Source organism: Cognatundibacterium rugosum (assembly GCF_014284365.1).
GTDB lineage: Bacteria > Pseudomonadota > Gammaproteobacteria > Burkholderiales > Burkholderiaceae_D > Undibacterium > Undibacterium rugosum.
Genome location: NZ_JACOGG010000003.1, coordinates 230,686 through 288,356 on the forward strand (window position 1 = coordinate 230,686; position 57,671 = coordinate 288,356).

General features: G+C 51.2%; 50 protein-coding genes (2 of these 50 only partly in view). 27 read left to right on the forward strand and 23 right to left on the reverse strand.

Features of this window, described 5'->3' with window-relative positions; all coding sequences use genetic code 11:
* Window positions 1-911 carry the 3' portion of a hypothetical protein gene (locus H8K47_RS04235; RefSeq protein WP_186880170.1) on the forward strand. Its footprint begins 832 nt before the window's first position, so the window shows 911 of its 1,743 coding nt (coding positions 833-1,743); its start codon lies off the left edge, out of view; it ends in the stop codon at window positions 909-911.
* Window positions 912-1,207: 296 nt separating this feature from the next.
* The gene (gene ribA, locus H8K47_RS04240) at window positions 1,208-1,846 is read left to right on the forward strand and encodes a GTP cyclohydrolase II (protein WP_186880171.1); all 639 of its coding nucleotides are present in this window, start codon (window positions 1,208-1,210) and stop codon (window positions 1,844-1,846) included.
* 25 nt (window positions 1,847-1,871) lie between these two features.
* Here ribA and H8K47_RS04245 read toward each other — a convergent pair whose 3' ends face one another.
* From H8K47_RS04245 to zwf, 5 genes are all read right to left on the reverse strand, one after another.
* Window positions 1,872-2,351 (reverse strand): YciI family protein, encoded by a 480-nt coding sequence (locus H8K47_RS04245; RefSeq protein WP_186880172.1) that lies wholly within the window; start codon window positions 2,349-2,351, stop codon window positions 1,872-1,874.
* A gap of 9 nt (window positions 2,352-2,360) precedes the next feature.
* Window positions 2,361-3,203, reverse strand: coding sequence for an HDOD domain-containing protein (locus H8K47_RS04250; protein WP_186880173.1), 843 nt, complete (start codon window positions 3,201-3,203; stop codon window positions 2,361-2,363).
* Window positions 3,204-3,370: 167 nt separating this feature from the next.
* The gene (locus H8K47_RS04255) at window positions 3,371-4,264 is read right to left on the reverse strand and encodes an SIS domain-containing protein (protein ID WP_186880174.1); all 894 of its coding nucleotides are present in this window, start codon (window positions 4,262-4,264) and stop codon (window positions 3,371-3,373) included.
* A 56-nt stretch (window positions 4,265-4,320) separates the two neighbouring features.
* On the reverse strand, window positions 4,321-5,004 hold the full coding sequence (gene pgl, locus H8K47_RS04260) for a 6-phosphogluconolactonase (RefSeq protein ID WP_186880175.1): 684 nt from the start codon (window positions 5,002-5,004) through the stop codon (window positions 4,321-4,323).
* 3 nt (window positions 5,005-5,007) lie between these two features.
* Complete coding sequence (zwf, locus tag H8K47_RS04265) at window positions 5,008-6,468, reverse strand: glucose-6-phosphate dehydrogenase (protein ID WP_186880176.1); 1,461 nt, start codon at window positions 6,466-6,468, stop codon at window positions 5,008-5,010.
* A 561-nt stretch (window positions 6,469-7,029) separates the two neighbouring features.
* Between zwf and edd the strand changes: the two genes are divergently transcribed.
* The 4 genes from edd to ppc all read left to right on the forward strand — a co-directional run bounded on the left by edd (window position 7,030) and on the right by ppc (window position 14,430).
* A complete protein-coding gene (gene edd, locus H8K47_RS04270) occupies window positions 7,030-8,868 on the forward strand; it encodes a phosphogluconate dehydratase (protein WP_186880177.1) in 1,839 nt (612 codons plus the stop codon).
* 75 nt (window positions 8,869-8,943) lie between these two features.
* On the forward strand, window positions 8,944-9,606 hold the full coding sequence (gene eda / locus H8K47_RS04275) for a bifunctional 4-hydroxy-2-oxoglutarate aldolase/2-dehydro-3-deoxy-phosphogluconate aldolase (RefSeq protein ID WP_186880178.1): 663 nt from the start codon (window positions 8,944-8,946) through the stop codon (window positions 9,604-9,606).
* 170 nt (window positions 9,607-9,776) lie between these two features.
* Window positions 9,777-11,408, forward strand: coding sequence for a glucose-6-phosphate isomerase (pgi, locus tag H8K47_RS04280; protein WP_186880179.1), 1,632 nt, complete (start codon window positions 9,777-9,779; stop codon window positions 11,406-11,408).
* A gap of 235 nt (window positions 11,409-11,643) precedes the next feature.
* The gene (gene ppc, locus H8K47_RS04285; protein ID WP_222612726.1) at window positions 11,644-14,430 is read left to right on the forward strand and encodes a phosphoenolpyruvate carboxylase; all 2,787 of its coding nucleotides are present in this window, start codon (window positions 11,644-11,646) and stop codon (window positions 14,428-14,430) included.
* Between the two features lie 115 nt (window positions 14,431-14,545).
* Here the strand turns inward: ppc and H8K47_RS04290 are convergent, their stop codons facing one another.
* Together H8K47_RS04290 and H8K47_RS04295 are read right to left on the reverse strand one after the other, a co-directional pair.
* Entirely contained in the window at window positions 14,546-15,118 is a 573-nt protein-coding gene (locus tag H8K47_RS04290; RefSeq protein ID WP_186880180.1) for an outer membrane beta-barrel protein, read from the reverse strand.
* Window positions 15,119-15,387: 269 nt separating this feature from the next.
* Complete coding sequence (locus H8K47_RS04295; RefSeq protein WP_186880181.1) at window positions 15,388-16,512, reverse strand: ABC transporter substrate-binding protein; 1,125 nt, start codon at window positions 16,510-16,512, stop codon at window positions 15,388-15,390.
* A gap of 204 nt (window positions 16,513-16,716) precedes the next feature.
* Here H8K47_RS04295 and H8K47_RS04300 point away from each other — a divergent pair, with 204 nt between their 5' ends.
* Both H8K47_RS04300 and H8K47_RS04305 read left to right on the forward strand, forming a co-directional pair.
* Window positions 16,717-16,917 carry a YjfB family protein gene (locus H8K47_RS04300; RefSeq protein WP_186880182.1) on the forward strand — a complete coding sequence of 67 codons (201 nt, stop codon included), beginning with the start codon at window positions 16,717-16,719 and terminating at the stop codon, window positions 16,915-16,917.
* 146 nt (window positions 16,918-17,063) lie between these two features.
* Window positions 17,064-17,480, forward strand: coding sequence for a hemerythrin domain-containing protein (locus H8K47_RS04305; protein WP_212680576.1), 417 nt, complete (start codon window positions 17,064-17,066; stop codon window positions 17,478-17,480).
* A gap of 109 nt (window positions 17,481-17,589) precedes the next feature.
* Here the strand turns inward: H8K47_RS04305 and H8K47_RS04310 are convergent, their stop codons facing one another.
* On the reverse strand, window positions 17,590-17,808 hold the full coding sequence (locus H8K47_RS04310; protein WP_186880183.1) for an RNA-binding S4 domain-containing protein: 219 nt from the start codon (window positions 17,806-17,808) through the stop codon (window positions 17,590-17,592).
* A 256-nt stretch (window positions 17,809-18,064) separates the two neighbouring features.
* On the opposite strand from H8K47_RS04310, the gene H8K47_RS04315 reads away from it, so the two are divergent.
* The 6 genes from H8K47_RS04315 (at window position 18,065) to H8K47_RS04340 (ending at window position 23,164) form a co-directional block, all read left to right on the forward strand.
* Window positions 18,065-18,331 (forward strand): BufA1 family periplasmic bufferin-type metallophore, encoded by a 267-nt coding sequence (locus H8K47_RS04315; protein WP_186880184.1) that lies wholly within the window; start codon window positions 18,065-18,067, stop codon window positions 18,329-18,331.
* A gap of 57 nt (window positions 18,332-18,388) precedes the next feature.
* Window positions 18,389-19,255 (forward strand): MNIO family bufferin maturase, encoded by an 867-nt coding sequence (gene bufB / locus H8K47_RS04320; protein WP_186880185.1) that lies wholly within the window; start codon window positions 18,389-18,391, stop codon window positions 19,253-19,255.
* Entirely contained in the window at window positions 19,252-20,094 is an 843-nt protein-coding gene (locus H8K47_RS04325; protein WP_186880186.1) for an HvfC/BufC N-terminal domain-containing protein, read from the forward strand. Before bufB ends, H8K47_RS04325 begins: the two co-directional genes overlap by 4 nt.
* Window positions 20,095-20,196: 102 nt before the next feature.
* On the forward strand, window positions 20,197-20,667 hold the full coding sequence (locus H8K47_RS04330) for a DoxX family protein (RefSeq protein WP_186880187.1): 471 nt from the start codon (window positions 20,197-20,199) through the stop codon (window positions 20,665-20,667).
* 284 nt (window positions 20,668-20,951) lie between these two features.
* On the forward strand, window positions 20,952-22,475 hold the full coding sequence (locus H8K47_RS04335; RefSeq protein WP_186880188.1) for an alpha/beta hydrolase family protein: 1,524 nt from the start codon (window positions 20,952-20,954) through the stop codon (window positions 22,473-22,475).
* 14 nt (window positions 22,476-22,489) lie between these two features.
* Window positions 22,490-23,164 (forward strand): OmpW/AlkL family protein, encoded by a 675-nt coding sequence (locus H8K47_RS04340; protein ID WP_186880189.1) that lies wholly within the window; start codon window positions 22,490-22,492, stop codon window positions 23,162-23,164.
* Between the two features lie 119 nt (window positions 23,165-23,283).
* On the opposite strand, the gene H8K47_RS04345 is transcribed toward H8K47_RS04340, so the two are convergent.
* From H8K47_RS04345 to H8K47_RS04355, 3 genes are read right to left on the reverse strand one after another with little or no spacing between them, the layout of a single operon-like run.
* Entirely contained in the window at window positions 23,284-24,255 is a 972-nt protein-coding gene (locus H8K47_RS04345; protein ID WP_230405010.1) for a GGDEF domain-containing protein, read from the reverse strand.
* Window positions 24,256-24,293: 38 nt separating this feature from the next.
* Window positions 24,294-25,142 (reverse strand): HDOD domain-containing protein, encoded by an 849-nt coding sequence (locus H8K47_RS04350; protein ID WP_186880190.1) that lies wholly within the window; start codon window positions 25,140-25,142, stop codon window positions 24,294-24,296.
* Complete coding sequence (locus H8K47_RS04355; protein ID WP_186880191.1) at window positions 25,139-25,459, reverse strand: hypothetical protein; 321 nt, start codon at window positions 25,457-25,459, stop codon at window positions 25,139-25,141. The genes H8K47_RS04350 and H8K47_RS04355 overlap by 4 nt, the downstream gene beginning before the upstream one ends.
* Window positions 25,460-25,852: 393 nt before the next feature.
* Here H8K47_RS04355 and H8K47_RS04360 point away from each other — a divergent pair, with 393 nt between their 5' ends.
* Window positions 25,853-26,512, forward strand: coding sequence for a DUF1345 domain-containing protein (locus tag H8K47_RS04360; protein ID WP_186880192.1), 660 nt, complete (start codon window positions 25,853-25,855; stop codon window positions 26,510-26,512).
* A 106-nt stretch (window positions 26,513-26,618) separates the two neighbouring features.
* On the forward strand, window positions 26,619-27,857 hold the full coding sequence (locus tag H8K47_RS04365; protein WP_186880193.1) for a nucleoside recognition domain-containing protein: 1,239 nt from the start codon (window positions 26,619-26,621) through the stop codon (window positions 27,855-27,857).
* A 47-nt stretch (window positions 27,858-27,904) separates the two neighbouring features.
* Here the strand turns inward: H8K47_RS04365 and H8K47_RS04370 are convergent, their stop codons facing one another.
* Both H8K47_RS04370 and H8K47_RS04375 read right to left on the reverse strand, forming a co-directional pair.
* Window positions 27,905-29,668, reverse strand: a complete 1,764-nt coding sequence (locus H8K47_RS04370) for a M14 family metallopeptidase (protein ID WP_186880194.1) — start codon at window positions 29,666-29,668, stop codon at window positions 27,905-27,907.
* 125 nt (window positions 29,669-29,793) lie between these two features.
* Window positions 29,794-31,116 carry a TRZ/ATZ family hydrolase gene (locus H8K47_RS04375; RefSeq protein ID WP_186880195.1) on the reverse strand — a complete coding sequence of 441 codons (1,323 nt, stop codon included), beginning with the start codon at window positions 31,114-31,116 and terminating at the stop codon, window positions 29,794-29,796.
* A 167-nt stretch (window positions 31,117-31,283) separates the two neighbouring features.
* On the opposite strand from H8K47_RS04375, the gene maiA reads away from it, so the two are divergent.
* A complete protein-coding gene (gene maiA / locus H8K47_RS04380) occupies window positions 31,284-31,943 on the forward strand; it encodes a maleylacetoacetate isomerase (RefSeq protein ID WP_186880196.1) in 660 nt (219 codons plus the stop codon).
* 71 nt (window positions 31,944-32,014) lie between these two features.
* Here maiA and H8K47_RS04385 read toward each other — a convergent pair whose 3' ends face one another.
* A complete protein-coding gene (locus tag H8K47_RS04385) occupies window positions 32,015-32,671 on the reverse strand; it encodes a response regulator (RefSeq protein ID WP_186880197.1) in 657 nt (218 codons plus the stop codon).
* Between the two features lie 628 nt (window positions 32,672-33,299).
* On the opposite strand from H8K47_RS04385, the gene H8K47_RS04390 reads away from it, so the two are divergent.
* Window positions 33,300-35,444, forward strand: coding sequence for a PAS domain S-box protein (locus tag H8K47_RS04390; RefSeq protein WP_186880198.1), 2,145 nt, complete (start codon window positions 33,300-33,302; stop codon window positions 35,442-35,444).
* Window positions 35,445-35,615: 171 nt separating this feature from the next.
* Window positions 35,616-37,886, forward strand: coding sequence for a TonB-dependent receptor plug domain-containing protein (locus H8K47_RS04395; RefSeq protein ID WP_186880199.1), 2,271 nt, complete (start codon window positions 35,616-35,618; stop codon window positions 37,884-37,886).
* A 66-nt stretch (window positions 37,887-37,952) separates the two neighbouring features.
* Here H8K47_RS04395 and H8K47_RS04400 read toward each other — a convergent pair whose 3' ends face one another.
* Together H8K47_RS04400 and H8K47_RS04405 are read right to left on the reverse strand one after the other, a co-directional pair.
* Window positions 37,953-38,441, reverse strand: coding sequence for a pilin (locus tag H8K47_RS04400; RefSeq protein WP_186880200.1), 489 nt, complete (start codon window positions 38,439-38,441; stop codon window positions 37,953-37,955).
* Window positions 38,442-38,558: 117 nt separating this feature from the next.
* Entirely contained in the window at window positions 38,559-39,467 is a 909-nt protein-coding gene (locus H8K47_RS04405; protein WP_186880201.1) for a LysR substrate-binding domain-containing protein, read from the reverse strand.
* Between the two features lie 98 nt (window positions 39,468-39,565).
* On the opposite strand from H8K47_RS04405, the gene H8K47_RS04410 reads away from it, so the two are divergent.
* Window positions 39,566-40,537 carry a DMT family transporter gene (locus H8K47_RS04410; RefSeq protein WP_186880202.1) on the forward strand — a complete coding sequence of 324 codons (972 nt, stop codon included), beginning with the start codon at window positions 39,566-39,568 and terminating at the stop codon, window positions 40,535-40,537.
* A 48-nt stretch (window positions 40,538-40,585) separates the two neighbouring features.
* On the opposite strand, the gene H8K47_RS04415 is transcribed toward H8K47_RS04410, so the two are convergent.
* From H8K47_RS04415 to H8K47_RS04425, 3 genes are all read right to left on the reverse strand, one after another.
* Window positions 40,586-42,418 (reverse strand): AMP-dependent synthetase/ligase, encoded by a 1,833-nt coding sequence (locus H8K47_RS04415; RefSeq protein ID WP_186880203.1) that lies wholly within the window; start codon window positions 42,416-42,418, stop codon window positions 40,586-40,588.
* 131 nt (window positions 42,419-42,549) lie between these two features.
* On the reverse strand, window positions 42,550-43,392 hold the full coding sequence (gene fghA, locus H8K47_RS04420; protein WP_186880204.1) for an S-formylglutathione hydrolase: 843 nt from the start codon (window positions 43,390-43,392) through the stop codon (window positions 42,550-42,552).
* A 10-nt stretch (window positions 43,393-43,402) separates the two neighbouring features.
* On the reverse strand, window positions 43,403-44,509 hold the full coding sequence (locus H8K47_RS04425) for an S-(hydroxymethyl)glutathione dehydrogenase/class III alcohol dehydrogenase (protein WP_186880205.1): 1,107 nt from the start codon (window positions 44,507-44,509) through the stop codon (window positions 43,403-43,405).
* Window positions 44,510-44,662: 153 nt separating this feature from the next.
* On the opposite strand from H8K47_RS04425, the gene H8K47_RS04430 reads away from it, so the two are divergent.
* The 4 genes from H8K47_RS04430 to H8K47_RS04445 all read left to right on the forward strand — a co-directional run bounded on the left by H8K47_RS04430 (window position 44,663) and on the right by H8K47_RS04445 (window position 48,275).
* Window positions 44,663-45,682, forward strand: a complete 1,020-nt coding sequence (locus H8K47_RS04430) for a GlxA family transcriptional regulator (RefSeq protein ID WP_186880206.1) — start codon at window positions 44,663-44,665, stop codon at window positions 45,680-45,682.
* Window positions 45,683-45,951: 269 nt separating this feature from the next.
* Window positions 45,952-47,061 carry a substrate-binding domain-containing protein gene (locus H8K47_RS04435; RefSeq protein ID WP_186880207.1) on the forward strand — a complete coding sequence of 370 codons (1,110 nt, stop codon included), beginning with the start codon at window positions 45,952-45,954 and terminating at the stop codon, window positions 47,059-47,061.
* Between the two features lie 102 nt (window positions 47,062-47,163).
* Window positions 47,164-47,754, forward strand: coding sequence for a nicotinamide riboside transporter PnuC (gene pnuC / locus H8K47_RS04440; RefSeq protein ID WP_186880208.1), 591 nt, complete (start codon window positions 47,164-47,166; stop codon window positions 47,752-47,754).
* Window positions 47,742-48,275 carry an AAA family ATPase gene (locus tag H8K47_RS04445; protein WP_186880209.1) on the forward strand — a complete coding sequence of 178 codons (534 nt, stop codon included), beginning with the start codon at window positions 47,742-47,744 and terminating at the stop codon, window positions 48,273-48,275. The genes pnuC and H8K47_RS04445 overlap by 13 nt, the downstream gene beginning before the upstream one ends.
* A gap of 88 nt (window positions 48,276-48,363) precedes the next feature.
* Here the strand turns inward: H8K47_RS04445 and rpoD are convergent, their stop codons facing one another.
* Window positions 48,364-51,291, reverse strand: a complete 2,928-nt coding sequence (rpoD, locus tag H8K47_RS04450) for an RNA polymerase sigma factor RpoD (RefSeq protein WP_329604137.1) — start codon at window positions 51,289-51,291, stop codon at window positions 48,364-48,366.
* Window positions 51,292-51,815: 524 nt separating this feature from the next.
* Window positions 51,816-52,853 (reverse strand): phosphate ABC transporter substrate-binding protein PstS, encoded by a 1,038-nt coding sequence (gene pstS, locus H8K47_RS04455; RefSeq protein ID WP_186880210.1) that lies wholly within the window; start codon window positions 52,851-52,853, stop codon window positions 51,816-51,818.
* A gap of 164 nt (window positions 52,854-53,017) precedes the next feature.
* On the opposite strand from pstS, the gene H8K47_RS04460 reads away from it, so the two are divergent.
* The 3 genes from H8K47_RS04460 (at window position 53,018) to H8K47_RS04470 (ending at window position 55,223) form a co-directional block, all read left to right on the forward strand.
* Window positions 53,018-53,428: a hypothetical protein gene (locus H8K47_RS04460; protein ID WP_186880211.1), complete on the forward strand. Its 411-nt coding sequence runs from the start codon at window positions 53,018-53,020 to the stop codon at window positions 53,426-53,428.
* A gap of 172 nt (window positions 53,429-53,600) precedes the next feature.
* Window positions 53,601-54,362: a GNAT family N-acetyltransferase gene (locus H8K47_RS04465; protein ID WP_186880212.1), complete on the forward strand. Its 762-nt coding sequence runs from the start codon at window positions 53,601-53,603 to the stop codon at window positions 54,360-54,362.
* Between the two features lie 3 nt (window positions 54,363-54,365).
* Entirely contained in the window at window positions 54,366-55,223 is an 858-nt protein-coding gene (locus H8K47_RS04470; RefSeq protein WP_186880213.1) for a UDP-2,3-diacylglucosamine diphosphatase, read from the forward strand.
* A 132-nt stretch (window positions 55,224-55,355) separates the two neighbouring features.
* On the opposite strand, the gene H8K47_RS04475 is transcribed toward H8K47_RS04470, so the two are convergent.
* Window positions 55,356-55,835 carry a SixA phosphatase family protein gene (locus tag H8K47_RS04475; protein ID WP_186880214.1) on the reverse strand — a complete coding sequence of 160 codons (480 nt, stop codon included), beginning with the start codon at window positions 55,833-55,835 and terminating at the stop codon, window positions 55,356-55,358.
* Window positions 55,835-57,671: the 3' portion of a polyphosphate kinase 1 gene (gene ppk1 / locus H8K47_RS04480; RefSeq protein WP_230405011.1), read on the reverse strand. Its footprint extends 203 nt past the window's final position; 1,837 of the gene's 2,040 nt are visible here — the last part of the coding sequence; its start codon lies off the right edge, out of view; the stop codon is at window positions 55,835-55,837. Before ppk1 ends, H8K47_RS04475 begins: the two co-directional genes overlap by 1 nt.

Consider the following 57,671-nt stretch of genomic DNA (forward strand, 5'->3'; position numbering starts at 1 on the left):
GCGGACAGCGTACAGTGTCGCAATTTGTTGCCCATGAATTCAGTCACCGCTTTCAAGTGTATCCGGCGGGTGCCGCCAGTTATGCGGAAGAGCGCCTGATTCATGAAGGCGGTGCGGAGTTTTTACGTTGGATGACCAGCCTGCATCTGGGCTGGCTGACCCCGCAGCAAGCAGCCGCTGATGTCGATGACGCACTGGCCAGTTGCCTGATCAGTGCCGGACAACGATCTTTACGCAGCCTGAGCAGGTCGGAGGTTGATGGTGGTCGCATCGGCTATGTGTGTGGCTTACCAGCTTATGTGTATGCGCTGGCAACAAGTGTGCCACCGGGGCAGGCTTACGCCAGACTGGATGCGTATTACAGCCGTTTGCTGAAAATGCAGCAGAGGCCGGTGACGCAACAAATGCCGGTTGATTTTGCCACCATGATGGAATGCGGCGATCAGCCGGACTGCCAGCCTCGGCATTTGCCACAGTTGTTGCGCTCGGAGCAAAACTTGAATCAAGTCTGGCAGGACTGGCTGAGTGCTTCGCCACTCGCGTTCAGTGCAGCGCCGACCGATGCACAGCAGCACGAGATGCTGGTCAGCGCCATTGGTCAAATGATGCGTGAAGACTGCAGCGGATTGCGTGATCTGTATCCGCAGAAAGATAAAATCGTGATCAGCGGCTTACCGCAATGTCAGCGTTTGCGCACGACAATCAGCGTCATGCAGATTGAAGGTTTGCCTTACAGCGGTGATCGCCGCACGCTGCAAGCGATGGTGGATGCTTGTCGCCTTCGTCAGGAAGTGCTGCTGGGACTTGAGCAAGGGCAAACGCTTTCATTGCAATGCAAGCGACCGTTAACCGTGTTTTCCACGTTCCTTCAACTACAAGCCGGTGCAGTGCTGAAAGTCTTGCAACCCTGAGCGCAACAGGTTGTTACCTGTTTTTCTGATGCCAGCGCAAACACTGACGCAGCGGGTGGGCTGGTTTACAGAAAATGCGGCTTTTTGCATCGTCGCTGCGTTTGCTGATATGGCTATCAGAGAAAATGAGATTTTGCGCTGACTGGTCGGTTTCCTCGAAAATGTAGCGGTTTCCGGTCGAAAAATCCGCACTCGTTTATACTTGCGGTTTTGCCGCTTTCCGGCTTTATCCGCCACTGTTGCAGTCGCCACCGGAAACCCGCAACTGCTATCCAAAAAATATTGTGAGTTTGTCTATGTCTGAAACCGTGGCGCCTGCCGATAACAGTGCGCAAGATCTGGTGTTCGTTGAATCCTGCCGCTTGCCCACGCGCTGGGCAGAATTTCAAATGCATGTTTTTTTTGAAGCTTCCACCGGAAAAGAACATGTGGCACTGACCCTGGGCCAGGTCAATGATGGCGCGCCAGTATTAGCACGTATCCATTCTGAATGCCTGACCGGTGACGCTTTGTTCAGCCGCCGCTGTGACTGTGGCCCACAACTGGAACTGGCTTTGCAAAAAATTGCGGAAGAGGGCCGTGGTGCCTTGTTATATCTGCGTCAGGAAGGCCGTGGTATAGGCTTACTCAATAAAGTACGTGCCTACCATTTGCAGGATCAGGGTGCCGATACGGTGGAAGCGAATCAGCGGCTGGGCTTTGCCGCTGACTTGCGTAATTACAGTTTGTGTGAACCCATGTTGAAACATTTGGGGATCAGCGCTTTACGTCTGATGACGAACAATCCGCGCAAGATCGCCGCCATGCAGGGTTTGCGCGTTACGATCGCAGAACACCTGCCGCTGATCGCAGGACGTAATCCGCACAATGACCGCTATCTGGATACCAAGGTTGCCAAGCTCGGCCACATGATAGACAGCGATGGCGTAATCTGAACGACGCCTGACTCGCCTGCACGCTTCAGGGTAGGTTTGGTGTCAGCTTCTGATGCAGTGCCGGGATCTCCATCAGGGCAGCAGTGCCATAATGGATATGATATTCGGCCACCATCTCACCTTTTTGGATGACGGGATCGGTGGTGGTCAAAGCCTGTGCTTCGGCGATGCTGTTGACTGCAAAAATAAACATGCCACGCCAGCCGTCGACGCCGTCAAAAGGTCCTGCGGTGACCAGCAATCCTTCGGTCGCTAACTTTTTTATGTTGGCGAAGTGCCCGGCGAACATCGCATCGCGTTCAGGGCCTGCGGCCATTTTATTGGGTCCGGTTTTCAGTAGCACCATCACGTAACGGCGCATACCGCGCTGATCCGCACCCAGTTTCTTCGCCAGCTCAGCATCGAATTGGGGATTAGTCGCACTTTGCTGTGCATGTGCAGTTGGCGAGGATGCCAGTGTCCATACGAGGACAAGGCCAGCCAGTGCTAAGCTAATGCTGCGCATGATGCCTCCTTATATCGCGATATCCTGTTCCAGTTTCAGAAATTCGGCTTTGGCTTCTTCCAGTACTTCGTTGAGCGCCTGTTGATCGAGTCCTGCGCTTTCCCAGGATACGCCATTGATTTCAGGTGGCGTGTAGCTTTGCGTACCACTCGGGCCCAGTGCATGGGTGATGCCATTGGCGACGTGGACGATGCTGGCTAAAAATCCAGCGCCAGGGCGTTCAGGATGATGGTGTCCTGCAATCGCATGTATCATCTGCTCTGAAAAATTCCATTCCTGCGCAAGTGCCTCTCCCACCGCCGCATGGTCGGTACCCAGGATGTGGCGCTCAGCATTCAGCTGGGTGGTGGCATTGTCCTGTTGCCAAAGCAGGGCAGCTGCGTATTCTGTACTGTGTTTACTGACCAGAACCAGTGTGCCGATGTCATGCAACAGGCCTGCGGTGTACGCGACTTCCTGATTGAATTTTAAGCGGCGCGCCAGGATGCGCGCTACGATGGCGACCAGATTAGAGTGGCGCCAGAAATTTTTATGGCTGAAGCCAGTACAGTTATTTTCCGGGAAGCAGCCGCTGAGTGCGGCACTGATGATGATCTGGCGCACAGTGACCAGACCCAGCAAAGCGATCGCCTGCTGGATGGTCGTGACCTTTACCAGGGTTGAGTAATAAGCTGAGTTGGCTTGCTTTAATGTCTTGGCGGTCAGCGCACTGTCGTGAGCCACTTTGGCGGCCAGCTCATGGGTGTCAACCTCTTCTTTGTCGATGTTATTGAGTATTTCCATGACCACCGCGGGCAGCGTGGGCAAGTCCTGTACGTCTTCAATGATTTGTTGTGTTGAGATTGTGTACATACGGCCTCCTGTGCCGAGTATCACCTAAAAACACGACAGACAGAAGAGATGCTTTGCAGATCAGGCAGAATTTGCTGCCTGTGTGCCACACCGAGAGTCAAATGAATGATATGAATGATGCATGTCAAACAGCTTGCTAAGCTGTCTGGAGGATATCTGGCATAGCATCAGACTTTCGAGTCTATGCGCTTTTCACTGATACTGATTTTGGCGCGCTCCAGCATATCGATGGCAGCCGGGCCACGCATCAGGGTTACTGCAACGGCCAGCGCATCGATATAGGTCAGATGCGCCAGGCGTGAAGTCATGGGTGTGTAGATATCGGGATCTTCTTCCACGTCGACGCTGATATGCACATCGGCCAGTTCTGCCAGCGGACCGCCACTGGCGCACAAAACCAGCACCTTGGCACCGGCTTGCTTAGCCAGTTGTACGCTGTTGATCAGATCGCGCGTGCGGCCGGTACGTGAAAACGCCACCACCACGCAATCGCTGTTGAGCAGCGAAGCCGATTGGGCCTGTAAATGCGCGTCGCAGAATACCGTGGTCGGAATGCCGAAACGGAAGAATTTGAGCTGCGCATCGATCGCCAGTGCGCCTGAATAGCCGAGGCCGTAGCATTCGATACGGCGCGCGCGTGCCAGCAGGCTGACTGCAGCTTCAAAGTTGGCAGTGTTAGCGTTATTCCTGGCTTCCATCAATGCTGCGATGGTGCGGTCAAACACTTTAGGTAACACATCCTTGACCTGATCGGCCTGATTGACATCCAGATGCAAATAGGGGATGCCGGTTGCCAGACTTTTAGCGAAGGCCAGTTTAAACGATTTAAAACCATCGAATCCCAGACTCTGGGCAAAGCGCGCGACGGTAGGCTCGCTCACATCGCAGGCCAGTGCCAGTACGCGGATAGACATCTCGAGTGCGTCGTGCGGTTTTTGCAGTAAAAATTCAGCGACCTGGCGTTCAGCGCGGCTCAGTGCAGTGCTGGCCGTACGTATGCGTGCCAGCAAGCCTTTTTCAGAGGGGGTAGTCGCCGTGGTGGCAGAGTGCAGAGTTGTCATTGTTCTTTCTGGTGCAAATAGCCGTTTAGACTGCGTAAGTCCTGTCATTTTACCGCTCAGGGGCACCAGTACACATCGATATCGCACTGTGCCTGTTGCAGCAAAGCGGCAACCGGTAAGCCTTGTTGCTGCGCCGAAGCCAGTACCGCACGTTTTTCTGCACCAGTAATCACCAGCCAGATACGACGTGTGTTGAGCAGGCGGGGCAACGACAGCGACATGCGGCATTGACGGGTCTGCGGATGTACCGCCGCCAGACAATCCAGTGTGTCATGTTGGGTTGGTGCGCCGGGAAACAGGGAGGCAATATGGCCATCTGCGCCCATGCCGAGCAAGACCGCGTCAAACGGGGCTGGCAGCGTTGCCTGCAGCCGGGTATGAATGGCTTCGGTGGCGATTTCGGCTGAACTCGAGGCATTTTTCAGTGAGATCAGTTGCCAGCGCTGTGCTTCTGCACTGAGCGCGAGACTGCGCCTGAACAGACCTTCATTGCTCTGACTGTCTGCATCGGGCACCCAGCGTTCATCGGTAGCAACCAGTTTCACTGGTTGGGCAGGGACGCTGGCGGCCAATAACTTATCCAGAGCCTGATACACCGGTGCCGGTGTGCTGCCGCCTGCCAGCGCAAAGCTGCTGGCTCGCGGCGCAGCCTGGATCAGGCTCAGCCATTGCTGGCTCAGTGCGGTACTGAGTGCAGCAAAATCGCTGTACTCGTGAAAATGTAATGCAGTTTGTGTCATGAGTCAGCTTTCTACGTATTCTTCGCCCCAGGCAGCACCGTGCTGGGCCAGCAAGTAACTGGCTGCAGCCGGGCCCCAACTGCCAGCGATATAGGATTTCAGTCCTTCGCTGTCGTTTTGCCAGGCCAGCATAATCGGGTCTACCCATTCCCAGGCTGCGCTCAATTCGTCGTCACGCACAAACAGGGTCAGGTCGCCATGCATGGCATCCAGCAACAGGCGTTCATAAGATTCCACCCGGCGTGAGTTCGATACTTCTGCGAAATCCAGATTCAGTGCCACATCGGACAGGCGTATGCCTTCACCCGGTTCTTTCGCTTTCATGAACAACTGCACGCTTTCTTCCGGTTGCAGCGAAATTACCAGGCGGTTCGAGCGCATAGGCCCCTGCGACTGGCCGAAAATCGAATAAGGAATAGGTTTGAAATTAATCGTGATTTCAGCACTGCGGCTGGCCATGCGTTTGCCTGTTCGCAGGTAGAACGGCACGCCGGCCCAGCGCCAGTTGTCGATTTCTGCACGGATTGCGACAAAAGTTTCTGTGCGTGAGGCTTGCGGTACACCGGGTTCAGCCTGGTAACCGATGACTGGCTTGCCATCCACCGCACCCGCGCGATACTGACCTCGCACGGTTTTTTTGCTGACTTCATCGGGGGTGAATTTATGCAGCGCGCGCAGCACTTTCACTTTCTCATCGCGGATTGCATCCGGATTGGCGTTCACTGGTGGTTCCATCGCCACGATAGAGACCAGTTGCAGCAAGTGATTTTGTACCATGTCGCGCAAAGCGCCGGTGTGATCATAAAAGTCGCCACGTGATTCCACACCGACTTGTTCAGAAATCGAAATTTGTACGTCTTGTATCCACTTGCGGTTCCATAGCGGCTCCAGGAAAGAATTAGCAAAGCGTAGTGCCAGCAAATTCTGCACCATTTCTTTGCCCAGATAATGGTCGATACGGTAAATCTGGTTTTCCTGCAGATAGCGACGTAAGGCCTGATTGATTTCCCTTGCTGATTGCGCATCGCGACCTAGCGGTTTTTCCACCACTACGCGTGCATTGCCTTCTACCAGTCCATGCAGCGACAGTTGTTCAACCACAGGAATAAAAATATCCGGGCCAGTGGCGAGATAAAACAGCGTGGCATGGGTCTCGGACGTACGCAGACTGGCCTTGAGGGTATTAAAGTCTTCCGGAATGCGCGCATCGATTTTGGCGTAATGTGTCAGCTCCAGAAAGGCGGCGAGCTTTTCCTGGTTGCCACCGCTGACCTTGGCGGCATATTGAGCGATGCTGTCTGCGACCCGTTGGCGGTATTCCTGATCTTCCAGACGTTCCCGCGCTGCACCGATAAAACGGAAATCGGCGTCCAGCCTGCCATTCACAAATGCGCTGTAGAGCGCCGGGATGATCTTGCGCTTGGCGAGATCGCCAGTGCCGCCAAAAAGTACAAAAGTGGTCATGCTGACTCCGTTTATTGTGGATATTCATAAATCACCTGAGTGACTTATTGTGGTCCTGTGGTTGCGGGCTCAAAGCTGGACGTATTGCCGCTTCGGTTACGGCTATTTCGATGGTTCTTGACTTTGTACACTGAGCTGGTGATACAGAATGCAAATTCCGGGGAGAGCGTTTGCATTCTGACCTGCTCAGTGTTTAGTCTGGCAATTGCTTGCAGCAGGCTGTTGTGTTGAGGCAAACCTAAAGCGTAATGCGTGATGGAATTATGCCAGAAAAATTTCAAAAATGTAGTTTCATTACGAGAATTGTGATTTATTTGTCGAATAAAATCCAGTAAATAAGATTTTCTGAAAGTTTGTTACGGAAAATTCTGGATTTATGCTATCTTTATCGTCAATCTTGTTTGTGTGGAGTATTGCCTGTTTTGATAGGTAGGTATCCTTACTTTGATCATCGTCCATATCACTTACAGTGAAAAAGCATAGACCTGAGGATGGTGCTGCGCAGTGTGTTCAGGTCTGTTCATTTTTAATTTTCGCCCAAACGGGCAATAGGTGAGTTTCATGACAACATCTACTTCCGTCACGCTGCATCCTGTGATCGCTCAGGTAACGCAGCGCATTACAGAGCGCAGTCACAAGCTGCGTAGCGCTTATCTGGCGCGTATCGAGCAAATGCGTGGACGCGGCCCGCGTCGCGCTTCCTTATCCTGTGCCAATCAGGCGCATGCCAATGCGGCGATGGATAGCAAAACCAAGATCTGGCTGAATCAGGCGCAGAAACCGAATATCGGCATCGTCACTGCCTACAACGACATGTTGTCGGCGCATCAGCCTTATCAGCACTATCCTGAACAATTACGTCAGGCTGCGCTGCGCTTTGGTGCGACCGCTCAGGTCGCGGGTGCGGTGCCTGCAATGTGTGATGGTGTGACTCAGGGGCGTCCAGGTATGGAATTGTCACTGTTCTCACGTGATGTGATTGCACAGGCAACCGCAGTCGCTTTATCGCATGATGCCTTTGATGCGACACTGTGCCTGGGTATTTGCGACAAGATCGTGCCTGGTTTGTTAATCGGCGCGCTGGCTTTTGGTCATTTGCCTACCGTGTTTGTCCCCGCCGGTCCTATGGGTTCGGGTTTGTCGAACAAGGAAAAGGCAGCGGTGCGGGAACGTTACGCGCAAGGCAAAGCCACAAAAGAAGAATTGTTGGCGGCAGAAAGCGCCGCCTATCACAGCGCCGGTACCTGTACTTTCTACGGTACGGCGAACAGCAATCAAATGCTGCTGGAAGCGATGGGCCTGCATTTGCCGGGCGCTGCCTTTGTGCATCCGAATGATCCTTTGCGCAGCGCATTGACTGATGCGGCTGTTGAGCAGGTGCTGCAACTGACTGAGCACCAGCGCTATACGCCGATAGGCCAGCTGGTCAATGAAAAAACTATCGTCAATGCGGTGATTGCCTTGCTGGCGACTGGTGGCTCCACGAATCACACCATACACTGGATTGCGGTCGCACGCGCTGCCGGCATCCTGATTGACTGGCAGGACTTTGATGAATTATCGGCAGTGATTCCTTTGCTGACCCGTGTTTATCCCAATGGTACTGCTGACGTGAATGCGTTTGAAGAAGCAGGTGGCCCGACCTTTGTTATCCGCGAATTATTGTCGGCTGGCCTGATGCACGGTGATGTGATGACGGTCTACGGTAATCAGGGCTTACATGGCCATACTGTGCGTCCGGTGCTGAACGAGAATCAGCAATTGAGCTGGCAGGCATTGCCGGTGCGTTCCACCAATGAGGATGTGGTGCGCAATGCAGATCAGCCATTTGCTGCTACCGGAGGCTTGCGTCTGTTGCAAGGTAATCTGGGACGCGCCATCGTCAAAGCGTCAGCGGTACCGGCGGACGCCTGGGTGATACGTGCGCCAGCCAAGGTGTTCACCTCGCAGGAAGCGCTGGTACAAGCCTATAAAGCGGGTGAGTTAAATCAGGACTTCGTCGCTGTGGTGATTTTCCAGGGGCCGCAGGCGAACGGTATGCCAGAGCTGCATCAGTTTACGCCGGTGTTGGGCAGTCTGATGTCGGCCGGCTTTAAAGTTGCGCTGGTCACGGATGGCCGTATGTCGGGCGCATCCGGCAAAGTGCCGGCTGCCTTGCATGTGAGCCCGGAAGTGGCGCAGGGCGGGGCGCTAGGCAAAGTAAGGGATGGTGATCTGGTAGAGCTCAATGTGCACACCGGTGAACTGACAGCACTGGTCGATGCGCAAGTATGGGCGCAACGTCAGGTGCCTGCTTTACCACAACAGGAAAGCTTTGGCTTTGGGCGCGAACTGTTTGCGGCACAAAGACGCGTGGTGACCGCGCCGGAGCATGGCGCCTCTACCCTGTTTATTGACTAAGCGATAGAGTGAATTAATCCGGCTGGCCTGAGGCCTTGCTCAGGTCCAGTTCTGTAAAATTTTTGAATGGAAACCATGATGAGTCATACAAATAATTCCCAGGCTAAGCTGCAAAACATCATAGAACAACTGGCTCAGTTGCGGGTCTTGCCTATTCTGGTCACCGATGATGTCGATCAGGCGATACGCTGTGTGACTACGCTGGCACAACATGGTTTGCCAGCCGTTGAAATCACATTGCGTACCCCAAATGCTATGCAGGTTTTGCGCGAAGTGGTGCGTGCCTGTCCGGATGTGACGGTTGGTGCCGGTACCATATTGACGCCCGCTCAGCTGGATGCGGTCAAAGAAACCGGTGCTGCATTTGGTATCAGCCCCGGCATTACACCAGTACTGGCCAAAGCTGCAGCTGAATCCGACCTGCCTTATTTTCCTGGTGTAGGTAGTGCCAGTGATTTGATGCTGGCGCTGGAACATGGTTTTTCTGTGGTTAAGCTATTCCCATCCGATATCGTAGGCAGTACCAAAATGGCGAAAGCACTGGGTGGGCCTTTCCCTGATGTGCGCTTCTGCCTGACGGGTGGCGTGACCGTAGAAACGACACCGGCCTTGTTGCAGCAATCCAATGTGCTGTGTGTAGGCGGCTCCTGGATGTGTCCGGCGAATCTGATACAAGCCGGTGACTGGGATGCGATTGGCAAGCTGGCCAGCGCTGCTGCTGCCGCTGCTAAGGCCTAAGTCAGCTCTGATGTCGCTGAACACGTATCTCATGCAGTCAACATTCTGGGTTAATCATTTGTCAGATTAACCCGGTGTAGTGCTGGCAGCAACCTGATATTTGATCGACGTTCAGCCAGAAATCCAGCTCAAAATTCAGCTCAAAAATCTTCATTTCATCTGAAAAGATCATGACCAATTCTGTCTCCCGCTCGCCGCTCTGGTGTTTGTTGCAGCAACGTGCAACCAATATGCCCAGCCTGAAAGAATTATTCCGCGCTGATCAGCAACGCTTTACGCATTTTTCCGCTTCCGCTTGTGGCATGTTGCTCGATTATTCTAAGCAGCGTATCGATACTACCGCCAAGCTCAATTTGCTGGCGCTGGCCAGGCAACAGGAAGTCGAGGCGCGACGTGATGCGATGCTGCGTGGCGAGGCAATCAATCACACAGAAAACCGTGCGGTCTTGCACACCGTATTGCGCCTGCCGAAAGATGAAAAGTTCATGCTCAATGGCGATAATATCGCCGCCGATGTACACAGTGTGCTGGCACAAATGCGCAGCTTCAGCGATGCCGTGCGTGAAGGACGCTGGTTGGGCTATAGCGGTAAGGCGATACGCACCATCGTCAATATCGGTATCGGTGGTTCCGACCTCGGCCCGCAAATGGCGTGTATCGCACTGGCCCCCTGGTCGCAAAAAAATCTGTCGCTGCATTTTGTATCCAATGTGGATGGCCGTCATGTGGCGGATGCGCTCAAAAATGCTGACCCGGAAACCACCTTGTTCGTGGTCGCTTCCAAAACCTTCACCACCATGGAAACCCTGACCAATGCACGCACTGCACGTGAGTGGACGCTGGCACATGGTTGTCCGGTCGATCAGATCCGCCAGCATTTTGTGGCGCTCAGCACCAACGTCAAAGCGGCGTCGGAATTCGGGATCGCAGAAGAAAACGTATTCCCGTTCTGGAACTGGGCCGGTGGCCGTTATTCGATGTGGAGTGCAATCGGCTTGTCGATTGCTTTGTATGTCGGTGCTGACCGTTTTGAAGAAATGCTGGCCGGTGCGCATGAAATGGATCTGCATTTTGCGCAAGCCCCACTAGAGCAAAATTTGCCTGTGCTGATGGCGCTGATTGGCGTCTGGAATATCAATTTCCTAGGTTTGCAAGCCTTGTCCATCGCGCCTTATCACCAGCGCATGACGCGCTTACCGGCCTATCTGCAGCAGTTGGAAATGGAAAGCAATGGTAAGTCGGTGACGCGTGAAGGTCAGCGTGTCGACTATTCGACCTCGGCTATCTTGTTTGGTGAGGCGGGTACCAATGGTCAGCATGCGTATTTCCAGCTATTGCATCAGGGTGCGACCATTATCCCGACGGACTTCATTGTAGTGGCCGACGATGATGCCGGTTTGCCCGGACATAATCAGGCCTTGCTCGCGAATTGCTTTGCGCAATCCAAGGCGATGGCCTGGGGTAAGAGCATCGATGAAGTGCGTGCAGAACTCGGTGATTTGCCGGAAAAATTATTGGCGCCACGCGTCTTTGAAGGTAATCGTCCGACCTCAACGCTGTTGCTGGACAGCCTCACGCCACGCTCACTCGGCGCCCTGATCGCTTTGTATGAACATAAAGTATTCGTGCAATCGGTGATCTGGGATATCAATGCCTTTGATCAATGGGGGGTGGAGCTCGGTAAATCGCTGGCACAGCAATTGATCAGCTTAGACCCCGCTGCAGTGCGTGAAGCCGATGACAGCTCGACCAAGGGGCTGTTGCAGGCAGTCAGACGCAGCCAGCAATACAAAGCTGCCTGATGCTTTTCGCCTGATCTGACCAGCTGCCATGCCTGATCCGCGTGGCAGTGTACACATGCGCCGCCATGTCAGTCTGCTGTCAAGCTGGCCTGTTAGCCTGACTTGTAGGCACTGAGGCTGAGGCGGTGTTGCTCAGCAATGTTAATTATGGCTGAGTGCGGCTGAGTGTTGTAATTTTGCGCCGCACAATTTTTTTCATCTTTCGAACCTGCGTGCTACCGTAGAATTTTTGTTCATGAACGCCCACCTCCACTTTCCCATCAAAATGAACGACATCAATGACGATAAAGACCAGAGCCTGCGCGAGGATATCCGCCGGCTGGGCAGACTGTTAGGCGATACGGTAAGAAATCAGCACGGTGACGAGGTGTTTGATCTGATTGAGCAGGTGCGTCAGAATTCGGTACGTTTCAGGCGAGATGCAGATCAGGCTGCCCGTGCCGAGCTGGAATCTACACTCGACAGTCTGACCAATGATCAAACAACGCAGGTAATACGCGCTTTCAGTTATTTTTCTCATTTGGTGAATCTTGCTGAAGATCAGCATCACATACGCCGCACCCGTGCACATCAGATTGCTGGTTCTGCACCGCGTCAGGGGAGCCTGGCGCACACTATCGCAGCGCTGTATGCGACAGGTCAGGGCACGCAGCAATTGCAGGATTTTTTCCAGACTGCGCAAGTCGCGCCGGTACTGACCGCACATCCTACCGAGGTACAGCGTAAAAGCATACTGAATTGCCAGATGGTGATCACACGCTTGTTGGATGAGCGCGATCGTATGCAACTGACGCCGGAAGAATCGGCAGCCAATGACGAAGCTTTGGGTCGAGCGGTATTGACCTTATGGCAGACTCGCATGTTGCGTACTTCTAAATTATCGGTGCTGGATGAAGTCGAAAATGGCCTGAGTTTTTATGATTACACCTTCCTGCGCGAGTTGCCGCAGTTATATGCGGGGCTGGAGGATTTGCTGGCCGATAAAGATCCTGCCTTCCGTGAGCAGGAATTGCCTAGCTTTATGAAGATGGGTAGCTGGATAGGCGGAGACCGCGATGGAAATCCGTTTGTGACCGCCAGTGTGCTGGAAAACACCATGGCGATGCAGGCGACCCGCGCCTTCCGTTTTTATCTGGATGAGTTGCATACTCTGGGGTCGCAATTGTCGATGGCGACGCTGCTGGTTAAAGTATCTGATCCTTTGCTTGCACTGGCACAGGCTTCACCTGATCATTCGCCACATCGTTCCGATGAGCCTTATCGCCTCGCGATCAGCGGTATTTATGCACGGGTTGCTGCCACTTACACCGGATTGCTGGGCTTGCTGCCGCATATTCCGCCTAGCGGTGAAGCCGCGCCATATGCTAATGCCGAAGAGTTAGCAGCCGAACTGGATATCGTGCATCAGTCCTTACTGCAGAATGGATCCGCTGCGCTGACGCGTGGTCGTTTGCGTCATTTGCGCCGGGCGGTGCGGGTGTTTGGTTTTTATCTGGCACCGTTGGATTTGCGGCAGAACTCCGATGTGCACGAGCGCGTGGTGGCAGAATTATTGCAGGCGGCTAATCCTGAACTCGATTATCTGAGCCTGGATGAAGATGCGCGGATTGCCGTGCTGGTCAAAGAAATCAGTTCAGCCCGCCCGCTTGCTTCGCCTTATCTGACGTATTCTGAAGAGACGCAATCTGAACTCGCGATTTATCGCGCTGCCGCAATCGCTCAACAGCGTTATGGCAAGCAAGCGGTACCGAACTGCATTATCTCTAAAACGGATGGCGTGTCCGATATGCTGGAACTGGCTTTGCTACTCAAAGAGGCGGGCTTGCTGCATCCGGCGGAGGGCAGGCTGGATGTGAATATCATTCCTTTGTTTGAAACGATAGGCGATTTGCAAAACAGTGCGCCAGCCATGGATCGCTTGTTTGGCATTCCTGCATATCGTCGCTTACTTGACAGCCGCCAGCAGGCGCAGGAAGTGATGCTTGGCTATTCAGACAGTAATAAGGATGGCGGTTTCCTGACCTCGGGCTGGGAATTGTATAAAGCGGAACTGGATCTGATTCAGGTCTTTGCGCATCATCAGGTGCGTTTGCGTCTGTTTCATGGCCGTGGTGGATCGGTCGGTCGGGGTGGTGGCCCCAGCTATCAGGCGATATTGGCCCAACCGGCGGGCGCCGTACAGGGCCAGATACGCCTGACTGAGCAGGGCGAGGTGATTACTGCGAAATACGGTAATCCTGAAGTTGGCCGCCGCAATCTGGAAGTGTTGGCGGCAGCCACCATGGAAGCCAGTTTGTTGTCTGCCGGCGAGCAGCCGCCAAGGCCAGAATTTTTGCGGGTGATGGAAGAGTTGTCCGACCATGCGTTTAAGGCTTACCGGCATTTAGTGTACGAGACAGAAGGCTTTGAGCAGTATTTCTGGGAATCGACAGTGATCTCAGAAATCGCTGGTTTGAATATCGGTAGCCGTCCTGCATCGCGTAAAAAATCGACCGCAATCGAAGATCTGCGCGCGATTCCCTGGGTGTTCAGCTGGTCGCAATGTCGCCTGATGTTGCCGGGCTGGTTTGGTTTTGGTGCAGCAGTACAAGCGTATCTGCTGGCCCATCCTGAGGATGGTCTGGCGACTTTGCAGGCGATGTTCCGCGAATGGTCTTTCTTCAGTACGGTCTTATCCAACATGGAAATGGTGCTGGCGAAAAGTGATATCGGCATTGCCAGCCGTTATGCGCAACTGGTGAAGGACGATAGCCTGCGGCAACGGATATTCCCGCGCATCGAAGCCGAGCATAGTTTGACGATTGCGGTACTGAAGCAAATTTCGGGTCAGGATGAATTGTTAGCGGCGAATCCTTTGCTGGCGCGCTCTATCCGTAATCGCTTCCCCTATCTGTCGCCGCTGAACCACGTGCAGGTTGAGTTGCTGGAGCGTTTCCGTCAGGGGGATCAGGATGAACGTGTGCGACGTGGTATTCACCTGTCGATTAACGGTATCGCTGCCGGTTTGCGGAATAGTGGATAAGTGCTTAAACCCGTAAGCGCATCAGCAGGGTGAGCAGCATTCAGATAAAAAAATCCCGGTCAGTTGTGCGCTGAACCGGGATTTTTTATGCAGTCTTTAGCGTGAATTCAATCGATCAAAATGCGCTTTGTATGCCCAAACTCAAACCTGTGATATTGCTGTTGCTGCCGTCAGAACGTGCCTGTCTGAGATCCAGGTCGCCACGCAAATAAGTGAGTGGCGTAATAGCGTAGACCAGCCCGGCGCCGATGACAGGTTTCACGGCTGAATAGCGTGTTGTGCTGCTACTGTCGGCTGCAGGATTTTTTACTTCACTTGATGTAAAGGCGATACCGGTGCGGCTGAATAATGCAAACTTATCATTCAGACGCCAGCGGCAAAGTGCGGCAAGGTCTATGCCTTTATGAGAGATGCTGCTGTCGGTCTTGGCATTGATACGATCGAATGTACCCTTCATGTTGCTGGCTATATGGAGCTGGCTTTCCAGGCTCCAGTTACTGCCGAGATCAACACCGGCGGTCAGCTTGATGTTGGCAACAGAGGTCTGACAGTTGTTTTTGCATTGCAGACTGCTGGAAATTTTACCGGCCGCGATGCCGACGTAACTTTGAGCTGCGACACTGGAGCTCAATACAGTCAGGCTTACTGTGAGTAATAGTTGTAGCGGAATAACAGAGATAGGGCGCATTCGGTACAGACAGGTAAGGAGTTGGTGCACCGCCTTCAAGAGGCCAAAAGGTCAAGAGGGCAGGTCGATGTAGGTAAAAAATTCTACCGGGAAATAATACGGCGTGATACTAGCAATCAGGCTGTCTGACTGTCAAAGTTTGTGCGGCATTGCTACAAATATTTCTTGTTAGGAATTGTAACAAGCGCGAAGGCGGCAGCACCGGCATTGCATGGTGCTGCGCATGATAGGCGTGGCGATTGGTTTGGACGGCTTATGTATTTGGGGAACTAAAATAATAAACCGCCACCTTTACGGAACAAGGCGACGTCCACATAGCTGGACAAGTGAAAGCTATTTTCTGCCGGAGTCAGTATGACCCCCCCAAGATCTATTGGGGTGCGCTGGCTGGCGATAGTTTGCAGTCCATCACGTCCTGATTTCGACATTTGTATCGCCTTGCCCAGCGTTTTGGCGACCATAAAGCCTTCAAAGGTCAGTGATGAAATATCTTCATCGCGAAATTTTTTCATCATATTGCTATGATCAATCTGAATCACCGATTTTTTTCCTTGCGGATTGGGGACGACCTGAGAAAAAACAGTCCATTCTAAGGATGTCGGGCCTGCGATTTCAGCCAGCGTGTCCAGATTTATCGTAGACATGCCTGCCACAAAAGTACGCGGCGCATGTTTGCGGAATTCTTTGAGAAATAATCCGGTCGCGACGGTATCGGCAACAGTAATCACGATATTTGGAGTCGCCTTGGCGAGTGCAGTGGCTTCGCGCGTCATGTCCGCCGGCGTATCGGAAATCTTGGCGACGCCGCTGAGTACCATGTTGCGTCGTTTGACTTCAGACACGACATATTGATACATATCGTGATTGATGTTGTTATTTTGCAGTGCGATGCCGACTTGTTTAATGCCCAGTTTATCGAAATAGGAAAATATGTATTGCATCTCTTGTTCCGGGGTAGGGCGCCAGAACAAAACGCGGTTGCCATAATTTTTGGCGGAGCCGACCAGTGGTGCAAACAAGGTGATATTGCTTTGAGTAAAGCGAGGTGAATTGACAACTGCATCGGTCACGCCCGCCCCCACGCCACCTAGCAGATATTCGGCCTTGTCTTTTTCCAACAGTTCGTTCACTGCTTTCACCGATTGTTGGGGGCTGCCCTGGTCATCTCTGACCAGATATTTGACTCTGCGACCATTAATGCCGCCGGAACGGTTAAGACTGTCAAAATAGGTCGTGATACCGGCAACATAATCGCGGCCAAGGCTGGAATTGGGGCCGGACAGATCAATGGCATGCCCGATCACGATAGGGTTATCCTGCGCTTGTAAGCTATTGCTGATCAGACTGGCACCTAGCAGTGAAAATGCGACACATTTTTTAAGTAAGGTTTTCATGAACTCTGGACAGGTAAATTGATGCAATGCAGAAATTTTGCCTGTCAAATGTGACGCGCAGGTGACTGTTCCAATGCGGGCGGAGCAGAACTGATGATTTTGTTGATCCAGAATATTGCGTAGCAATAGAAAATATTTTTAAAACGGGCTTAAGTTGATCTCTTAAGTTGCCGTTAAAGGAGTGTACGGATAAGGGGAATTGTCATGGATATTAACGGTATTTCCAATGTTGCAACAACATTAGCGGAAGTGGGCACTAGCCAGGCTGTCAGTATTGCGATGCTGAAAAAAGCAAATGATATTCAAACCGAGAGCGCGACAGCCTTGATCGAGGCAATTCCGGATAACAAGGCAACGGCGAATCTGCCTTCCCATCTCGGGCGTAATGTGAATACGACCGCCTGATCTTATAAAATACGGATTAGCTCAAAACAGCGCACTTTCGTGCGCTGTTTTCTTTTTAAGCTGTGATTTTGCGCAAGCAAAAGCTTGGCGCTTGCTTCATAATGCCGCCTCTGGATACTGCTTGGTCTGTTTATGAAAGGAATGTTATGGCTGAAATGCAATGGGGATGGTCGGACAGGCTGAGTTTGCCTTATGCGGTGATGGATGAAACGCATAAAGAATTTGTTGAGCTTTGCGCAGCATTGTCTGAGGAAAATCCGTCGACTTTTCTGCAGCGCCTGGATGCCTTAATTACACACTCAGTCGCGCATTTTGATCAGGAAAATACCTGGATGGCCGAGACAGACTTCCCGCCTAAGGGTTGTCATGAGCAGGAACACAATGCTGTGTTGGAGATTATGCGCGAAGTACGTCAGCGCTTTGAAGCTGGTGACGAAGAGTTGGGTGCCAGATTGGCAGAGGAGTTGCCACACTGGTTTGAGCATCATGTGGATACGATGGATAATATGCTGGCCAGACATATGGCTGCCTTGCAAAAAGAAGCAAGCGTTCTCAGTGCCTGACACTGACTGGCTGTTGGCTAACGATGCCCAACAGCCAGCGTCATTGCGTCACATCAGGAGTTTCAGCAAATCCATGATGTGAATCAATGGAGTTGATCGTGCGCTGGAGTCAGGCATGTACCGTGATTACGATGTCACCTAACTGCACCCGCTGACCAGCGCGGATTTTTGCTGTTTTCCGCAATTCCTGTTGCCCATCGACGCGTACGTCTCCACTGGCAACGATCATCTTTCCTGCGCCACCGCTATCACATAATCCGGCTACTTTCAGTAACTGGTTCAATTCTATATATTCCCCCTCCAGGGCGAAGCTGATCTGCTGACTCATATCTATACTCATTTAATTCAGAAAGTGCGCAAGGATACACCAAAAGTCAGGCGAGCCTGTTCAAACTTTGCCGTTCTGACTGGTATGGACTACTACGGGGAAAGCTGCGTCTGGCCACAGGATCTGGCTTGCAAACTTGTCCATTCATAGTAGGATGTTTTCTAAGCATAGAAAGTTTTTTCATTTTATGTGTAAGTAATCCGGTGAGCCTGGCGACTAAGGCTTGCAGGTCCCTTTTTTAACTTAGGAGATAAAGATGAGTAACAAAACTTTGATCGCAATGGCATTGGCTGGTTTGGTCACTTCGGCAGTCGCAGTCGCTGCGGATGATGCGAAAGCACCGGCAAAAACAGAAAAATGTTATGGCGTAGCAAAAGCCGGTCAGAATGACTGTGCGACCAAGTCAGGTACACACTCGTGTGCGGGACAGGCAAAGAAAGATAATGATCCTGGTGAATGGAAAAAAGTACCTGCCGGTTCTTGCGAAAAAATGGGCGGTAAAACCGAAGCGCCAAAAAGCTGATACCTCAGGCATCACATGCTGATTTTTTAATTATCTGTTTTTTTTGAGCAAGCCCACATGCAATCATCATCTGCAACCGCTATCACAGGCTTTGGTGTTGGCCTCAGAAGCTGTCACTACCGGGACTTTTTAAACGCTCCGCAGGCGGCAGACTGGCTGGAGATCCATACTGAAAACTATATGGGGGACGGCGGATATGATTTGCATGTGCTCGAAGTACTGCGTCAAGACTACCCCATCAGCTTGCACGGGGTGGGGCTGGGCTTGGGCTCCGCATCGGCCACTGATGCAGGGCAGGAGCAGCATCTGCAAGGTCTGAAGCGACTGATTCACAGGATAGAGCCAGGTCTGGTGTCCGAACATTTGTGTTGGAATGCTGTACAGCAGCACTTTCTGAATGATTTGCTTCCTTTGCCATTAAATAATGCTGCCTTGCAATTAATGTGTGAGCGCGTAGATCGTATGCAGCATGTACTGCAGCGGCAGGTGTTGATTGAAAATGTATCTACCTATGTGCGTTTTGCTACTGACGAGATGAGTGAAGCGGCATTTATGGCAGAACTGAGCCGTAAAACAGGTTGTGGCATCTTGTTGGATATAAATAACCTGTATGTGAATCAGGTTAATCATGGTGAGAGTGCGAATGAGGCGATACGAATTTACGCGAACCTGCCTGCGTCCACGGTAGGGGAAATCCATCTGGCTGGCCATTTGGATGCAGGAAGTTGTTTGATTGATCATCACGGTAGCCGGGTTCATGCTGAGGTATGGAAATTATATAAATTAGCTTGTCAGCAAATTTCTTATCCGGTTCCGGTGCTGATTGAATGGGATACGGATATTCCAGAGTTACATGTATTGATCGACGAGGCGAATAAGGCCAGACAATTGCATGCTATGCAGCTGACAGAGGCGATTGCATGAGCCCAGAACTGGTCGAATTACAGCATAGCTTTGCCAGGGCAATGCAAAATGTGCAGCAGGTGCCCGAACTTTTGCCTGGGCTGCGGCCTCATGCTGAATTGCAGGACAGGGTCGCGATCTATCGGGGCAATTATGCTGCGCTGATATTGCGTGCGCTGGAGTCTGCATATCCGGTACTCAGATGTTTGGTAGGAGAAGATTTTTTTGTACAAATGGCCAAGTCATATGCGTTGTTGCATCCGTCTGGGTCCGGCGATATGCACCGCTTCGGCGCTGACCTGGCACACTTTATTGCGAATGCTGGACTTGAGCCTCGATACGCCTATTTTGAGGATGTGGCAAGGCTAGAGTGGCAGGTACACACCGCGTATTTTGCAGCGAATGCGGAATTTTTGTCCTTACCTGATTTGCTTGCAAAAGCAGCTCAGAACAACCAGGAACTCTCTGCTGTGCGGCTTGAGTTTCATCCTACATGCGCTTTATTCCGCTCGGAACATGGCGCAATTGATGTCTGGCTCGCGCATCAGCAACCAGGTTTTGCACAAGCGAGCCAGGTAAATCGAGAGACAAGTCCAGATCGGGTTCGGCCAGTCAGCCTGGAGCCGAATTTCGGCGTAGTGAGCCGGGTAAACTGGAAGATTCAGGTGCATTCTGTCGACGAAGCGGCTTGGCGGGCTTTGGAGCAAATTCATAAGGGGGCAAGTCTGGAGCAGGCATTTGAAGTCGCATTGCAAACTCAGGCTGAGTTTGATGTGGCGCAAGGCCTGAGTCAATGGCTGGAATGGGGCTGCTTTGCAGACCTGACGCCTCACGTCAATTCATTCGCTTCGCAACGATGAAAACACTGTTTGTAGCCAGATTTGCTGTGGCGGAGCGTGATAACTGTTTGCTGCCAAGGCAGTCAGAACAGATGCGAATTCAGATAGAAAACGGAATACATCATGAATATCATTCAATTTGCTGCCGGGCTGGAGTATGAAATCGGGAATCGCATGCAGCGATGGGTGCAGCCCCTGGCCTTGCTCGCATTGCGTTGTTTTGTGGCCTGGCAATTTTTAAAGGCGGGACTGTTGAAGGTGCAAGACTGGGCGTTGACTCTGTCCTTGTTCCGGGAAGAATATCAGGTGCCCTTGCTGCCACCTGAGCTGGCGGCATTGCTGGGCAGTGGCGGAGAATTGATACTGCCTCTGTTTTTGATAGCAGGCCTGTTTTGCCGTCCTGCAGCATGTGGATTGCTAATGGTGAACCTGATGGCAGTGATATCGTATCCGGTATTGTGGACTTTCGATTGTCCAGCTGCAATTCGAGATCACTTCTATTGGGGCGGTATCCTGCTTTTATTGGTCGTGGTAGGGGCTGGACGTCTGAGCATGGACGTGTACTTCAAATCACTCACTTCCAGATCAAACTAAATTGACCATTCCATCGATACTAACCTGACCCTGGCTTCACCAGGGCTGGCATTGATTTTTTTGTGCGCAGGTCTATAATGCGCATCCCTTTCCAAAGGTCAATGCCGAATGTGGGTAAAGAATAATTTAAGAGTGTTTACTCTAGATTTATATTTAAATCTATTCAGCTATTTGACCTGATGAGATACTTCATGTGAGTTTTTAGAACGCTCGTGCCATTACATGGCAAAAAACAAGCGTGCGCTTCTTGTGACTTACAAACATAATTCTTACAGGAGACAACAATGCGTCAACATTCCGCAATGCTGACACTGGTATCCGCTGCAGTTTTATCTGCTTGCGGTGGCAGTGGCACCCCAGGCCCAGCCGTCGATAATTCGATGACACGCGGTACTCTGGTAGCAAACCCACCGAATTTGGTCCCTATTCCTCAGGCAAGTGGTCCTGCTTTGACTAAGCTTGATCCAGTTGTCTTTAAAGGTATGCTGGAAGCTGCGAAGCCAGGTTTTACCCAGGTAACTGGCGTACCGAAGTGTGAAATTTCCACTTACTACATGAAATACATTACCGTTGGTGGCGCGAACGAACCTACCAACGCGACTGGTGCGATCATGGTTCCTTCAGGTAGCGACCCGGCCTGTACCGGCCCACGTCCGGTTCTGTTGTATGCACATGGTACAACGGTCGATAAGTCATTTAACATGGCTAATCTTCGCGATAATCAGGAAGCCACGATGGTTGCTGCGATGTATGCGGCACAAGGCTTCATCGTAGTTGCGTCTAACTATGCAGGTTACGACGTCTCCTCACTGAGCTACCATCCTTATCTGAACGCGGAACAACAAGCCAATGATATGGTCGATTCCCTGCGTGCTGCACGCAAGGCGTTCCCGGTGATTGGTGCGCAAGACTCCGGCAAGCTGGTACTGACTGGCTATTCGCAAGGTGGTCACGTTGCGATGGCAACCCAACGCGCGATGCAAACAACCTATGCTTCTGAATTCAAAGTCAGTGCCTTGGCTGGTATGTCCGGCCCGTATGCGCTGGCGATGTTGGGTGATGCTGTATTTGGTGGTGCCCCTAATGCGGGCGGCACTATATTTACACCTATGCTGACGACTAGCTTCCAGAAATCTTATGGTGGCATTTATGCGTCACCAAGCGATATCTATGAAGATAAATATGCGAGCGGCATCGAATCTTTGCTGCCAGGTAATTTGAGTATGGGCGAGTTGTTTACGTCGGGTAAATTGCCACAACTGGCGATGTTTGCAGCAGATTCACAACCAGCGGCAAAACCAGGATTTGAAGCTTTCTTTGGTGCAGGAAATCTGGTCAAAACCAGCTATCGCAATGCTTATGTCGCTGATTTGGCAGCTAATCGTTGTGACTTGAATCCTGCAGATCCACTGAACTGTGCTCCTGCGAATGCACTGCGTAAAGCTGGTGTCAAGAATGACTTGCGTAATTACGTCCCTCAAGTGCCAACTATGCTGTGCGGTGGCAAAGACGATCCAACTGTATTCTTCATCAGTACACAAGCAACAGCTGGCTATTTCCTTGCAAAAGGCCTGCCTTCTGCTGCGCTGACAGTGCTGGATGTGGACTCTGCACCGGCAGGGGTCAGTGATCCATTTGCGGCTGCTAAAGTCGGATTTGCGCAGACAAAACAGGCAGCGATTACAGCTGCAATCAATGCGAAGCAGGATCCGAAACAAGCAATCGCCAGTGCTTATCATGGCACTTTAGTTCCACCATTCTGCAACGCTGCAGCACGTGGCTTCTTCCAACAAGTTTTGGCTAAATAAGCGCGGAGATCAAAATGATGAAAACTAAATTGGCTGCGGCCGCTTTGTTTGCTCTCGCTTCCAGCTCTGCGTTTGCTTACGACTATACTGTGCGTGGTGGTGTGATTGGCATCAACATTCACTCAGAATCGCCTGACTTTACCAGCAATGGACCTGCATTTCTGACACCTCAGCCTGCAGGTTTGACGGTTGGCAATGCGAAAACACTGATGTTTGGCCTGTCTAAAAAACTCAACGATAACTTTGAGCTGGATTTTGTGGCTGGCTTGCCGCCAGAGCATGAGGTCTATGGTCGTGGCGTATTGGCACCATACGGTGTGATTGCACGCGTGAAGCAACGCGCACCAACGGTATTTGTGAACTACAAGTTTGGCGCGCCGAGCTCAAATTTCCGTCCTTTTGTTGGTCTTGGTATCAATTACACACAATTCTTTGATGCCAACACAACGCCTTTAAATGATATCGCTGTAGGTGGACCAACGAAACTGAATCTGACAAGTTCGTTCGGTCTGGCGGCTCAGCTTGGTGCGACTTATCAGTTGAACGAGCGCTGGTCTGTGACTGCTTCTGTGGCGACAGCTAAAGTGAAAACAGATTTGACAGCTATTACAGGTAGTATTGAACGTAAAACCACGGTTGACTTCAAGCCTGTTGTGGTTGCAGTCGGTGTTGGTTATAGCTTCTGGTAATACCAGTCCTGATCCATAAGAATAAAAGCCCCGGATACGCATGCTCGTATCCGGGGCTTTTTGTTTTCGTTTGTTATCTCACGCAGATCTTGCGCATTGATAACTAGTTAGTCGTATGCTTATAAAGCAACCTGATTGCGTCCCGCTTCTTTCGCGCGGTACAAGGCTTGATCCGCGGCCTCAATGAGGGCGCTGTAGTCTTGCTCTTCACTCAGCGTCGCAACGCCAAATGAGCCGGTAATGTGCGGCAGTGCCTTATTGTGCTCGTGGAATACCCTTGCCTTAGCCAGCCGGTTACACAGCCTTTGTGCTACCGTATGGGCTTGTTTTTGCGCCGTTCCAGGTAAGATGACCATCATTTCCTCGCCACCGTAGCGGGCTGCAAAGTCAGTTGGCCTGAGTCCTGCATTTAATACCTTGGCCGCGGTTTGCAGCGCATCGTCACCCAGTACGTGTCCATAAGTATCGTTGAAGCGCTTAAAGTGATCGAGGTCGACCAGTATGATGCTGAGCGGTGTAGCGCTGGCCTGTGCCTGTTGCACCAGCGCGGGCAACTGGCTGTTGAGCCAGGCTCGGTTATGTAATCCGGTCAGACCATCAACCATTGATAACTGGCGATAGAATTCACCTACCTTCTGGCGACTGCGTATCTGCGCATTGGCTGCACGTATGCGGAATGACAACAGTTGCAGCAGATTCCTGGCGACGCCATTGGATTCTTCAATCAGGCGCCACATCGTTTCTGCCTCAATCACCAGTAATTCACTGTCCTGTATCGCTGTTACAGTAGCAGAGTGGGTTTCTTCATCCAGCACCGATAACTCGCCTACGCATTCCCCTGGAAGGTATTGGGTGATGGTGTTTTCGATGTGATTATTATCGTCGTTGAGTTTGCTGATACCGAGTGCGCCTTGCAGCACGACATACAATCGGGAGCCCGAGCTGTGGGCATCCAGTACGATTTGCCCCGTTCTGGCACTGACTACTGCACAGTGACTCAGTATGTGGCGGATCAGGGACAAGTTTTGTTCAGAAATATCGCGGAATAACTGTATATCTTCGACCCGGTAATGTGTTTGGCTAAAAACCATTAACTGTTCCAACATTGATTTATCAAGATACATAGTACTCACAAAAAAATTTGATTCAGTGCTTCACAGCGCATTTCCGTTTCACGAAAAATGCCCATGCATTCTTTCTCGTCCAGAGCTAGCGTATCCCAAGCGTGCTGAGACAGCAAGGGGACTGCATCATTTTCCTGGCCATTCAGATCCAGTGCATGCACCATACTATTGGCTACATGGATGACCGAGGCAAGGGGGTGAACGTCTTCCAGGTCTGGCTGGTGATGTCCGCGTATCGCGTCCTGTACTGCTTCTGCGAAGTGCCAGTGTTGAGCCAGTGTTAGCCCGGCTTCGACATGATTGGTGTTTAAGATGCTATTTTCTGCGTCAATCAACGCACAATCCAGTGTGAGCCTGGTTTGAATGACCTTCGCATAAGCGGATGGATTATGGGTCACCAGCACCAGTCGTCCTATGTCGTGTAACAGTCCGGCAGTGAACGCAAAGTCATGCTTCATATGCAGGGTACGCGAAATCAGTTCGGCACAGACGGCTGTGGCTGTGCTATGTCTCCAGAATGAACGAAAATCAAAGCCCGGGCAAGTAACAGCAGGAAATTGACGTGACATCACCGACGTGCGTATCACACTCTTGACATTTCTGACGCCCAGTAATGCGGTTGCTTGCTGTATGGTGACGACTCTGGAGTTGGTGCCGAAATGGGATGAGTTTGCAAGTCGCAGAATTTTTGCTGTGATGGCTTGATCCATTGCGATTTTTTCATTCACGCTGTCCAGGCTGGTTTCATCGTTGCCGAGATCAGCGAGTAACTCCTGAGCCACCTCGGGTAAAGTAGGCAAATCACGAATATGACGAATGATTTCACTCATGGCTGTCGTTTCAGTACCGCTCATGATGTGAGTCCTTCGCGATAGTGCACGATGAATTGCCTGAGCGTTTGCATCGCCCCCTCGTTACTGGCATGTCTGAACAGATAATCGATGCGTTTCAGCTGGCGTTGCAATTCTTCGACATCAATGATTTGCTCACCTGCGTCAGAGACTACGCTGAGTAAATGGACATCATGGTGGGCAATGGACTTGATCGTGGCATCACTCAGGGTAACACCTGCTGGCAGTAACACATGCCCCATTTTATCGAGCAGGTCATGCGCCAGTACCATGCCTGCTTCCAGCTTAGTCAGTGGGAGATAGCGACTTTGCTTGCTCATGGTTTTACCTCCGTCTTTCCGGGGCGCGTTGCTGCATGCTGGATCAAATTTTGTATCAGATTGCGAGTGCTGAGTTGGACAGATTTTTATTGCAAACTATAAATACCAGCATATATGACAATCTTCACAATGCCTAGCCCCAATTATGTGCAATTTGTTATGATCTGCTGTGGATCGGAATGAAGGGAAATTGTTCCGGCAAGGCGAAAAAAAGCCTGTGGTGTTGTGGAATGCGTCACTGGAAAGCGATGTTTGTTTCGATAGCAGGCAATATGCTGGCTGAAACCCTGGCTACTCTTCGGCGACGAAGGCAGTACATATGTCACGACAAGGGACGTAACGCCGCTGGAGTGGTTTTGGGTAAGTCACGGTAAATAGAAAACAGGGAAGACGATGCATATTTGGACCGCATTGCGGAAAATCAGGCGGCCACGCTTAGTGCTGGCTATATTTTTGGGTATGTTGAGCATCGCGCTATGGCCACAGCACTGGCGTATATCGACCCGTGTCATGCTTAGCTGGGATGTTGCAGTATGGACTTATCTGGTATTGATGGGGTGGATGATGTCACGTGCCAGGCCAGAGCAAGTGATGGAGATGGCCGAGAAAGAAGATGAAAGTGCGGTCGCAATTCTGACTCTTATTTCTGTGTGCGCCACCATCAGCCTGGCCGCGATTGTGATTGAACTTGCCGGGATACAGGGCGCACCGGCTGATGTGAAAATATTTCATTATGTGCTGACGGGCCTGACGGTACTAGGCGCGTGGGCCCTGGTCGCTGTGGTATTTAGCTTTCACTACGCGTTATTGTTTTACAGTTCACCGGAGCTGCAACGTGCATTGAAATTTCCTGATCAGGAATGTACTCCCGATTTTTGGGATTTTCTGTACTTTTCTTTTACCATCGCGGTTGCTGCGCAGACTTCTGATGTCAGTGTGATGTGTGGCAGTGCACGTAAAACTGTATTGTTTCAGTCTGTGCTGAGTTTTTTCTTTAATGTGGCAGTGTTGGGGTTTTCGATTAATATCGCGGCCAGTCTAGTCAGCGCCTGACAGTGGCATTGCGCAGGCTGGATTATTCTGTTATCTCTCGATATGTCTTTTTTGCGATCTATGTATTGATGCGTACACTGATCAACAATATTTTTCTTGTGAACGCATGCTACTTAACTATATTTGGATCAGCTTTTTTCTGATCAGTTTTCTTGCTGCTCTGCTGCAATTCCTCGTGTTCGGCGATGTTGACGTTTTTAAACGCATTATGGACGGCACGTTTGAATCTGCACGCATGGGTGTGATGGACATCGCATTGCCGTTGGCGGGGGTGATGACGCTGTGGCTGGGCATCATGAATATCGGAGAAAAAGCCGGCGCAATACAGTTTTTCGCACGTATCATAGGTCCATTTTTTTCACGGATTTTCCCTGGCGTCCCTGCCGATCATCCGGCCAACGGACATATGGTCATGAACTTTTCGGCGAATTTACTGGGGCTGGATAATGCTGCCACGCCATTTGGTCTGAAGGCAATGGAAAGCCTGCAAACGCTTAATCCAAATAAAGATGAGGCGACCGATGCGCAGATTATGTTCCTGGTATTGCATACATCTGGCCTGACCCTGATACCTTTGGCTATCATGGCGCAGCGAGCTATCCTGGGGGCGCAGAATCCGTCGGATATTTTCATACCTTGCCTGATCGCTACCTACGTTGCAACGATAGTTGGTCTGATCGCCGTCGCGATTTTTCAGCGCATCAATCTACTAAACCGGGTGGTACTGGGGTGGCTGGGTGGCATCAGTGCTGCCATCGTCAGTTTAGTCTGGTACATGAGCCATTTCATGAGCCGGACCGAGATCGAAGTTTTCTCTAAAGTCAGCAGCAATCTTTTGCTGTTTTCTATCATCGTTGCCTTCATACTGGGTGCGATGCGGAAGAAAGTGAACGTCTATGACGCGTTTATTGAAGGTGCAAAAGGCGGAATGCAAACTTCACTGACTATCATTCCCTATCTGGTCGGCATGCTGGTGGCTATCGGTGTGTTACGTAATGCGGGCGTACTGGGTATGCTGGTGTCCGGCTTTACCTGGCTGTTTTCGCAACTGGGAGTGAATACCGATTTCACTTCCGCTTTGCCGACTGCTTTAATGAAACCGTTCAGCAGCAGTGGTTCACGTGCATTGATGGTGGATGCGATGAAAACCTATGGTGTTGATTCCTTTGTCGGGCGGCTGACTTGTATTTTTCAGGGTTCGGCAGATACGACTTTCTATATCGTTGCACTGTATTTCGGATCGGTAGGGATACGTAAGACACGCTATGCGATTTCTGTCGGCCTGATCGCCGATATGGCTGGCGTGATTGCGGCGATTTTTGTCGCCTATTTGTTTTTCCATTGAACAGAACCACTCGGCAGCCATCATGGTGATGGCTGCTGACTTTAGACTTATTTGGGAATGATGCTGGTTTTGTAGACTGGATATTGCTGGTAATTCTGATCCCAGGAGCTGTGGCGTTTGGCGAAAAACTCCAGCCGCGCTGCCGGATTTTTGGCGAAGGCCGGATCAGACTTCAATTTTTGCGCAAATTCTTTTTTCAGTTCCGGATCTGCCGCCAGTTGCTCTCTGGCGACGTCTTCCGCTACATAGGCTTCCATGTACTCTTTTTGCTCAAAGGCGTTATTGAACATGCCCCAGTTGACCAATGCATCTGCTGAGGCGGGTTCGAATAATGTGGCAACCAAAGCGGACTTCGGTTGGGCCGATGGGATGAATAATGAGGCTTTGCCAAAATTAGCGGTCGCTGTTTTCCATTCGCCCTGTAGCTTCAATTGCTGATGTGACTCAAAGGACGAAGCGGAAAATTTTGCCTGACTGGCTTGAAAGCGTTCCACCGTCACATCGTTGAGCGCTGTGCTCAGCGACTGGAATTGGATGCCATGTAGCCTGAGTTTTTCCAGTACTGGTTTGGCATAGGCAGCAGGTACCAGATAACCTCCGGCGGGCAGTTGTATCTGTGTATCCGGGATAATCTCATCACGTAGTTTGACTTTCCATAGCTGCGGTTTGCTTTCGTCGTAGCGCGTCATCAGTGCGCCTGAAATGTCAGACATGGTACGCGTATAAGCATAGCCACGGAAATTGATTTGTTTATAGTTCTCTGTCGTTTTGTAAGTGAGCGGTAGCTTGTTGCCTGCAGCATTGACAGCACGTAAATCAGCTTGCTCGGCAATTTTTTTCCAATCATTGCCATGACGCGCAACCTGATCGAGGATGGCGTAAATACTGTTTTTTGTGATTTTTACCCGGGTTGCATACTCTTTCCAGGAATGGGTTTCGACCAGGATGCCAAAGCGATTTCTCAACAGAAAATAGCCGCCGGAAAAGCGCGCGCCTGGAACACCATCGATAAAGCCTGATTGCGGATCATCTTCTTCTGCAAAAGACATGTAGAACGGCTGTGGCAAAGAACCATTTTTCTCCAGATCCGCAATGACACTGTCACGTAATGCTTTACCGCTGCGTCGCAATTCTGCGTCGCCCGCATTCACAGGTTCGACCTGAACCGATATATCGTGTTCGAATTTCGCGCCATCTGTCACATGTAAATCCGCACTGACCAGCGGGTCCCAGACATTAATTAACCTGAGCATAGCTTGCATCTCAGGCGCGTCAGCCTTGATGTAGTCACGGTTTAAATTAAAGTTTTGCGCGGTGGTGCGCCATCCCATTTCTTCGGGGCCACGCTGATTAGGACGATTCCATTTGCCAAAACGCTCGTGTCCATCGACATTAAACACCGGTACGAATAACAAGACCTGCTTATCGAGCAGATCGCTACCCGGATTTTGTGCGAGTAATTCTTTAATCGCTAAGAAGCCAGCATCTTTGCCATCGATTTCACCCGCGTGTATGCCTGCCTGTATCAGTGTGACCGGGATTTGTTTTTCTTTGACAGCTAGCGGTGTCAGGGCGCCGGTCTTGGTCACCAGCATCGCCAGCATAGGCCGTCCTTCAGGACTGCGGCCAAATTCCTGGCAACGTACAAATTTAGGATAATTTTTTTGGAAATTCCGGCACAGGGTTTCTACTTCATCGTAGCGTCCGGTTTTCTGAAATTGCGACTTTTCTGCGAGTGTGGTGATGTTTTCAGCGGCACTTGCTGTGCCGCCGGTCAGGAGACTGGCAATCAGGAAGGACAGTAATTTCATGGCTGAGCCTGGTGATGATGAGAACATAGATCGCCAAAGCAAATCCTCGCATGGAGGTGTGAATTGTTAGCGATCCGCAATCTTACAGCAGGCTCAGACCCTGCAAACCGTTCTTGGTTCCCAGTTCAGGCGGCGTCGATGTTAGCGACGATTTTTTGTTGCCACCACCTTGCAGTATCCAATAACTGCTGGCTGTCCAGGCTGGTCAATACGCGTTCTCGCATCAGGCAGCGTCCATTGACCCAGGTGTGGGTTACCTGTTCACGTCCTGCCGCATAGACAATTTGCGATGCAGGATCGAACATAGGTTGCGTCTCTATCGTGTCGAGATCAATCGCAATCAGATCTGCGCGTTTACCAGGCAGCAGACTACCGATTTGACTGTCCAGACCCAGTGCCCGGGCACCCGCTAAAGTCGCCATTTCCAGTGCTTTGTGCGCATGCAAGGCAGTCGGGTCACCGGATTGGGCTTTCGCCAGTATGGCTGCCAGACGCAGATCTCCGAGCAGATCCAGTTTGTTGTTGCTGGCTGCGCCATCCGTGCCTATACCCACATTCACGCCTTGTCGCTGCATGGCGTGGAGGCTCGCAAAGCCAGAAGCCAGTTTTAGATTGCTGGCCGGATTATGCGCGATATGTACGCCTTGGCGCGCCAATAATGCGATTTCATCGTCAGTGGTATGCACCATATGCGCCGCGATCAGATTGGGTGAAAGCAGGCCAAGCTGATGCAAACGTTCCAGCGGACGTTTGCCATGTTGCTCTAGGCTGCCTTGAATTTCTTCTTGGGTTTCATGAATGTGGCAATGGATGCCCATGCCATGCTGTTCTGCCAGTGCGATAATTTTGCGGAAGGTCGTATCGGCCACGGTATAAGGCGCATGCGGAGCCAGCCGGAAATCGACCCCTTCTTGTCCGGCAAATTGCTGATGCGCCGCCAGTGCTTTCTCCAGATAATCATCGGCATTGTTACCATAACCGGTAGGGAACTCCAGAATACTGCAACCGACCACAGTGCGCATACCGCTGGCTAATCCGGCACGCGCCACGGCGTCATGGTGGAAATACATATCATTGACAGTGGTGGTGCCGCCTCTGAGCATTTCTGCGATTGCGAAGCTGGTGCCATCGAACACAAATTGGTCGGACACATGTTTTTTTTCTGCCGGCCAGATGTGGTGATTTAGCCAGTCCATCAACGCCAGATCATCGGCCAGTCCGCGCAACAGACTCATCGCGGAGTGGGCATGCAAATTCACCATACCTGGCATGATGCAGTGCTTGCTGAGTTCTACATGTTCTGCATCCGGATAGCGTAGCCGCACTTCATCGCTAGGCGCAATTTCACGGATATCGCTTCCTTCGATTACGAGTGCATGCTGCTGCAGCACAACTCCTGCGGGTTCGACAGGGATCAGGTAGTGGGGATGGAGGCAGGTAAGAGTCATAACGAATACTTTCAGTTGTTTGCCGGATTATATCGGGAATAGTACTTTCTTGAAGGAAGCTGTTTCCCGAACCGGATTCGCTTGTAAAACCGGTGAGTAGCTGTTTGCGCATGTAAAATGCGGCATGAGTTGAAATAATCCATGTTTATTGTTTGTCAGGAGAAAAGATGAAACTGTATGGTTACTTCAGAAGCTCGGCTTCTTACCGGGTGCGAATTGCATTAAACCTCAAAGGATTGGACTACGAGCATGTGGGCGTACATCTGGTCAAACATGGTGGAGAACATTTGTCTGAAGCCTTCCGCGCGATCAATCCTGAAGCTTTAGTGCCAGCGCTGACTGATGCCGAGGAAGGGGGGGGGCTGGTGTTGAGCCAGTCATTGGCCATTCTGGAGTATCTGGATGAAAAATATCCTCAATATCCATTGCTGCCAAAAGATTTAGGCTTGCGTGCTCAAGTCAGAGCTTTCGCACTGTCCATTGCCTGTGAGATACATCCGGTCAATAATTTGCGTATCTTGAAATATCTGAGTCAGACTTTGGGGGTGACAGAGGAACAGAAAAATGCCTGGTATCGGCATTGGTGTGAAGTAGGTTTGTTTGCTTTAGAGAAAAAATTGTCGCGGGATAATGCCAGATATGCATTTTGCTTTGGCGATGAACCGGGTTATGCAGATTGCTTACTGGTACCGCAAATATATAATGCGCAACGTTTCCAGTGTGATTTATCCCAGGTGCCTGAATTGATGCGTATCAATCAAAATTGTCTGGAACATCCGGCATTTATCAAGGCACACCCCAGTAAGCAAGCTGATGCCGACGCTTGAGGTTGCTGTAAAACGATGAGCGCAGATTGTAAATTCTGGGCTTAGTTACTAAAGGCGGTGTCGCTCCGCCTTTAGTTGGGCTGGCCTGACGCACGATTGTCCGTGTTGAGCGCTTCGTTCAGCACGGAAATTAGCAGAGAGCGAGTGAGTTTAGATTTTGTGGTGTAACCATCGATTGCAAACTGATGGTGTACGGTTTGCTCTGGAGCATTTCCTGGTTGACCGGTACGCAATACAATTTTGAGGCTGCTGCGATTGAGTTCGCCACGGATGGCCTCTACCAGCTTCAAACCTGCATCGACGGTTTCCATTACTACGTCAAGCAATAGCAGTGCAATGTCAAGTTCTGTTTCCAGAACTTGACGTGCTTCTTTTGCTGAGTAGGCGTGCAGAAAATACAGTGGGCGACCATGAATTCTGACGCCGGACAGGGCTAGCAGCGTCGTTTCGTGCACATTGACATCGTCGTCTGTAATCAGAATTTTCCAAGGGTGCACTTCTGTTTTTGGAGCAATATCCTGATGCTCTTCATCCAGGAAATGAATCACGTCATCATCTGATTCGCAATTGGATGTATTTTCGCTCAAAGAATACGCAGATAACGCAGATAACGCAGATAACGCAGAAAAAGCGTTTGCAAAGACGGAATTCAGATTGGTATTGACGCCCATCGCGATCACCTGATCGCGCATAATCAAGCCGGGCAATTTACTGTGTAACTGCTTCATCAGTGTTCTCCCTGTTGCTTGGATTGTCATCTACTTTCTAATCTTATGTGAAGCCAACTTGTTTATCAAGATTAGACATGGAAAATCCTGAGAGAGTTTACATGTAAATGAGGGCTTGCGTTTGATTTTTTTCCAATATGTAACTTCCTCTGGTGTACCATGAAGCATGATAGGCATAGTCTGAATGCGTAAGGATTCAAGCGAGTGGCTGGTTTTTAGTTCGAAAAAATAGGGTAATCATTCAAAGGCAGGAGGGGTGTTGGTGTCAGCGCATTTTCTAGTCTTCATTCTTTTGCTTCACAGCATGATGCTTATTTGCATGCTGAGTATTTTTCATGAGAAACACTTCAATCCAAATCATTGTCTGACGCCTGCATCCATGCGATGGACTGGCTTTTTTTTGCTTGTTTCAGCGTTGGGTGCCAGTGTTTTCCTTTCACTCTCCACTAGCCAGCCGTCAGATGGATTGCCCCTGCTTTTTATGGGCATGTCGTTGGCATTTTCATTTTATTTGCTTCATAAAAATTTCACCGCTGCAATTCATCGTTGGGTGCTGGCAGGTATTGCTGGCGACCTGATTTGCGTATTACTTGTTTTGTCGGATGTGACTGTAACAGTGCCAAGTCCAATGCTGATCTTGCGTGCTGCTTTGCAAGCTTTGTTGATCAGGGATGTGTTACGACGAGATCAAATCCAGCCGGGCGTGCTGTTAAATTCCTTGCCGGAAGGTATTTATCGGTCGATGTTTTATTCAGCGCCAGATGCATTGTTGGTCCATTTGCAGGATGGTCGTTGCATAGACTGGAATGCATGTTGGGAACAGCTTAACGGAGGTGTGGCGTCTACCTTGCAGGAGGAATCTGCTATTTTTGATATCTGGGTGGATGTGTCGCAATACCGAACTCAGATGAATTTATTGCGGACTGGGCAGTCTTCAGTATCCTGCGATCTGGAAATGAAAAATCCTGCGGGTGAAATCATTCCGGTAGGCATTACTTTGCGTCAGGTTGAGCGTGAGGGGACGCACTATTTTCTGCTCACTTTGCGGGATCGCCGTGCGCTGATACAAGCGGAAAAGGAGCGCGATCAGGTCGTTAAGGCGTTGGCGCAACGTGAGAAAGTGTTGTCTACGGTGTTTCAGCTGGTACCAGACACGTTGACCATCACACGTATGGAAAACGGACAATACATGGATGTGAACCGCAACTGGGAACCTTTGTCCGGATACTCAAGAGAAGAGGCGATAGGGCGCAGCTCTGCAGAACTGAATTTATGGCAGGATTTTTCTCAGCGCGATCAGTTAATACAGCGTATCAACCATGATGGTGAGGCGCGCAATATGCAAATCGCATTCCGCCACAAAAATGGACGTATCTCGCAATGTCTGGTGTCGGGATCGCGCTTTGATATGGATGGCAGCGCTTACCTTTTATTGAGTTCCCGTAGTATTGATGCCGAGTTGCGAGTTGAAAGTGCACGACAGGAAGCTGAACAATTATTGCGTGAGAGTGAGCGCCAGTACGCTGATTTGTTTCAGATGTCACCGGTACCGCTGGTGCTATTGCAAGTGAGGAGCTGGCAAGTCCAAAAACTCAATGATGCCTGGTACCGGGAGTTTTATGGTGACGCGGTAAGGGATGGGCATGACGGTGTGTGGCGGCAACAGTTTAAGACTGACTTTGCGCCGATGCTAATGTTGCTGGAGCAACTAAGCCTGCAGCGTAGCTTGGAGCAGACCGAGATGTCGGTCACCGGGCTTGGTACAACACACAGAATCTGCCGTATGTCAGCTCGCTTTTTGGATCCGGATGCGTCCTTACTGATTGTAGCCCTGATGGATGTGACGCAGCAGGTCAAGGTGGAAAAAGAAATTCGGGAACTCAGCGCCCAATTGGAAAGACGCGTGGTGTTGCGTACGCGTAAGCTGGAGCAGGCGAATCAGGAACTCGCGAAGGCGATGGAAGATCTGCGCTATACCCAGGCTGATCTGGTGCGCTCTGAAAAAATGGCAGCATTGGGTTCTTTGGTTGCAGGTGTTGCGCATGAATTGAACACCCCATTGGGGAATAGCGTAACCGTCGCCAGTACCTTGCAGGATAAAGTGCATGAATTAATGCTAGAGCTGGATTCCGGCAAATTAAAGCGCTCAGGCATGAAATTGTTTATGGAATCTTACCTGGAAGGCTTAGATCTCTTAATGCGTAATTTAGAGTTTGCGCGCGATCTGATCGGTAGTTTCAAACAAGTTGCGGCGGATCAATCCAGTAATCAAAGGCGACAGTTTGAACTGTCACGAGTCCTTGAAGAAGTCGTAGTGACACTCACGCCGTTGTATAAGAAAACTGGATTTCATCTCGATTGCACACTGCAGCCAGGCATTGCTATGGATAGTTACCCTGGTCCGCTGGGGCAGATTTTGACTAATTTTGTGACCAATTCTTTACTGCACGGATTCGATGGCAAAACCACGGGCAGGATGCTTGTGCGATGCAACGAGCTAGATGCTGATTTTGTAGAGATTCAGTTCAGTGATGATGGTGTAGGCATGACCGAGTCAGTTCAAAAGAAAGTGTTTGACCCATTTTTCACGACTAAGCTTGGACATGGCGGCTCTGGCTTGGGTATGCATATTGTCTATAACCTCGTTACCCAGGTATTGGGCGGCGACATTGAGCTTAGCAGTCAGCCCGGGCAAGGTGTGCTATTTACGCTGAGGCTGCCGCGCATTGCGCCGGATCTGGCTGTGCCGCAGGATGATCAGGTAGCAGGCTGATTAGCGGGGTCATAACAAAACGATACAAATCCGCTGCGAAATGACGCTTACAGGCTGAACTTTATTGCGTAGCACAAGTCTGAGTTGGAGCTTACAGCATGTGGTATGCGTGGATCGATAGTCCACTTACCTTGTCTGCTGAATTTTCCAATGTCCAACACTCATCATTCCATGAAATCAAAAGATGTCTTGCCAGGTTTTCCCCTGCACGTATTGAGCATGTCTGTATTACTGGCTGTTCAGGCACAAGCCTATGCACAGCAAACCACGCAGCCGCAGCAAAGCGTGCTCAGTGAAGAGAGTAAAAAGCCTGAAGTGAAAAAAGCTGTGCCTAAAGATAGTGCTGGCGGTATTCAGAAAGTGGAAGTGCAGGGTGCGCGCCAATATGACGAGCGGCGTCAGGATACGGCAACCAAGATTGTGGTGACGCAGGAGGATATCGTACGCTACGGCGATACCACGGTGGGTGATGTGCTCAAGCGCTTGCCCGGCGTAACCATAGGCGGTGTACAGGGACGTGGCGGTGATATTCGTATGCGTGGGCTTGGTTCCGGCTATACCCAGATTTTGTTGAATGGTGAGCCTAGCCCGCCCGGATTTTCGCTGGATTCTATCTCGCCGGATCTGATCGAACGAATAGAAATTATCCGCGCGGCTACTGCAGAACTCAGCACTCAGGCCATTGCCGGCGCGATTAACATCGTATTGAAACGCGCTGTGCAAACTGCTCAACGTGAAATCAAATTCGGTGCTCAGGTGGATGGCGGCAAATATGGCGAAAATCTGAACTTTCAGACTTCTGATAAAGCCGGACGTATGTCGTATTCGATATCCGGTAATGTGACACATGGCCAGTATGAACGTCCTACCGTCACTGACTACGTGGTGCGTGATGCAAATGGAAAAATCACCGGACAGCAGCATACTGATTTGCTGGGTTGGGGTACTTTTAACGGTATCGGTTTTTCGCCGCGTGTGAACTGGAGTCTGGAAAACGGCGACACCATCACGACCCAGAGCTTTATCAATGCTAATCGTTTTTCGGGACATAATAAGGAAGTGACCGCTACCTCAGTCGGTTTGCCGCCTTCTTATCAGAGCGATATGCAGGCCGTAAATTCTGATTTCGCCATGCTGCGTACCAATCTGAACTGGATACATAAGCTGGCAGACAGCGCCAAGCTGGATATCAAATTTGGACTGAACTATAACAAGCGTACGTCGGATGTGGATTTGATCGGCTACGGTTCCAATCAGACTCAGATACTGGACCGTCGGTCATTATTCGATGGCATAGGTAAAGGCTTGACGACCAGTGGTAAATACTCTGCCCCTTTCGTTGAGGATCATGCCTTTGTGCTGGGCTGGGATGCGGAATACAGCAAGCGCAGCGAGAATCGTCAGCAGACCGATATCGTGAGCGCAGATCCGGTCACCAATATCACCTTGAAGCCGATTAATCTGAATGAAGACTATAACGCGACTGTCAGTCGTCTGGCTTTATTTGCGCAAGATGAATGGAGTATCAATAAACAGTGGTCGCTCTATGCAGGTTTGCGTTGGGAAGGTCTGGATACCAAGAGTGTAGGTAGTACCTATGCTGAGGTGAGTAACCGCTCCAGCGTTTGGAGCCCGATTTTGCAAACTTTATGGAAGCTGCCAGGCAGTAAAAATGATCAGGTCAGACTGGGCCTGACCAGAACTTATAAAGCCCCTGATACCAGCCAGTTAGTGCCGCGCCGCTTTATTTCCACCGACAATAAGCAAACCAATCCGGACACCACTGGTAATCCGGCGCTCAAGCCTGAACTCGCATGGGGTCTGGATTTTGCGTTCGAACATTACCTGCCTGAAGGCGGGATGCTGAGTGCTTCGGTGTATATGCGTAAGATCAATGACATCGTCATTACCAAACTCGATTTCCTGGATGGCCGCTGGGTTTCCATGCCGGTCAATCAGGGGGCTGCAACGACTAAAGGTGTGGAGCTGGAAGCTAAGTTTCCCTTGCGTTCAGTCATGGAGAATGCGCCATCACTGGATTTCCGTGCCAATGTCTCGTTCAACTGGTCGGATCTGAATTCCGTGCCGGGTCCGAATAACCGCCTTGATTCACAGACTCCGGTCAGTGCCAATGTAGGTGCCGACTATAAGCTGGATAAACTGCCTGTGACGCTGGGTTTGAATTATGGTTATCAGGGTGCAGGTCCGGTTCAGATCTCTGCAGTACAAAGCCGTTATTCGACACCAAAGCGCGTAGTGGATGTGTACGGTCTGTGGAAGTTTGATGCGAAAACCAGCTTACGGATTTCGCTGTCGAATGTGCTGCATCAGGATAATGTGTCGTCCAATTCCTATATTGCGCCACAAGGCGGTACGATCGTACAGACTGCAACAAATCCTACCACTGTCGTAGCACGTGCGATGTTTGAACATAAATTTTGAATTAGTTAGGGCTTGTTAACAAAAAAACCGGACAGTTTAGTCCGGTTTTTTTGTCGGCGTCTCTGACTAAGGCGTTTTTCGTCGGCAGATAGTGGGCAGGTATTCGGCAGGAATGGAGGTCTTATTGTTGCCGTAGATGCTCATCTTTCCCGGTGCTTCAGCATTGCCGCAGACCCAGGTCACCGGTACCTGGTGGGTGTCATTCACCACTGCCGGGCGCAGACTCAGTGTTCTGCCCTTGATGGCATTGCTGGCGCGATTGCCGAACACGATGTGTATTGCGCCATTTTCCACCGTGACGCTGCTGATGAAATTATTCACGATCTTATCGGCGGCCGGTAATCCTGCCGCTGCATTGTCTGCCGGAAAATCCTTTTCGCTGAGCCAGGCCAGCTCGCTGGGCTTTTTGGCGATATCTGCCAGCGGGACAGAACTGTCTACTTGCTCACGAACTACTTTGTACAAATACGACGGTAGTGCCATCGCACCCAGAATGGCGATGATGGCGACCACGGCCATTAATTCAAGCAAGGAAAAACCAGCATTTTTTTTCATAAATTGAGATTTTGTATGTGCGCAGCATGATGCGGATTGTTTTTGCCACAGAGAAAAATAAAGCCATGCCAATATAAGCAAAAAACCGTCTCATGCCAACTGTGTGCAGCCAAATGCTCAGGCCGGACTGTGTTCTTCGTTTCCGCTCTGACTCAGATAGTGGAATAGCTGAGCCGCCTGGGGAGATAAATTTCCCAGGCTGTATACGCATAAACGTAATTCCCGGCTGGCCCATGGATCGTCGAGGTAGATGAGTTTGGCATCAAGTTCTTTGGCATGCCTTTGGGCGGTAATTTCCGGTAGCATCGCGATGCCTGCCTCCTGTGCCACCAGCTGTGCCTGAGCATAGAAGCTGGGAGCCCGGACGCGGATTTTGAGTGGTCTGCCATGTTGCATCGCTATGCCCTCGATAAATCCTTGTATGGCCCTTTCCTTGGGAAGTCCGATGAAATAGTAGGCGAGCGCATCACGTAACAGGCAATGTTGACGGCTGGCTAGCGGGTGCTGTGTCGAAACCAGTAACACGAGACGAAAATGGCGAAACGGAACTGAGTACAGGGTTTCCGGTACCAGATTGCCATCCAGGACACCGATATCGGCTTCTTTGTCCTGCACCGCTGCCAGAATCTGACGGCTGCTTTTCTCTTCCAACTGTAAATCGATTTCCGGGTAATCGGCCAGAAATGGGCCAAGTGCAGCTGGCAAATAGGTATTGTTGGCAACCGTGGTGGCCGCCAGTCGCAGTTTGATTCTGCGTTGCCCGGACAGGTCTTGTAAGGTGCGTTGCAGTTGCTCCGTTTCGGCCAGTATCCGCCTGGCTTGCTCAAGCACGATTTTGCCCGCAGGTGTTGCGCTCATGCCGGCACTGTCACGTTTAAACAGGATCAGCGCATGACGCTCTTCGAACTGGCGCAGGCGATTGCTGGCGGCTGATAAGGCGAGTGGAAATTCGGCCGCCGCCCGGCTCAGACTGCCACTGTCCGCGATCGCAATGATCAGGCGCAGATCGATAAGATTAAGTTGCATGATTTCTCCAATGACGAAGGCTTCCTGCGTAAATGAGGAATTTTAAGATATTTTCCTTCGTGTAAAAATAAGTCTTACGCATTATTTCATCACTTACTATGCCTGCCTTTTATTCATTCTGGACTCGCATCAGCCGTGACGGCCGTTTGTATGCGGTCTTGTCAGCCGCTGGTTTTGCCCTGAAAGCCATCTTCGTCAAACTCGGCTATGCCGCCGGTGCGCAGGATGCGATCAGCTTACTCGCACTGCGCATGGGCTTTGCGCTGCCTTTATTTTTGCTGCTGTTATTGTTGAGCCGTGAACCGAGGCAAGTCAGGCTTACGCTGGCTGATTGTGGGCGGGTCTGGATACTGGCTTTGCTGGGGTACTACTTGTCCAGCCTGTTTGATTTCTATGGTTTGCAGAGCATCAGTTCCAATCTGGAGCGCGTGATTTTGTATGTCTATCCAACGCTGGTACTGGTGTTTCAGGCACTGCTGCTACGGCGCTGGCCGCAGCGCACGACAGTGCAGGCTATGCTGATCTGTTATGCCGGTTTATTGATCGCCTTCATACATGACCTGTTGCAAAGTGCTCACGGGCATGAAGTGGTGACGGGTTCGCTGTGGGTGTTTGCCAGTGCGGTCACGTATGCCATGTATTACATCGGTACCGGGCAAGTGGTGCAGCGCATAGGTTCTATGCGTCTGACCGGACTGGCGGGCTGTGCTTCCTGTGTATTGGTGTTGCTACATTTTGTCGGGACTGGCCAGTCTGCGACGGTATTACAGTTGCCCGCTGCGGTCTGGGGATATGGCGCACTGATGGCACTGTTTTCAACTGCATTGCCGGTGTATTGGATGGCACTTGCTATTCGTCAGTTGGGAGCGACGCAAGCTGCCGCGATAGGCAGTCTGGGGCCGGTGCTGACCTTGTTTGCTTCCTGGCTGATGCTGGGGGAAGCTGTGTCGCTATGGCAGATTGCCGGCTTGGCGCTGGTTATTGTGGGTGTCGCGAGACTGAAACCAAAGCAGGATGTGGATGTGGCGCCGGACGGTTCTGCGGTATCCGCCGTCAAGTCCGCAAGCTAAGTATGATGAAGCCGGGTGCAACTGATAGCACCCGGCATTTCTTTGCGTTTAGCGACCTTTGTACAGTGCTTCAACCTGCGGTGCAAAATGCGCGGCGAGATTATTGCGCTTGAGTTTCAGCGTTGGCGTGAGCAGAGAATTTTCTACTGACCACGGCGTCAGCGTCACGATTACCCCGCGTGGCTGTGCGTAATACGGGAAGCTGGTGGTCAGTTCACGGATACGCTTGAGTATCAATGCGCGTGCCTTGCTTGCTTCTTCGCTGTCCGTTGCGCAGGCACCGATGCCGGCTTTGGTCAGGGTTTGCTGCCAATAAGCCTGGGTGACAACAACTGAGCAGGCGATGAAAGGACGGTTATCACCAAACACATACGCCTGTTCATAGCCTGCATCCGCGAGGATGGCCTGTTCCAGATCGACCGGCGCGATTTTTTCACCAGTCGAGGTCACGATGATTTCTTTCACACGACCCAGGATACGGATGCGACCACTGGCTTCCACCGCCGCCTGATCGCCGGTTTTGAGCCAGCCATCATCAAACACTTTGGCGGTATCTTCAGGTCGGTTCCAGTAGCCACGCATGATGCTGGGGCCGCGTACCTGCAATTCTTTGTTGTCACCGATGCGAACTTCTACACCTTCTAAAGCAGCACCCACGCTGGTTGGGTCAGTATTGAGCGGGATATTGGCCGCAATCACTGGTGAGGTTTCTGTCATGCCATAGCCTTGGGCAACCGGTATGCCCAGCCCCAAAAAGGTTTGTGCCACATGCTGCGACAGCGCGGCGCCGCCACTCACGGCCAGTCTTAATCTGCCGCCAAACTGGGTGCGCAGTTTGCCGGCTATCAGCTTGTCCAGCAATGGCCACAGGCAGCGCTCGGTCAGGCTCAGGCGATTGCTTGTCTGTACCCCATCGTGCTGCTGACTATAACGTTTCCAGCCTATGCTGCAGGCTTGACGGAATAACCAGGATTTCAGCACAGAGGCGCTGACATCGCCTTCAATTTTAGCCAGTACCCGTTCATAAATGCGTGGCACCGAGACCAGGATGGTAGGTTGCATGGTACGCATATCTTCCGGCAAGTCTTTGACCGAACGCGCAAATGCAACGCAGCAGCCACCGGCAATCGGGGTGTAATAGCCGGCGGTGCGTTCAAAAGTATGTGACAGCGGCAGGAAGGATAGAAACACGTCGCTTTCAAACGGGGTCACGCGTAGCAGTACCGCTTTGACGTTAGCCATCACATTGCGATGGGTGAGCATCACACCTTTTGGTTTGCCGGTTGTGCCAGAGGTGTATACCAAACCGGCCAGATCTTCTTCATCCGGGAAAGGCCAGCTGGTTGATGGAAATTGTTCCGCCGCTTTCAACCAGTCTGCCAGGGTACTGATACGGGTTTGCGCATCTGCCGGACTGCTGCTGACTGATGCTGCGGTAATCACCACTTGTTGTAAGTCGGGCAGCGCGTAGCCCGCGTCACGGATTGCTTCCCACTGTTTCTGAGACTCGGCGATCAGCATGCTGGCGGCGCTGTCAGCCAGAATAAACGCAATACTCTCAGGATTGTCCAGTGCATGCATCGGTACCGGTACATGGCCCAAAGCCAGTGTGGCCTGATCTGCGCAGACGGTATCGAGGCCATTCGGTAGCAAAATGCCGATACGGGCACCTTTGCTGAACTGCATAGCCGCCATCGCGCGACTGAACTGGCTGACCAGGCGGCCTGCATCAGCCCAGCTGTAGGTTACCCATGTTGCGGTTTGTGCGTCAAATTGACGATAGGCATCAGCGCCTGGTGTTTTCTGTACTCGCCATTGTAATAACTCAGGAAGTGTTTTCAGGGCCTGTACTTCCGGAGAGATGGCTTGAATCTTAAGCATAGAACGACCTTGTTAGACGATAGAGCCGTATTATCGCAGTATTCTTTACATTATTGATTGATGTGGATACTTGACATGCGATTGGGTTCTTAGCAAAAAAACGCAAGAAATCGTTCCGATCCAGTGGCAACTTAAGCACTGAGGCGTTCGTAATGAAAGCGCAGATGATCTTCGATTACGCTGGCGATGAAGTAGTAGCCATGATCGTAGCCCATGTGTCGCCGCAGAGTCAGTGGCTGAGCGGCTTGCAGACAGGCTTGTTCTAAGCGTTCAGGATGCAGTTGCGTTGCCAGGAACTGATCCGATAAGCCCTGGTCGATCAGTATGCCTGCAGGGAAGGGTGTTTGCCGTTCGCGCATCAGGCAGCTTGCATCATACTGCTCCCAGCTCTGACGGTCTGGTCCCAGATAAGCCTGAAAAGCTTTTTCACCCCATGGGCAATCGGTGGGCGCACAAATCGGTGCAATCGCAGACACTGAGCGGAACAGCGCAGGCTGGCGCAAGGCAGTCACCAGTGCGCCGTGACCGCCCATGGAGTGACCCATGATGCCGGTTTGTGTCGCAATGACCGGTAAGTGCTGATTGACCAGCGCATGCAATTCCGTCAGATAGCTTTGCATGCGGTAGTGCGTGGCCCAGCGCTGCTGGCTGGCATCCAGATAAAAACCTGCGCCCAGCCCCAGATCCCAATGCTCGGCCTCACCAGCCACACCGGCGCCGCGCGGGCTGGTGTCGGGGCAAATCAACGCCAGTCCCAGTTGAGCGGCGATACGCTGCGCACCGGCCTTGATCATGAAAGTCTCTTCTGTACAGGTCAGTCCCGCCAGATAGAACAGGGCGGGCACGGCTGCAGTCTGCGCCTGCGGCGGCAGGTAGACCGAAAACCGCATAGGCAATCCTATCGCCTGCGATGCATGGCGGTAAAACCGTTGTACACCGCCAAAACACAGGTGTTCACTGATCAGTTCAGACATCCCATCATCCTTAGTAAATCACGACCGAGCGTATCGATTCGCCACGCTTCATCAGATCAAAACCGTCGTTAATCTGCTCCAGTGACAAACGGTGGGTGATCAGGTCATCGATATTGAGTTTTCCTTCCATATACCAGTCTACGATCTTAGGTACATCGGTACGGCCACGCGCACCGCCGAAGGCTGAACCACGCCATTCACGGCCAGTTACCAGCTGAAATGGGCGGGTGGAAATTTCCTGACCGGCAGCGGCTACACCGATGATGAAGGATTTGCCCCAGCCTTTATGGGTACATTCCAAGGCCTGACGCATGGTGCTGGTGTTCCCCACGCATTCAAAGCTGTAGTCGGCACCGCCATCGGTAATCTGCGTAATCGCATCGACCACGTTCTCGACCTGATTCGGATTGATGAAATGCGTCATGCCGAATTTGCGTGCCATTTCCTGACGCGCCGGATTGATGTCCACACCGATGATTTTATCTGCGCCGACCATGCGTGCTGCCTGTATTACATTCAAGCCTATGCCACCCAGACCGAACACGGCGACGTTGGCACCAGCCTCGACTTTGGCAGAAAACAGGACTGCGCCGACGCCAGTGGTGACACCGCAACCTATGTAGCAGACTTTATCAAACGGCGCATCTTCGCGGATTTTTGCCAGTGCGATTTCAGGCACCACGATGTAGTTGGAAAAGGTCGACGTTCCCATGTAGTGAAACAGCGGATTGCCGTTCAGCGAAAAGCGTGAGGTGGCATCCGGCATCAAGCCCTTACCCTGAGTGCTGCGGATCGCCTGACACAGATTGGTTTTGCGCGACAGACAGAATTTGCACTCGCGGCATTCCGGCGTGTAAAGCGGGATCACATGGTCGTCCTTCTTCAGGCTTTTAACGCCTGGCCCGACATCAACCACGACACCTGCGCCTTCATGCCCCAGAATTGCCGGGAACAGGCCTTCCGGGTCGGCACCTGACAAGGTGTAATAATCGGTATGGCAGATGCCAGTGGCCTTCAGCTCAACCAGGACTTCACCCTGTTTAGGGCCTTGCAAATCTACCTCTTCGATCGTCAGCGGTGCGCCTGCACGCCATGCAACTGCAGCTTTGGTTTTCATATCTTGGTTCCGTCCTGTTTAAGCAGATCAAACTTATCCATCAAAGCATCAATTGTGAACAGGTCTGTGCCCGGATGCCGCACATGGTGCCGGGATTGGCTGGAAATGCTGCCATAATGGCAGAATTCCCACGCCTTTTTTCCTGCTGAAACTATGAGAAAACCGCCAGTCGCACGCCCAGTACGTCAGATACACACTGTCGATATGATTGTTTATCCGGGCTTTAAAGCGATGGAGGCGGTTGGGCCTATGTCCGTGTTCGAGTACGCCAATCTGCATTTGCAAAGACGCGGTGAACCTGCTGCTTATGATGTGCGTATTGCAGCTCCGAAAACAGGTCAAGTAAGTTCTGACACCCTGATGTCACTGACGGCAACTAAGGCGTTGAACACACTGGCTTTGCCGGATACGGCACTGATCGTTGGTGCCAGGCATATACAGCATGTATTGGATCAGGACGCGGCTATCGTCGCATGGGTTACTGCGGTGAGTGCGCGTGTACCGCGTCTGGCTGCCTTGTGTTCCGGCGCTTTCTTTCTTGCTGAGGCCGGTGTGTTGGATGGTCGGCGCGCTACCACACACTGGAGCGTGGCAGCGCAATTGCAGCAACAATATCCGATGGTGCAGGTAGACAGCGACGCGATCTTTGTGCGTAGTGGTCATATCTGGACCTCCGCCGGCGTGACTGCAGGCATCGATCTGGCACTGGCGCTGGTTGAAGAGGATTTTGGTCGTGAGCTCGCGCTGGAGGTTGCTACTGAAATGGTGGTGTATCTGAAACGTCCTGGCGGTCAGTCGCAGTTCAGTACTCACTTGCTGACTGAACGTACGGTCAAACCTGGTATTCGTGAAATTCAGACCTGGGTGCAGGAGCATTTGCAGTCACGTCTGACAGTCGGTCAGCTGGCGGAAAAAGCGATGATGAGTGAAAGGAATTTTTCCCGGGTGTTTCATCAGGAAACTGGCTTGAGTCCGCAGCAATTCATTGAGCTATGTCGCTTTGAGCGCGCCACACAGCTATTGTCTGATCTGCAGTTGCCGATTAAAACAATTAGCGCGATGGCTGGATTCGGCGATGAAACCCAGATGCGCAGAGTATTCCTGAAAAAGCTGGGCATTAGTCCAAAATTGTACCGCGAGCGATTTGCGACGACGGGGCTGATTGACGTTTGATCGAACAGGGATTTTTCAGGTTTGGGCACGCAGTTTCCGCGAACCTGTGGTTTTGTCGTGCTGCAGAAAGCAATCTGCTGTCTGTGTAGGGAGACTTTCAGTAAAATGCAGTAAAGCAGGCAGCATGCTGTATGTTTTTACAATCCGCTCAACGAGCGCATGTTGGCAGGTCAGATAGTGTGGTTGGAAGATTGGTGTTTCCTCATTGTTTCAGGTTGATGATACGGCGGTGACTATTGCCGGATCTGGCGATAGAACAGGAACTGAATATGCCTTTTGCAAACTGGATATCTGTTTTAATTTTGCCGCTAACCTTGATGTGCGTAAGTGGCACTGGCTGGGCGCGTGATTCTGTCGGCGTGTCTGCCACCGCGCCAGCCTATATATGGGATGGTCCGCGCGATGGCCCCCCCGCTCTGCCTGGGAAAAGAATCAGCTTTATTGGTCAGGATATGCGTAACGGCGGCATCTCGTCGGTTTATCGCAGTCTTTACCTGGCTGCTCTGGAGCTGGGATGGACGCTGGATGTATATGATGGTAAGGGCGATGTCAGGTTGTTCCGGTCCTTATTGAAAGATGGATTGACGCAACGTCTGGATGGCGTGGTCCTGGCTGGCATTGATATTGATGACGAATTTCAGGACCTTGTGTCACTGGCGCAGAAAAAAGCAGTGGTGCTGGTGGGCTGGCATGCAGGCACAATGCCGGGTGCGAGCAAACAATTGTTCGTGAATATCACTACGCACTATGAGCAGGTGGCGCGTAAGGCCGCAGAGTTACTGGTAGAAACCGGTGGCGCTGCGAAGGGGATCATTATTCTCAATGACAAGCGCTTTAAAATCGCCAATGCGAAAACGGCAGTCATGAAAGAGGTTATCTCCAATTGTCGGCTATGCAGCTTGCTGGCGGTCGAAAATATTGAGATAGGAAATGTGAATCTGGAAATTCCTGCTGCTGTGCATCGATGGAATCTGCAATTTGGATCACGCTGGACCCACACACTGGCGATTAATGACGCTTATTTTGATGCGATGAATATCCCTTTGATGTCAGAAGGGCGGCGCGATATTGTGAATATAGCGGCGGGGGATGGCTCTTATATTGCACTCAATCGTATCAAGTCTGGGAAATCGCAACAATTGGCGACCATTGCTGAGCCACTGGGAATACAGGGCTGGCAACTGGCGGATGAATTGAATCGCGCATTTTCCGGTTCTGCACCCAGCGGCTATGTCAGTAGTCCGATTGTGGTGACCAGCCGCTTGTTGAGTCAGCTTAAGGGCGCTGACATCGATACTCTGTCCAATTTTAAAGAGTATTATCGCCAAATCTGGTTTGCACGGGCAAAAACAGATCTCGGTCAGCCTCGTGTGCGCTGAGTCTTGGTTTGTGGCAGTTAGGTGGTGCGGTTTGGCGCCGCAGATACATGACTTTGTGTCTGTGATCGTTGATAATGCTGCATTCTGAATTTTGCGCCTGTCATGAACGACACTATTCCTTTTTTTGCGTGGCAAACCACGCCGCTGGAGCTGCTGAGCTTTGTGCTGTCGGTGCTGACTGTCCTTCTAAATATCCGACAGATACATTGGGCCTGGTTATTTTCTATCTTGTCGTCTGCATTGTATGGTGTGGTGTTTTTCTTATCCAGATTATATGGCGACAGTGGCTTGCAGCTGGTGTTTGTGCTGGCCTCGGTATATGGCTGGTATTGCTGGTTACATGGCGACGATCAGCATAAAGCGTTACCGGTGACCAGTCTGACATTGATGCAAAGATTTGCCGCTGTACTGGCCTGGCTGGTAGGCTTTGTCATTCTGTCCTTGTTTCTTAAATCTTTTACCGATACCGATGTACCCTACATGGATGGTTTTTTGACGGCCGGTAGTCTGGTTGGGCAATTGCTGCTATCACGTAAAAAAATAGAGAATTGGTCCATCTGGATAGTCGTGGATGTGTTGTATGTCAGCCTGTATCTGAGTAAGGGACTGATGCTGACGGCCATCCTTTATGGGATTTTTGTCGTGTTAGCCGCGATCGGCTTAAAACAATGGAGTACAGCATGCCGGGCGTAAAACAGGCACAAAAAATTGCCATACTGGGTGCAGAATCTTCAGGTAAATCAGCGCTTGCTGAGCTACTCGCAAAGCGCTACCAGACTGTCTGGGTGCCTGAATATTTGCGTGAGTTTGTCGATACGCAGACGCGCGTGCCTAAAGAGCATGAGCAGGCCGGAATAGCGCAGGAACAGCTGCGACGTGAAGCTGCCTTGCTGACGCAGGCAAATCAATATTTATTCTGCGATACCTCACCGCTGATGACCTGGATTTACAGTAATCATTACTTCCGTTTTGCGGATGAGGCGTTGACGGCCCTGGCTGAAGAGCATGACTATGATTTTACACTGGTTACCGCACCGGATTTTCCGTGGACCCCGGATGGCTTACAGCGTGAATCTCCGGCTGTGCGTCAGCGCATCCATGAACGTTTGCTGAGCGAACTGGAAGCACGCGATATCCCTCACTTGCTGATAGAGGGTAGCCCGGATCAGCGTTTGGAGCAGGTTGCTTTCGCCTTGGATTTCCTGATGGAGTGAACTGGGCTCAGGACGCTAATCGGTATGGCAGGATGAAAAAAACCTCAGTGCATCAACACTGAGGTTTTTTATTTGCCGAATGCCGGTGTTACTGGCTTTCCATCAGGCTGCGCAAATGTTCGGATTTGCCAGGATGACGTAACTTCTTCATAGCCTTGGCTTCGATTTGGCGGATACGTTCACGTGTGACTTCAAACTGTTTGCCAACTTCTTCCAATGTGAATTCAGTGGTGGTGTCGAGACCAAAGCGCATGCGTAAGACCTTGGCTTCGCGTGGGCTCAGTCCATCCAGTGCTTCTTTCAGTTTTTCCTGCACCGACGCCTGCATTGCAGCTGCCATTGGCGACAAGGTCGCATTGTCTTCAATGAAGTCGCCCAATTGTGAATCACCGTCATCACCGATAGGTACATCCAGCGATACAGGTTCTTTCGCGATTTTCAGGATTTCACGTACTTTGACTTCGGGCAGCCCCATTTTTTCTGCGATGGCAGCCGGTTCAGGTTCCAGTCCCGTCATTTGCAATAACTGACGGCGTACCCGGTTCATCTTATTGATAGTTTCTATCATGTGTACCGGTACGCGGATGGTTCTGGCTTGATCGGCGATCGCACGTGCGATGGCCTGACGTATCCACCAGGTCGCATATGTCGAAAACTTATAGCCACGACGGTATTCAAATTTATCTACCGCCTTGAGCAAACCAATATTGCCTTCCTGGATCAGGTCCAGGAATTGCAGACCACGGTTCACGTATTTTTTTGCGATCGAAATGACCAGGCGTAAGTTGGCTTCCGTCATTGCACGCTTGGCTTCACTTGAGCGTTTTTCGCCAGCGATCATTTGCTTGTTGATGTCGCGCAGTGCGCTCAGCGGCAACTGCACGCGCTCTTCCAGGTGTATCAGCTTATTCTGCAATTCCCGCGCGGCGTGGATGTGGCGCGACAGCGTCGCTGCATAGGGCTGGTTCGATTGCATTTCATGTTCAAACCAGGCCGCATTTGTCGCATGAACTTTTAACATGTCGATGAAATAGTTGCGTGGCATTGCGCACTTATTGACCAGCAATTCCATCAACTGTTTTTCAGTCTGACGCAAATCCTTCATTTGCTTGCGCAGTGTGTCGCACAGTTTTTCCGCCGTCTTGACTGTGAATCGCATGCTTTGCAGTTCGCGTGAGATGGCCTGTTGTGCTGCGACATAAGCCGCGGACTGGTAACCGTCACGTTCGCGCGCTGCCTGCATCTCTTCAAAGCGTTTAGCGACTACGGCAAATTTTTGCAGGCTGGCTACCTTCAGTTGTTGTAACTGTTCTTCGCTGATGCCGACGTTATCGGCAACTGATTCGTCGTCATCTTCCTCGTCATCCGCATCGTCACTGTCATTCAGCAGCAGGGTGGAATTGTCGGCTTCTTCCGGTGCTATCAGGCCGTCGATGATGTCATCGACCCGAACTTCATCCTGAGCGATTTTTTCAGCAATCACCAGAATTTCCTGGATCGTGCCCGGACAGGCTGAAATCGCCTGCACCATGTCTTTCAGGCCTTCTTCGATACGCTTGGCGATTTCGATTTCGCCGCTGCGTGTCAGCAATTCCACACCACCCATTTCACGCATATACATACGGACCGGATCTGTGGTGCGGCCAAAATCAGAATCGACAGTCGCCAGCGCAGAGGCGGCGACCGACTCTGCTTCATCATCGCTGACAGCGGTGACTACATTATCGGTCAGCAGCATCATCGCTGCGTCTGGTGCCTGATCATAAACCGCAATGCCCATGTCATTGAGCGTGCTGATGACTTCCTGAATCATTTCTGCATCTGCGATTTCTTCTGGCAAATGATCATTGATCTCAGCGTGAGTCAGGTAGGTACGTTCCTTACCAAGACGTATCAGCTTGGACAATTGTTTGCGATAGTGCTCCAGCTGTTCTTCATTGGAGCCGGCCTTTTTACTCTTGGCGCGTGCAGCCCGTTTCAGCTCGGCAGATTCTGCAGCATTCAGGGCTTGAATTTCATCGTTGTCAAAGAAGCTCTCAGACGACTTGCGGCCACGCTTGGCAGGCTCTTTACTGCCGGGCATGACATAGGCAGAGGTGTCGATCTCAGTCGCTTTCGACAGCAGTTCAGGTGCGGCGGTTGCCACAGGTTTGACTTCCGCGGCAGGTTTGGCGCTCAGCACACTGCTGGCAGCGACCCGTGGCATCGCTACTTCTGCGATGACTGGAGCGGTGAAGGCGGGTGCCGGTGCACGCGTTTCGATATGGCTCGCTGCCGGTGTGGCAGGACGGCTGAAGCTGGTTGCCTGTGCGCTGATCGCAGCCGGGGTGGCTGGTGCAGCTTGTGCAACTGGCTTGAGCGTCGTGACAGGCGCAGGTGCCGCGAATTTTGTATTGCTGATGCGGCTTTCACGTTTTACGCTGACGGTGACTGCCTTGCTGTCCTGCTGGTCAGACAATAATAATTTTTTTGCAGGTTTGACGCTGGTCTTCCGAATCACCGCAGCACGAGGCTTGGCAATATCGGCACCGGTCAGTGTCAGTAATTCCGCTTTCAAATCGGCACGGATTTCTGTTTTGATTTCGGCCTTAGGTTCGGCCGGGGTTTCTGTTTCCAGTGAAGCTGCAGTAAGTGCGCCGCTTTCATCAGTCGTGGTACCCGCAGTCTGATCGGACGGCAGTGTTTCGCCCAGTTCTGAAACGGTGGTTTCAGCCGGCAATTCCTCGACGGGAAGCGAACTCATTGCTTCGATATCTTCAGCGGTCAATGCTTTGGGCGTGACGATGGCGGCTGCAGACACCGCCTGCATACGCGAGCGGCGTTTGGTTATCACTGTTACAGGAGCGGCTGGAGAGGCGACATTTTCAGCAGATTCAGCGACCGTAGCCTCTGTCGTCACTTCATTGCTGGAGCTGGACAGGGTCGGGCGATTCAACTGTAATGTTTTCTTTCCCAGGGTGAGTGTGGAACCTGTTTTAGAAATAGAAATCGTTGAGTCAGTTAAGCTGTTTTTCATGTAACAAAATCGAATGCGACAACAAAGGCTTGTCAATAGTGTATGGCAATGGCGGTAGGCTGCTGACGATCATGTGTTGTAGATCAACGGCAGACACGGACGAAAAAGCCCGCTGTAGTAGCGGGCTACGCTGATGAAAGCGGATTCATCTTGCTCAAACTGGATCTCTTAAGAGACGCGAGGGCAGAATTATCCTCGGCTTGGCTCTTCTTGACAAGTTTTGTCTGTAATTTCCTGGATTTTTAAAAGTGCGCAATTGTAGTGTTTTTTTTCATTCTCGTGGGAGCGCTAGGCCAGGCAAGGCTTTCAAGAGAGTGGGGTAACGGAATGCGACAAATGGAGGAGGGAATATGCAGCATATAGAATATACAATTAATTCCCGTTTTACTGTTGATGTGTGCGCGATCATCGTCTTTTTTTGAAAACTAGCGCGGTACGGCGTCTGTTCAGCGGGCTGCCGAATAAAGCGGCAGCGCTGAAGCGGATAGCCCGGCTTGCAGGCTGGCTATCCGGCAACTGAGGTCTCAGATAGACCAGTTCAGCGGTGTGCCTTTCTGATCGGTCACGGTAGTCATCTCCCTGAACACGCGCGCTTGTAATGCATCAGGCAGACGCACAAAGTCCACACTGTTAACCAGGCGGTCACCATTGAGGAAAGCCCAGTTGAAGTACTTGAGTGTTGCTTTCGCCTGTTCAGTATTGACTGCAGCCTGCGGCATAATGACAAAGGTTCCCATGGTGATTGGCCAGGACTTGGCACCAGGTTTGTCGGTTAGCGCTTCCTCGAAATTGCCGCTGGCTTTCCAACTGCTATTGCTCAGTGCGCTGGAAAAAGATTCTGCGTTTGGTAACACAAATTTCCCTTCCCTGTTTTGCAGTTGTGCGACGTCGAGTTTTTCCTGAACTACATAGTTATAGTCGACGTAGCTAATACCATACGGTGTTTTTTTCAGTCTGGCAGCCAGCAGACTGCTGCCTTTCACCTGCTGCACGCTGTCATTCCATTGTATGGTGAAGTTTTTCCCATACTGATTTTGCCATTCCGGATTGGATTTGCTCAGATAGTCGCTGAAATTATAGGTACTGCCCGATCCATCCTGGCGCGCGATGACCTCGATGGCATGGGCTGGTAAGCGTAAACCAGGATTCAGGCTTTGAATTGCCTGATCATTCCAAAGCTGGATTTTTTTGGAAAATATTTGCGATAACAGGGCGCTATTGAGCTTCAGTTCGCCGGAGCGCAGGCCAGGAACATGGTAAATAATCGCGACACCGGATACAGCGGAAGGGAACTGTATCAGTTTTGCTTTCTTTAACTCCGCAGAGGGCAAGGCTACATCACTCGCACCGAAATCCAGCTCATTGTTTTTGATTTTGCGTACGCCAGCGGATGAGCCTATGGCTTGATAATCAATTTTTGATGCAGTTGTTTTCGCGTAGGCATCAGCCCAGGTTTGGTAGAGTGGTGCGGCTGCGGAAGATCCGGCACCTCTAATTTCATTTGCGCCAGCGCAGGCGGATGTCAGAGAAATCAAGCTGAAGAGTAGTGCTTTGCGTATCATGATTGTTGGTGTGTGGAAAAATAAAAATCGGCGCGATTATCCCACAAGCATTTTTTTTGTGAAGAGACACGTAATTTGCTTGTCATGTCAAGGCGTTATGCTTAGAGTTAAGTGTTTTGCATAAATTGTTTATATCATTTGCTGATTTAACCTGGGAGATTGACATGGCTGCAGTCGGAAATAAGAAGGAAGTTGCTGTCGCAAAGCTTGTTGCTGGACGTAAGCCAGCGGCAGCGAAGGAGCTTGTCGTGAAAGCTGCAGGCTCTACCCGTGCGAAGAAACCGGAAGCTGCGGCTAAAGTTGTTGCTGAGCGTATTGTCCCAGTTAAAGCCGAGGCGCCTGAAAAAGCACGTAAGACCAAACTGGTACGCGACAGCTTTACGATGCCTGAAGATGAATATGCGGTACTCGGACAAGTAAAGAAGGCTTGCCTGAAGGCGGGCATCGAAGTGAAAAAGAGTCAGTTACTGCGCATAGGACTGGTTTTGCTGAGCCGCAGCGGAACGCCGGAACTCAAAAAACTGATCGCGGAACTGGCACCTTTAAAAGCCGGCCGCCCTAAAAAAGAGAAGTAAAATTTAACTAAAAACAACAGCCTGCAGCGATCAAAATCCTGCAGGCTGTTGTTTTTTTATCTGCTAATGCTGCTGTCATCAAACCGACATGTGGCTGTCATCTTGCTGAAGTATTCGCTCATTATTCTTCGTCCGTCAGCGTTTCAATCATGCGACTTTACAAGGACGACGAATGCGATTACTCACCATACCTGCCGATGCCAATCCCAGCTTTTCCAAGCTCAGTCTGAGTCTGGCGACGACGCCGGAAGAGGTCAAAGAAGTACAGCGCTTACGCTATAAAGTGTTTATCGAAAGTATGGGTTTATCTGCTTTATCTAATCCGGATGGACTGGATAAAGATGATTTTGATGCGTATTGCGATCACCTGATCGTGCGTGACACTAAAACACTCAAGGTAGTCGGGACGTATCGTATCCTCGGTCCGAATGCAGCGCGCGAAATGGGACGTTATTATTCTGAGACAGAGTTTGATCTGTCCCGCTTGCAGCATATTCGCTCCGGTATTGCTGAGGCTGGCCGCGCCTGTATTCATCCGGATTACCGCAGTGGTGCTGTGATTATGATGTTGTGGGCAGGTCTGGCAGCCTATATGCGCCGTGAACGCTGCAGTCATCTGATTGGTTGCGCCAGTATCAGTCTGACCGATGGTGGTCAGAATGCGGCAGCAATTTACCGCGGTTTGACAGAAAATGATTTCTGCCCGCTGGAATACCGCGTATCTCCCCATCTGCCGTTCCCACTCGATGAAATTGATACCAGCAATACTGAAGCGCGTATCCCACCTTTACTGAAAGGCTATCTGCGTGCCGGCGCCTGGGTTTGCGGTGATCCTGCCTGGGATCCGGACTTCCATAGTGCCGATTTGTTTGTGATGCTGCCTTTGTCGAATCTGGATAATCGCTACGCCAAGCACTACGGAACAGGGGAATAAACGATGAAACCCGCTGAGCAGTTCCTGAATAAAAAACTGCATAAAGCCGCTAAGAAAGAAGTGACGCGGTTTAAAACGATCTGGATCTCAGATCTGCATTTAGGAACCAGCGGGTGTCAGGCAGCGAAGTTGCTCGAATTCTTGCGTGCGACCGAGTCGGAAACCTTGTACCTGGTAGGCGATATTATCGATGGTTGGCAGTTGAAGCGCCGGTGGTACTGGGATCAAACCCACAATAATGTGGTGCAGACCGTCTTGAAAAAGGCTAAAAAAGGAACGAACGTCATCTTTGTTCCGGGTAATCATGATGAATCGGTGCGGCAATTCATTGACCTGAATTTTGGTGGCATACAGATACGTGATGAGCTGGTGCACACCACAGCTGAAGGCAAGCGTCTGCTGGTCTTGCATGGCGACCGTTTTGATGGTGTGATTGCCTGCGCAAAGTGGCTGGCCTATGTGGGCGATAATCTGTACACGGTGATCCTGAAATTCAATCAGGTCTTCAATAACTGGCGCGCCCGTGCTGGCTTGCCCTATTGGTCTTTATCCCAGTATCTGAAACTCAAAGTCAAAAATGCAGTGAGTTATATCACTCAGTTTGAAGATGCACTGGCTGAAGAGGCGCGCCGTAAAGGTCTGGATGGTGTCATTTGCGGCCATATTCACAAGCCGGAAATCCGGGACATCAATGGCATCCTGTATTGCAATGATGGCGACTGGGTAGAGAGTTTGTCCGCGCTGGTGGAAGAGCCCGATGGCAAGCTGCGTCTGGTTACCTGGCACGATGTGGTGCAGCATGGTCATCCGGTGTTTGAGCAAACTGGTGTTGAGACGGATGTGGCTGCGATTGCGGGCTGAATCAGTATCTGAAATTCTGCGCTTGATTTTTTAGCCTTAGCAATTGTAAGACGCCGTCGTTCAGTAATCAGGATGAAAATAAAAAAGCTGTGTTGCGACACAGCTTTTTTACGTGGACTAGCTGGTTTGCGATTAACGGATAACCAGATCCGGCGTCATGATGGCTTTCAGATAGGTTTGCATTTCTTCTGCGTCTCTTTGTTTTTGCGAGATCCACCAGACATTCGCCTTTCTGACCGGGTAATCATGCAAAGGGTGGCCGAGCAATTCGCCGACCACCTGGCCCAGGTAGGGCTGATGACCGATGATGAGCACTGGCTCACGGCTATGAGGCCAATTTGCGGCCAACAGGACGTCCTGTACTGTGGCGGCGGTACCGAGTTCGGGGCAAATCTTAAATTTCCTGCCGCATGTCGCTAACGCTTCTGCTGTATCGCGGGTACGGATCGCGGGACTGACCAGAATTTTGCATGTGTCTGGCAGGGTGCTGTCTAGCCAGTAGGCCATCTTACTGGCTTGCTTCATGCCTTTGCTGGTCAGCTTACGAAACTCATCAGTGAGATCGCCGCTGGCGAGTTCGGCTTCTGCATGGCGCCACAGGATTAAGTCCATTATTCCTCGTTTCGTTCAGATAAAGAGCCCAGTTGTTGCATCAGGTATTGTTGTGCGCAGAAAGAAGCTTGCTTGCTGCGTGCTTTCTTTCGCTCATAATGACCTTCGCTATCAAGTACCCAGGCATTTACATTGTCTTTCAGATAGGGATCCAGACCCTCTGAAATGACGCGCTTTTTGAGAGATTTTTCGAGTACAGGGAAGGCAACTTCGATGCGGCGGAACAAATTGCGGTTCATCCAGTCTGCGCTGGCCAGATACACGTCATGTGCCAGATCATTGCGGAAGTAGTAAATGCGGCTATGTTCGAGGAAGCGACCGATCACCGATCTGACCCGGATATTTTCAGACAATCCAGGCACGCCGGGTCGCAGCGCACACGCGCCGCGTACGATCAAATCAATCTTAACGCCATCGGCAGATGCTGCATACAGCGCGCGTATCACTGACTCGTCGAGTAAGGCATTCATCTTGGCGATGATGCGACCCGGACGTCCCTCACGTGCAATACGTGCCTCGTTACGGATTGCTTTGATAATTTGTGGTTGTAACGCAAACGGAGCCAGCCACAGATAGTCGAGTTTTTTCGGTTTATTCAGACCAGTCAGGTGAATAAAGACTTCATTCACTTCTGCGGCAATGCCGGGATGGGCTGTTAATAAACCAAAGTCAGTGTAAAAACGGGTGGTCGATGGGTGGTAGTTGCCTGTGCCCAGATGTGCATAGTGGCGCAGGTGACCACCATCTTCGCGTCGTATGACCAGCGCCAGTTTGGCATGGGTTTTTAAACCAACCACACCGTACACCACCTGGGCGCCGGCACGCTGTAACTTGTCGGCCCAGTTGATGTTGGCTTCTTCATCGAAGCGTGCCATCAGCTCTACCACCACGGTGACTTCCTTGCCTAGGCGTGCGGCGGTAATCAGCGATTCCATCAGATCCGAATTCATGCCGGTACGATAAATGGTTTGCTTGATCGCCACCACATTCGGATCTTGCGCAGCAGAGCGGATAAAGTCGATCACCGTCTGGAAGGGCTGGAACGGGTGGTGTAGCAAGATGTCTTGCTTACGCAGTAAGGTAAAAATATCTGCGTGGTGATATTTGCTGATTGCTTTCGGTGAGAAAGGCGGGAAGCGTAAATTAGGTTGTTTGACGTGATCGATTAACTCACTGAGCCTGACCATATTGACCGGGCCATCAACCGGATACAGACGATCCGGACTCAGGGAAAACTGTTCAAGCAGGAATTTGGCCAGATCTTCCGGGCAGTTTTTTGCAACTTCGAGTCGTACTGCTGCACCGAACTGACGGGTTTGCAATTCACCTTGCAACGCCTGGCGCAGGTTTTTGACTTCTTCTTCATCTACCCACAGGTCACTGTCGCGGGTGACGCGGAACTGGGAGTAACTCAGTACTTCGCGGCCATTAAACAAATCCTCGATGTGGGAATGAATAATCGAGGATAGCAGACAGAACGAAGCGCCTTTCTCCGACAGTTCATCCGGCAGCTTAATCACACGTGGCAATACACGCGGCGCTTTGACGATGGCGATTCCGGTACCCCGGCCGAAAGCATCTTTGCCTGCTAAAGAAACGATGAAGTTAAGACTCTTATTGACAACTTGCGGGAATGGATGGGCCGGATCCAAGCCTATCGGAGTCAGCAACGGACGTACCTCGCGCTCAAAATATTGCTTGACCCAGGCACGCTGGGCTTCATTGCGTTCCGAGTGACGCAGTAAATGAATCCCTTTTCTGGATAACTGCGGCAGGATTTCCTGATTGAGTAATTCGTATTGCTTTTGTGCTAATTGGTGGCATTCGGTTGATACC

Bases quoted from the DNA above. Each gene is read 5' to 3' on its own strand.
- edd (WP_186880177.1), top strand. From the start codon at position 7,030: ATGACAACATCTACTTCCGTCACGCTGCATCCTGTGATCGCTCAGGTA.
- H8K47_RS04245 (WP_186880172.1), bottom strand. From the start codon at position 2,351: ATGCGCAGCATTAGCTTAGCACTGGCTGGCCTTGTCCTCGTATGGACA.
- H8K47_RS04315 (WP_186880184.1), top strand. From the start codon at position 18,065: ATGAGTAACAAAACTTTGATCGCAATGGCATTGGCTGGTTTGGTCACT.
- H8K47_RS04465 (WP_186880212.1), top strand. From the start codon at position 53,601: ATGCGATTACTCACCATACCTGCCGATGCCAATCCCAGCTTTTCCAAG.
- H8K47_RS04325 (WP_186880186.1), top strand. From the start codon at position 19,252: ATGAGCCCAGAACTGGTCGAATTACAGCATAGCTTTGCCAGGGCAATG.
- H8K47_RS04410 (WP_186880202.1), top strand. From the start codon at position 39,566: ATGCCTGCCTTTTATTCATTCTGGACTCGCATCAGCCGTGACGGCCGT.
- H8K47_RS04445 (WP_186880209.1), top strand. From the start codon at position 47,742: ATGCCGGGCGTAAAACAGGCACAAAAAATTGCCATACTGGGTGCAGAA.
- H8K47_RS04345 (WP_230405010.1), bottom strand. From the start codon at position 24,255: ATGGTTTTTAGCCAAACACATTACCGGGTCGAAGATATACAGTTATTC.
- bufB (WP_186880185.1), top strand. From the start codon at position 18,389: ATGCAATCATCATCTGCAACCGCTATCACAGGCTTTGGTGTTGGCCTC.
- H8K47_RS04460 (WP_186880211.1), top strand. From the start codon at position 53,018: ATGGCTGCAGTCGGAAATAAGAAGGAAGTTGCTGTCGCAAAGCTTGTT.
- H8K47_RS04395 (WP_186880199.1), top strand. From the start codon at position 35,616: ATGAAATCAAAAGATGTCTTGCCAGGTTTTCCCCTGCACGTATTGAGC.
- H8K47_RS04385 (WP_186880197.1), bottom strand. From the start codon at position 32,671: ATGAAGCAGTTACACAGTAAATTGCCCGGCTTGATTATGCGCGATCAG.
- zwf (WP_186880176.1), bottom strand. From the start codon at position 6,468: ATGACCACTTTTGTACTTTTTGGCGGCACTGGCGATCTCGCCAAGCGC.
- H8K47_RS04340 (WP_186880189.1), top strand. From the start codon at position 22,490: ATGATGAAAACTAAATTGGCTGCGGCCGCTTTGTTTGCTCTCGCTTCC.
- H8K47_RS04310 (WP_186880183.1), bottom strand. From the start codon at position 17,808: ATGAGTCAGCAGATCAGCTTCGCCCTGGAGGGGGAATATATAGAATTG.
- H8K47_RS04250 (WP_186880173.1), bottom strand. From the start codon at position 3,203: ATGTACACAATCTCAACACAACAAATCATTGAAGACGTACAGGACTTG.
- H8K47_RS04295 (WP_186880181.1), bottom strand. From the start codon at position 16,512: ATGAAAACCTTACTTAAAAAATGTGTCGCATTTTCACTGCTAGGTGCC.
- pstS (WP_186880210.1), bottom strand. From the start codon at position 52,853: ATGATACGCAAAGCACTACTCTTCAGCTTGATTTCTCTGACATCCGCC.
- H8K47_RS04305 (WP_212680576.1), top strand. From the start codon at position 17,064: ATGGCTGAAATGCAATGGGGATGGTCGGACAGGCTGAGTTTGCCTTAT.
- H8K47_RS04330 (WP_186880187.1), top strand. From the start codon at position 20,197: ATGAATATCATTCAATTTGCTGCCGGGCTGGAGTATGAAATCGGGAAT.
- eda (WP_186880178.1), top strand. From the start codon at position 8,944: ATGATGAGTCATACAAATAATTCCCAGGCTAAGCTGCAAAACATCATA.
- H8K47_RS04425 (WP_186880205.1), bottom strand. From the start codon at position 44,509: ATGAAAACCAAAGCTGCAGTTGCATGGCGTGCAGGCGCACCGCTGACG.
- H8K47_RS04415 (WP_186880203.1), bottom strand. From the start codon at position 42,418: ATGCTTAAGATTCAAGCCATCTCTCCGGAAGTACAGGCCCTGAAAACA.
- H8K47_RS04360 (WP_186880192.1), top strand. From the start codon at position 25,853: ATGCATATTTGGACCGCATTGCGGAAAATCAGGCGGCCACGCTTAGTG.
- H8K47_RS04365 (WP_186880193.1), top strand. From the start codon at position 26,619: ATGCTACTTAACTATATTTGGATCAGCTTTTTTCTGATCAGTTTTCTT.
- H8K47_RS04375 (WP_186880195.1), bottom strand. From the start codon at position 31,116: ATGACTCTTACCTGCCTCCATCCCCACTACCTGATCCCTGTCGAACCC.
- ppc (WP_222612726.1), top strand. From the start codon at position 11,644: ATGAACGCCCACCTCCACTTTCCCATCAAAATGAACGACATCAATGAC.
- H8K47_RS04255 (WP_186880174.1), bottom strand. From the start codon at position 4,264: ATGACAACTCTGCACTCTGCCACCACGGCGACTACCCCCTCTGAAAAA.
- H8K47_RS04435 (WP_186880207.1), top strand. From the start codon at position 45,952: ATGCCTTTTGCAAACTGGATATCTGTTTTAATTTTGCCGCTAACCTTG.
- ribA (WP_186880171.1), top strand. From the start codon at position 1,208: ATGTCTGAAACCGTGGCGCCTGCCGATAACAGTGCGCAAGATCTGGTG.
- H8K47_RS04405 (WP_186880201.1), bottom strand. From the start codon at position 39,467: ATGCAACTTAATCTTATCGATCTGCGCCTGATCATTGCGATCGCGGAC.
- rpoD (WP_329604137.1), bottom strand. From the start codon at position 51,291: ATGAAAAACAGCTTAACTGACTCAACGATTTCTATTTCTAAAACAGGT.
- H8K47_RS04355 (WP_186880191.1), bottom strand. From the start codon at position 25,459: ATGAGCAAGCAAAGTCGCTATCTCCCACTGACTAAGCTGGAAGCAGGC.
- H8K47_RS04475 (WP_186880214.1), bottom strand. From the start codon at position 55,835: ATGGACTTAATCCTGTGGCGCCATGCAGAAGCCGAACTCGCCAGCGGC.
- H8K47_RS04300 (WP_186880182.1), top strand. From the start codon at position 16,717: ATGGATATTAACGGTATTTCCAATGTTGCAACAACATTAGCGGAAGTG.
- pgi (WP_186880179.1), top strand. From the start codon at position 9,777: ATGACCAATTCTGTCTCCCGCTCGCCGCTCTGGTGTTTGTTGCAGCAA.
- H8K47_RS04390 (WP_186880198.1), top strand. From the start codon at position 33,300: ATGCTGATCTTGCGTGCTGCTTTGCAAGCTTTGTTGATCAGGGATGTG.
- pgl (WP_186880175.1), bottom strand. From the start codon at position 5,004: ATGACACAAACTGCATTACATTTTCACGAGTACAGCGATTTTGCTGCA.
- H8K47_RS04370 (WP_186880194.1), bottom strand. From the start codon at position 29,668: ATGAAATTACTGTCCTTCCTGATTGCCAGTCTCCTGACCGGCGGCACA.
- H8K47_RS04430 (WP_186880206.1), top strand. From the start codon at position 44,663: ATGAGAAAACCGCCAGTCGCACGCCCAGTACGTCAGATACACACTGTC.
- maiA (WP_186880196.1), top strand. From the start codon at position 31,284: ATGAAACTGTATGGTTACTTCAGAAGCTCGGCTTCTTACCGGGTGCGA.
- H8K47_RS04290 (WP_186880180.1), bottom strand. From the start codon at position 15,118: ATGCGCCCTATCTCTGTTATTCCGCTACAACTATTACTCACAGTAAGC.
- H8K47_RS04350 (WP_186880190.1), bottom strand. From the start codon at position 25,142: ATGAGCGGTACTGAAACGACAGCCATGAGTGAAATCATTCGTCATATT.
- H8K47_RS04470 (WP_186880213.1), top strand. From the start codon at position 54,366: ATGAAACCCGCTGAGCAGTTCCTGAATAAAAAACTGCATAAAGCCGCT.
- H8K47_RS04335 (WP_186880188.1), top strand. From the start codon at position 20,952: ATGCGTCAACATTCCGCAATGCTGACACTGGTATCCGCTGCAGTTTTA.
- pnuC (WP_186880208.1), top strand. From the start codon at position 47,164: ATGAACGACACTATTCCTTTTTTTGCGTGGCAAACCACGCCGCTGGAG.
- fghA (WP_186880204.1), bottom strand. From the start codon at position 43,392: ATGTCTGAACTGATCAGTGAACACCTGTGTTTTGGCGGTGTACAACGG.
- H8K47_RS04400 (WP_186880200.1), bottom strand. From the start codon at position 38,441: ATGAAAAAAAATGCTGGTTTTTCCTTGCTTGAATTAATGGCCGTGGTC.